Origin of the sequence: Capnocytophaga sp. H2931 (assembly GCF_002302535.1) — a bacterium.
In the GTDB taxonomy this organism is placed as follows: Bacteria; Bacteroidota; Bacteroidia; order Flavobacteriales; family Flavobacteriaceae; genus Capnocytophaga; species Capnocytophaga canis.
In genome coordinates this window covers 230,686-288,356 of sequence record NZ_CP022381.1, presented here as the reverse complement: position 1 = coordinate 288,356, position 57,671 = coordinate 230,686, and the positions used below count along the sequence as shown (strand labels likewise).

The 57,671-nt window shown below is 35.8% G+C and carries 49 protein-coding genes (2 of these 49 only partly in view); 39 read left to right on the top strand and 10 right to left on the bottom strand.

Going from position 1 to position 57,671, the window contains the following annotated elements; all coding sequences use genetic code 11:
- Together CGC52_RS01220 and CGC52_RS01215 are read right to left on the bottom strand one after the other, a co-directional pair.
- Positions 1–402: the 5' end (the start) of a bifunctional UDP-sugar hydrolase/5'-nucleotidase gene (locus CGC52_RS01220; RefSeq protein ID WP_095893203.1), read on the bottom strand. Its footprint begins 510 nt before the window's first position; only the first 402 of its 912 coding nucleotides appear in the window; it begins with the start codon at positions 400–402; its stop codon lies beyond the left edge, outside the window.
- A gap of 173 nt (positions 403–575) precedes the next feature.
- Positions 576–1,193: a hypothetical protein gene (locus CGC52_RS01215; RefSeq protein ID WP_095893202.1), complete on the bottom strand. Its 618-nt coding sequence runs from the start codon at positions 1,191–1,193 to the stop codon at positions 576–578.
- A gap of 534 nt (positions 1,194–1,727) precedes the next feature.
- Here CGC52_RS01215 and CGC52_RS01210 point away from each other — a divergent pair.
- The 6 genes from CGC52_RS01210 (at position 1,728) to prmC (ending at position 8,648) form a co-directional block, all read left to right on the top strand.
- On the top strand, positions 1,728–3,497 hold the full coding sequence (locus CGC52_RS01210; protein WP_095893201.1) for a long-chain fatty acid--CoA ligase: 1,770 nt from the start codon (positions 1,728–1,730) through the stop codon (positions 3,495–3,497).
- Between the two features lie 119 nt (positions 3,498–3,616).
- Positions 3,617–4,555: a bifunctional riboflavin kinase/FAD synthetase gene (locus CGC52_RS01205; RefSeq protein ID WP_042346359.1), complete on the top strand. Its 939-nt coding sequence runs from the start codon at positions 3,617–3,619 to the stop codon at positions 4,553–4,555.
- Positions 4,556–4,722: 167 nt separating this feature from the next.
- On the top strand, positions 4,723–5,901 hold the full coding sequence (locus tag CGC52_RS01200) for an acetyl-CoA C-acyltransferase (protein WP_095893200.1): 1,179 nt from the start codon (positions 4,723–4,725) through the stop codon (positions 5,899–5,901).
- Positions 5,902–5,922: 21 nt separating this feature from the next.
- Positions 5,923–6,849 (top strand): 1-aminocyclopropane-1-carboxylate deaminase/D-cysteine desulfhydrase, encoded by a 927-nt coding sequence (locus CGC52_RS01195; RefSeq protein WP_232751827.1) that lies wholly within the window; start codon positions 5,923–5,925, stop codon positions 6,847–6,849.
- Positions 6,842–7,798, top strand: coding sequence for a glucosaminidase domain-containing protein (locus tag CGC52_RS01190; RefSeq protein ID WP_095893198.1), 957 nt, complete (start codon positions 6,842–6,844; stop codon positions 7,796–7,798). The genes CGC52_RS01195 and CGC52_RS01190 overlap by 8 nt, the downstream gene beginning before the upstream one ends.
- A 4-nt stretch (positions 7,799–7,802) precedes the next feature.
- Entirely contained in the window at positions 7,803–8,648 is an 846-nt protein-coding gene (prmC, locus tag CGC52_RS01185; protein ID WP_095893197.1) for a peptide chain release factor N(5)-glutamine methyltransferase, read from the top strand.
- A 16-nt stretch (positions 8,649–8,664) separates the two neighbouring features.
- On the opposite strand, the gene CGC52_RS01180 is transcribed toward prmC, so the two are convergent.
- The 3 genes from CGC52_RS01180 to metG form a co-directional block, all read right to left on the bottom strand.
- Positions 8,665–9,489 carry an N-acetylmuramic acid 6-phosphate etherase gene (locus CGC52_RS01180; protein ID WP_095894416.1) on the bottom strand — a complete coding sequence of 275 codons (825 nt, stop codon included), beginning with the start codon at positions 9,487–9,489 and terminating at the stop codon, positions 8,665–8,667.
- 124 nt (positions 9,490–9,613) lie between these two features.
- Positions 9,614–9,859, bottom strand: a complete 246-nt coding sequence (locus tag CGC52_RS01175) for a hypothetical protein (protein WP_042008417.1) — start codon at positions 9,857–9,859, stop codon at positions 9,614–9,616.
- A 250-nt stretch (positions 9,860–10,109) separates the two neighbouring features.
- Positions 10,110–12,173, bottom strand: a complete 2,064-nt coding sequence (metG, locus tag CGC52_RS01170) for a methionine--tRNA ligase (RefSeq protein ID WP_095893196.1) — start codon at positions 12,171–12,173, stop codon at positions 10,110–10,112.
- A gap of 204 nt (positions 12,174–12,377) precedes the next feature.
- On the opposite strand from metG, the gene tgt reads away from it, so the two are divergent.
- From tgt to CGC52_RS01105, 13 genes are all read left to right on the top strand, one after another.
- The gene (gene tgt / locus CGC52_RS01165; protein WP_095893195.1) at positions 12,378–13,508 is read left to right on the top strand and encodes a tRNA guanosine(34) transglycosylase Tgt; all 1,131 of its coding nucleotides are present in this window, start codon (positions 12,378–12,380) and stop codon (positions 13,506–13,508) included.
- A 28-nt stretch (positions 13,509–13,536) separates the two neighbouring features.
- On the top strand, positions 13,537–14,616 hold the full coding sequence (locus tag CGC52_RS01160; protein WP_042008421.1) for an LptF/LptG family permease: 1,080 nt from the start codon (positions 13,537–13,539) through the stop codon (positions 14,614–14,616).
- A 247-nt stretch (positions 14,617–14,863) separates the two neighbouring features.
- Positions 14,864–15,817: an IS30 family transposase gene (locus CGC52_RS01155; RefSeq protein ID WP_095893194.1), complete on the top strand. Its 954-nt coding sequence runs from the start codon at positions 14,864–14,866 to the stop codon at positions 15,815–15,817.
- 162 nt (positions 15,818–15,979) lie between these two features.
- Positions 15,980–17,008 carry a rod shape-determining protein gene (locus CGC52_RS01150; protein ID WP_042008422.1) on the top strand — a complete coding sequence of 343 codons (1,029 nt, stop codon included), beginning with the start codon at positions 15,980–15,982 and terminating at the stop codon, positions 17,006–17,008.
- Between the two features lie 233 nt (positions 17,009–17,241).
- Positions 17,242–18,075 carry a rod shape-determining protein MreC gene (gene mreC, locus CGC52_RS01145; protein WP_042343266.1) on the top strand — a complete coding sequence of 278 codons (834 nt, stop codon included), beginning with the start codon at positions 17,242–17,244 and terminating at the stop codon, positions 18,073–18,075.
- A complete protein-coding gene (locus CGC52_RS01140; RefSeq protein ID WP_095893193.1) occupies positions 18,068–18,574 on the top strand; it encodes a rod shape-determining protein MreD in 507 nt (168 codons plus the stop codon). Before mreC ends, CGC52_RS01140 begins: the two co-directional genes overlap by 8 nt.
- Positions 18,571–20,415 carry a penicillin-binding protein 2 gene (mrdA, locus tag CGC52_RS01135; RefSeq protein WP_042008425.1) on the top strand — a complete coding sequence of 615 codons (1,845 nt, stop codon included), beginning with the start codon at positions 18,571–18,573 and terminating at the stop codon, positions 20,413–20,415. The genes CGC52_RS01140 and mrdA overlap by 4 nt, the downstream gene beginning before the upstream one ends.
- Before the next feature lie 21 nt (positions 20,416–20,436).
- Positions 20,437–21,303, top strand: a complete 867-nt coding sequence (locus CGC52_RS01130) for a helix-hairpin-helix domain-containing protein (protein ID WP_095893192.1) — start codon at positions 20,437–20,439, stop codon at positions 21,301–21,303.
- Between the two features lie 274 nt (positions 21,304–21,577).
- Positions 21,578–22,720: an acyl-CoA dehydrogenase family protein gene (locus tag CGC52_RS01125; protein WP_095893191.1), complete on the top strand. Its 1,143-nt coding sequence runs from the start codon at positions 21,578–21,580 to the stop codon at positions 22,718–22,720.
- 227 nt (positions 22,721–22,947) lie between these two features.
- Positions 22,948–23,508, top strand: coding sequence for an N-acetyltransferase (locus tag CGC52_RS01120; RefSeq protein WP_095893190.1), 561 nt, complete (start codon positions 22,948–22,950; stop codon positions 23,506–23,508).
- A gap of 11 nt (positions 23,509–23,519) precedes the next feature.
- Positions 23,520–25,505 (top strand): excinuclease ABC subunit UvrB, encoded by a 1,986-nt coding sequence (gene uvrB, locus CGC52_RS01115; protein ID WP_095893189.1) that lies wholly within the window; start codon positions 23,520–23,522, stop codon positions 25,503–25,505.
- A gap of 294 nt (positions 25,506–25,799) precedes the next feature.
- Entirely contained in the window at positions 25,800–26,333 is a 534-nt protein-coding gene (locus CGC52_RS01110; protein WP_095893188.1) for a helix-turn-helix domain-containing protein, read from the top strand.
- A gap of 99 nt (positions 26,334–26,432) precedes the next feature.
- Complete coding sequence (locus CGC52_RS01105) at positions 26,433–27,341, top strand: hypothetical protein (RefSeq protein WP_095894415.1); 909 nt, start codon at positions 26,433–26,435, stop codon at positions 27,339–27,341.
- Between the two features lie 173 nt (positions 27,342–27,514).
- On the opposite strand, the gene pyrE is transcribed toward CGC52_RS01105, so the two are convergent.
- Positions 27,515–28,156: an orotate phosphoribosyltransferase gene (gene pyrE / locus CGC52_RS01100; protein WP_095893187.1), complete on the bottom strand. Its 642-nt coding sequence runs from the start codon at positions 28,154–28,156 to the stop codon at positions 27,515–27,517.
- A 7-nt stretch (positions 28,157–28,163) separates the two neighbouring features.
- On the opposite strand from pyrE, the gene CGC52_RS01095 reads away from it, so the two are divergent.
- The 18 genes from CGC52_RS01095 (at position 28,164) to aroQ (ending at position 46,787) form a co-directional block, all read left to right on the top strand.
- Positions 28,164–28,778 (top strand): NUDIX hydrolase, encoded by a 615-nt coding sequence (locus CGC52_RS01095; RefSeq protein ID WP_095894414.1) that lies wholly within the window; start codon positions 28,164–28,166, stop codon positions 28,776–28,778.
- A 49-nt stretch (positions 28,779–28,827) separates the two neighbouring features.
- Complete coding sequence (gene lnt, locus CGC52_RS01090; protein WP_095893186.1) at positions 28,828–30,429, top strand: apolipoprotein N-acyltransferase; 1,602 nt, start codon at positions 28,828–28,830, stop codon at positions 30,427–30,429.
- Positions 30,430–30,549: 120 nt separating this feature from the next.
- On the top strand, positions 30,550–30,915 hold the full coding sequence (locus CGC52_RS01085; RefSeq protein WP_042008439.1) for a PadR family transcriptional regulator: 366 nt from the start codon (positions 30,550–30,552) through the stop codon (positions 30,913–30,915).
- 152 nt (positions 30,916–31,067) lie between these two features.
- Complete coding sequence (locus tag CGC52_RS01080) at positions 31,068–31,781, top strand: hypothetical protein (RefSeq protein ID WP_095893185.1); 714 nt, start codon at positions 31,068–31,070, stop codon at positions 31,779–31,781.
- A 100-nt stretch (positions 31,782–31,881) separates the two neighbouring features.
- Complete coding sequence (locus tag CGC52_RS01075; protein WP_095893184.1) at positions 31,882–32,577, top strand: hypothetical protein; 696 nt, start codon at positions 31,882–31,884, stop codon at positions 32,575–32,577.
- A gap of 9 nt (positions 32,578–32,586) precedes the next feature.
- Positions 32,587–33,285: a hypothetical protein gene (locus tag CGC52_RS01070; protein WP_095893183.1), complete on the top strand. Its 699-nt coding sequence runs from the start codon at positions 32,587–32,589 to the stop codon at positions 33,283–33,285.
- Positions 33,286–33,334: 49 nt separating this feature from the next.
- On the top strand, positions 33,335–34,030 hold the full coding sequence (locus CGC52_RS01065) for a hypothetical protein (RefSeq protein WP_042343291.1): 696 nt from the start codon (positions 33,335–33,337) through the stop codon (positions 34,028–34,030).
- Positions 34,031–34,869: 839 nt separating this feature from the next.
- Positions 34,870–35,241 (top strand): HU family DNA-binding protein, encoded by a 372-nt coding sequence (locus CGC52_RS01060; RefSeq protein ID WP_042010485.1) that lies wholly within the window; start codon positions 34,870–34,872, stop codon positions 35,239–35,241.
- Between the two features lie 153 nt (positions 35,242–35,394).
- Positions 35,395–35,595 carry a hypothetical protein gene (locus CGC52_RS01055; RefSeq protein WP_042010462.1) on the top strand — a complete coding sequence of 67 codons (201 nt, stop codon included), beginning with the start codon at positions 35,395–35,397 and terminating at the stop codon, positions 35,593–35,595.
- Positions 35,596–36,065: 470 nt separating this feature from the next.
- Entirely contained in the window at positions 36,066–37,601 is a 1,536-nt protein-coding gene (gene lepB / locus CGC52_RS01050) for a signal peptidase I (RefSeq protein ID WP_042345122.1), read from the top strand.
- Between the two features lie 12 nt (positions 37,602–37,613).
- Positions 37,614–38,246, top strand: coding sequence for a WbqC family protein (locus tag CGC52_RS01045; RefSeq protein WP_042010466.1), 633 nt, complete (start codon positions 37,614–37,616; stop codon positions 38,244–38,246).
- 17 nt (positions 38,247–38,263) lie between these two features.
- On the top strand, positions 38,264–39,178 hold the full coding sequence (gene lpxD, locus CGC52_RS01040; protein WP_042010469.1) for a UDP-3-O-(3-hydroxymyristoyl)glucosamine N-acyltransferase: 915 nt from the start codon (positions 38,264–38,266) through the stop codon (positions 39,176–39,178).
- A 6-nt stretch (positions 39,179–39,184) separates the two neighbouring features.
- Entirely contained in the window at positions 39,185–39,868 is a 684-nt protein-coding gene (locus CGC52_RS01035; RefSeq protein WP_042010471.1) for a cell division ATP-binding protein FtsE, read from the top strand.
- 106 nt (positions 39,869–39,974) lie between these two features.
- Positions 39,975–41,654, top strand: coding sequence for a M23 family metallopeptidase (locus CGC52_RS01030; protein ID WP_232751826.1), 1,680 nt, complete (start codon positions 39,975–39,977; stop codon positions 41,652–41,654).
- A gap of 318 nt (positions 41,655–41,972) precedes the next feature.
- Positions 41,973–42,350, top strand: a complete 378-nt coding sequence (locus CGC52_RS01025; protein ID WP_042010475.1) for a RidA family protein — start codon at positions 41,973–41,975, stop codon at positions 42,348–42,350.
- A gap of 150 nt (positions 42,351–42,500) precedes the next feature.
- Positions 42,501–42,722, top strand: a complete 222-nt coding sequence (locus CGC52_RS01020) for a DUF2795 domain-containing protein (RefSeq protein WP_042010477.1) — start codon at positions 42,501–42,503, stop codon at positions 42,720–42,722.
- Positions 42,723–42,954: 232 nt separating this feature from the next.
- Positions 42,955–46,308 carry a preprotein translocase subunit SecA gene (secA, locus tag CGC52_RS01015; protein ID WP_042010480.1) on the top strand — a complete coding sequence of 1,118 codons (3,354 nt, stop codon included), beginning with the start codon at positions 42,955–42,957 and terminating at the stop codon, positions 46,306–46,308.
- Positions 46,309–46,373: 65 nt separating this feature from the next.
- A complete protein-coding gene (gene aroQ, locus CGC52_RS01010; RefSeq protein ID WP_095893181.1) occupies positions 46,374–46,787 on the top strand; it encodes a type II 3-dehydroquinate dehydratase in 414 nt (137 codons plus the stop codon).
- A gap of 170 nt (positions 46,788–46,957) precedes the next feature.
- Here the strand turns inward: aroQ and CGC52_RS01005 are convergent, their stop codons facing one another.
- Positions 46,958–50,752 (bottom strand): Ig-like domain-containing protein, encoded by a 3,795-nt coding sequence (locus CGC52_RS01005; protein ID WP_095893180.1) that lies wholly within the window; start codon positions 50,750–50,752, stop codon positions 46,958–46,960.
- Between the two features lie 377 nt (positions 50,753–51,129).
- Here CGC52_RS01005 and CGC52_RS01000 point away from each other — a divergent pair, with 377 nt between their 5' ends.
- Positions 51,130–54,078, top strand: coding sequence for a VIT domain-containing protein (locus CGC52_RS01000; protein WP_095894412.1), 2,949 nt, complete (start codon positions 51,130–51,132; stop codon positions 54,076–54,078).
- 151 nt (positions 54,079–54,229) lie between these two features.
- Here CGC52_RS01000 and CGC52_RS00995 read toward each other — a convergent pair whose 3' ends face one another.
- The 3 genes from CGC52_RS00995 to CGC52_RS00985 all read right to left on the bottom strand — a co-directional run bounded on the left by CGC52_RS00995 (position 54,230) and on the right by CGC52_RS00985 (position 57,221).
- The gene (locus CGC52_RS00995; protein ID WP_095893179.1) at positions 54,230–54,985 is read right to left on the bottom strand and encodes a rhomboid family intramembrane serine protease; all 756 of its coding nucleotides are present in this window, start codon (positions 54,983–54,985) and stop codon (positions 54,230–54,232) included.
- 15 nt (positions 54,986–55,000) lie between these two features.
- Complete coding sequence (gene mutL, locus CGC52_RS00990; RefSeq protein ID WP_095893178.1) at positions 55,001–56,836, bottom strand: DNA mismatch repair endonuclease MutL; 1,836 nt, start codon at positions 56,834–56,836, stop codon at positions 55,001–55,003.
- A gap of 97 nt (positions 56,837–56,933) precedes the next feature.
- Positions 56,934–57,221: a hypothetical protein gene (locus CGC52_RS00985; protein WP_095893177.1), complete on the bottom strand. Its 288-nt coding sequence runs from the start codon at positions 57,219–57,221 to the stop codon at positions 56,934–56,936.
- A gap of 175 nt (positions 57,222–57,396) precedes the next feature.
- Between CGC52_RS00985 and CGC52_RS00980 the strand changes: the two genes are divergently transcribed.
- On the top strand, positions 57,397–57,671 hold the start of the coding sequence (locus CGC52_RS00980) for a potassium/proton antiporter (protein WP_042008163.1). The gene runs 1,195 nt beyond the window's last position; the window shows 275 of its 1,470 coding nt (coding positions 1–275); its start codon is at positions 57,397–57,399; the stop codon falls past the right edge of the window.

Below are 57,671 nucleotides of genomic sequence, written 5' to 3'. Positions count from 1 at the left end.
ATGAGGCAATTGAGCGTACAGTCCATCAATTCCATTATCAAAATCATGGTTCCCAATGGTAGAGGCGTTGTATCCCATCATGGACATTAACTTAAATTCGAGTTCTCCTCCATAGAAATTGAAGTAAGGAGTTCCTTGAAAAATATCTCCAGCATCAAACAGTAATGTGTTTGGGTTTTCACGACGAATTTGTTCAACTAAATAAGCTCTTCGTGCTACGCCTCCACGATTTGGGTTCTTAGGAGCATTGGCAGGTTGTGGGTCGATATGGCTATGCGTATCGTTTGTATGTAAAATAGTGATTTTCTTTATATTATCAGGCTTCATTGCTAACGACAAACCTCCCAACCCCACAAATAAGGACGAAGCTCCCACATTGCGTATAAAAACTCTTCTCTTCATAATTTCTTTTCTTTTCTATGATTGCGATTCTGCTATTTACAATTTATTTTGTAGTTGAAAAATTTTGTGTTCTGACCAAAGTCATCTACCGCAAAGGTATGAATTTATTGTAGAAAATTCAATAAGTACTTTTGTTTTTTTTATGTTTTCTTTTTGAAAGCGTCGTTTACGGGTTATTTTTCCTTAAATCGAATGGACACTAAAAAGTAATGCGGAATGAGAAAGTGCGTACCGAAACGTTCGGGAGCAACATCTGACTGGGCAACTTCACAGTATGAGCCAGAGCCATCAGGATTGATTTTCGGGGTAATGATAGCAAAAATAGCAGTAGCTTTATTGGTGTCAGACGTAAAAAACCATTCATTTGATGAACCAAAGAAATCCTTTAAAACGTACATATCCGATTCACTTTTCAAATCAAAATATACTTTTTTACTACCAAAGCGTTCACCTCGCAAAAATCCTTTAAATTTACCGTCTGCCATTTTAAAGAAGAATGTAAGGGGCAAAGTATTGGATTGATTTCTGAAATAATCAGACTCCGAACCATCAAATAGTGTTTCTGTTCTTACAAGGTTTCCGTTTTCATACTCTGAAATTGTAACTTCATAATGTTTGCCTTTGATAGTAGCCCCGTGAAAGGTAAGGGTTTGGATGTAGATATTTTCAAAATCTAATAAAACTTGTACCTCTTTGTTTTCACTGCCATAGACGGAAGTTACTTTTATTTTTTCCTGTCCGAAAGTAATGCTTAAAAAGGCGATGCATAGTAAAAATGTAAATCTCTTCATAAAATATCTAGGTATTGTTGTATAAAGCGTTGATAGTTAAATAATAAGGTTGTGATTTTGTGAAATATAAATAACGGTAGAGTTATGCTCCACAGATTCTTAAAGCACAAATATAGTAAAAAAGGTGCCAAATCCTACAGAAAACAGAATTGTATTCGTAAAGAATTTCACTGACAATTTATATGTAACCATAATTTGTTTTGTAAAGATAGTCTACTAATGATTTACCGAAAATATTTTATTTTTTCGTTATATTGCTCAAATTAAGAAGATTATCTTCAAAAAGTGTTGTCATTTCTGGTTTGTTTTAATGTACAAATCAAATTTGAATAATCGTTTTACAAAACTTTACTAATGCTAAAATACTAATGTTATGATTGTATTGTTTTTTTATATTTCATCTGATTTATTGTTCTGTAAATCAATCAATAATAAAAAAGTTAAATCCAAATATCGACAAAAAAATGTCAAAAAAAATTGTTTTTACCACTTTTTATTGTTACTTTGCGTGTTGATTTTAAAATTTTGAGCAAAATGAATGAAGTTACCCGTTTGTTTGATATTCCGTATTATCAGCTAAAAAACTTTCCTTTGGAAGATGCTTTCGTAACAAAATACGACGGAAAATGGGAAAAAACGTCCACTGAAACCTATATTCAAAAAATAAATCAAGTTAGTCGAGGTTTGCTACGTTTAGGAGTGGAAAAAGATGATAAAATAGCAGTCATTTCATCCAATAATCGCACTGAGTGGCACGTTTTAGATATGGGTATTTTGCAAATAGGTGCTCAAAACGTACCCGTCTATCCAACTATTTCATTGGAAGATTACGAATATATCTTCAATCACGCAGAATGTAAATATTGCTTTGTTTCTGATAAACAATTGCTTGATAAAATTACCTCAATTCAAGATAAATTACCTCATTTGAAAGGGATTTACACCTTTGACACTGTTCCTTATGCACACAGTTGGAAAGAAATTTTAAACTTGGGTGTTGATGAAAGTAACCAACCCGAAGTTGAAAATTATAAAAAACAAATTCATGGAACAGATTTAGCTACCATCATATACACTTCAGGAACAACAGATCGTCCGAAAGGAGTGATGTTGTCACATAAAAACATAATTTCCAATGTGTTAAACTGTGAAGACAGGCTTCCCATAAAAGCAGGTTCTCGTTGTTTGAGTTTTTTGCCTGTATGCCATATTTTTGAACGTATGCTGACATATTTCTATCAGTATAATTTCATGCGAATTCATTTTGCTGAATCCATTGAAAAAATGGGAGAAAATATTAAGGAAGTAAAACCTCATTTGATGACAGTCGTTCCGCGTTTACTTGAAAAGGTATATGATAAGATTTATACCAAAGGTACGGAACTCTCTGGCATTAAAAAGAAATTATTTTTCTGGGCGTTGGATTTGGGCTTTGTATATAAACCTTATGGAGCGAATGGTTTTTGGTATGGTTTTAAATTGGGAATTGCTCGTAAATTGATATTCAAAAAGTGGCAGGAGGCCTTGGGGGGAGAACTGCAATTGATTGTATCGGGAAGTGCCGCATTACAAAATCGTTTAAATCGAGTATTTTGTGCTGCAGGATTGAATATCGTTGAAGGATATGGACTTACAGAAACATCTCCCGTAATTTCTGTGAATCGAAAATCAGATAAATATTTGAAAATAGGCACTGTAGGAAAACCTATCAACAATGTTGAGGTGAAAATTGCTGAAGACGGCGAAATTCTTTGTAAAGGAGACAACGTGATGTTAGGTTACTTTAAAGATCCTCAAATGACTGCACAGGCTATTGTTGATGGTTATTTCCATACAGGAGATATTGGGGAGTTGGACAAAGAAGGATTTTTAAAAATCACCGACCGTAAGAAAGAAATTTTCAAAACATCGGGAGGAAAGTACATTACGCCACAACGTATTGAAAGTCTTTTGAAACAATCCAGATTCATTGAACAAGCCATGGTGGTGGGTGAGGGAGAAAAGATGCCTGCGGCAATCATTCAATTGAATTTCCCTTTCGTAAAAGAATGGGCAAAACGTCGTGGAATTAATCTTGAAAGTAGCAATGAGGAAATAATAGCCAACAAAAAATTATTTGACCGAATTAGAAAAGAGGTTGAGCGGGCTAACGAGAATTTAGGGCAATGGGAGAAGATCAAAGTTTTTGGACTTACACCCGATGAGTGGAGCATTGACGCAGGGCATCTGACCCCAACTTTGAAACTAAAACGTCGTATTATTAAAGAAAAATATTCCGAACTTTATAAATCGTTTTACGCTTAGTTTAAAAGTTTAACGACCAACAAATAGAGTTTCACCTGAATTTCTAGCTGGTAAAGATTTTTGTATGCAAAGATAGTATACAATCTCAAGCCAACTACAAGAAAATATAACAACTGTACGTGAAAGAGATAACCGATATTTCCAAATTCAAAGCCTCCAAGGGAAGTGTTATTACCATCGGAACATTTGATGGGGTGCATTTGGGGCATCAAAAAATTATTCGAAAGTTGGTGGAAGAAGCTAACCAAAGAGATTGGTACTCAACCATTTTTACTTTTTTTCCACATCCGAGAATGGTAGTACAACACTGTAATGATTTGAAATTGATCTATACCTTGGAAGAGAAAAGTCAGAAGTTGTCTACGTTAGGTATAGACCAATTGATAACCCATCCGTTTGATGAAAAATTTTCACAAATGTCGGCTCGGGAATTTGTGGAGGAGTTTTTAGTTAAAACTCTGAATATGAAAAAAGTAGTGATTGGGTACGATCATCGCTTTGGGCGAAATCGAACAGCTGATATTGATGATATGCGTCAATTTGGAGTACAATACGGATTTGAAGTAGAAGAAATTTCAGCAAAGGAAATAAATGAAGTATCGGTTAGTTCTACCAAAATACGCGAAGCCTTAGCTCAAGGCGATGTGAAGAAAGCATGGGACTACCTTGGAAGCCCTTTTTTGATTACCGGACAAGTTGTTCACGGCATGAAACTTGGTAGGGAAATAGGTTTCCCCACAGCTAATATTCAGGTAGATTTTCCGTACAAGCTAATTCCCAAAGATGGTATTTACATCGTTTATAGCATCATCAGTGGCAAAAAGATATATGGCATGATGAGTATCGGAAAGAATCCAACTATACCAGGCAAAGAGCCTTCTATCGAAGTGTTTTTCTTTGATTTTGATAAAGATATATACGGAGAAACCCTACAAATCTATTTTTTACAATACCATCGCACTGAACAAAAATTTGATTCAATAGAAGCTTTAAAAGCTCAGTTGCAACAAGATGAAATTATTTCGAGGAAGTTTATCAGCACCTTAAAAGATTTCTAAATAATCGTTTTTTCGCAGAATTTGATTTTGTTGATATTATTACTTCAAGAATCCAAATTTTAGAAGTTCTGTATCTCTATTTTTTAAAATAAACTTTTGAAAAATAAGGTCAGTTAGCACAAGAATTTGTCTTCGTTGTTGAATGTTATGGTTAAATAAGCAACATTATGAAAGCAACCTATATTGTAAAAGCCTATCGTACGGCTGTTGGAAAAGCTCCTCGTGGATTGCTTCGTTTCAAGCGTCCGGACGAGTTAGCGGCTGAAACTATTGCCTATATGATTTCACAAATGACTGATTTTGATAAAACTATGATTGATGATGTCATTGTAGGGAGTGCTGTTCCCGAGGCAGAGCAAGGGCTAAATGTGGGAAGGATTATTTCCTTAATGGGTTTGCAGACCGACCAAGTGCCTGGGATGACCATTAATCGATATTGTGCATCGGGACTAGAAAGTGTTGCTATTGCAATGGCAAAAATTCAGTCTGGTATGGCAGACTGCATCATAGCAGGAGGGGTGGAAAGTATGAGTTATATCCCTTTTGGAGGATACCGTCCTTCACCCGATTATAAATCAGTTATGCAAGGGAATGAAGATTTCTATTGGGGAATGGGACTTACCGCCGAAAAAGTAGCTTGTCAGTTTAATATCTCGCGAGAAGATCAAGATATGTTCGCGTTTCAATCGCATCAAAAGGCAGTCAAAGCTCTGACCGAAAAACGATTTGAGGGTCAGATAGCACCTATTCAAGTAGAGGAAGTGCTACTTAGAAATGGGATTCGTACCGCACGAACATACACCTTTAAAACTGATGAAGGGCCACGTAGTGATACCTCATTAGAGGCATTAGCAAAACTAAAACCTGTTTTTGCAAAAGGAGGTAGTGTTACGGCAGGAAACTCTTCCCAAACAAGTGATGGAGCTGCTTTTTTGTTGCTGATGAGTGAGGAATTAGTCAAAAAACTGAATATTAATCCTATAGCTCGATTGATAACATATGCCGTTGCAGGTGTACCACCAAGTATTATGGGGATTGGGCCTGTTAAAGCTATTCCTAAGGCTTTGAAACAATCAGGGTTACAACTCAGTGACATTCAAATGATTGAGTTGAATGAGGCCTTCGCGGCACAAACCTTAGCAGTAATTCGAGAATTGGATTTGAATCCTGAAATTATTAATGTGAATGGAGGAGCGATAGCTTTAGGACATCCGTTAGGGTGTACGGGAGCAAAACTCTCAGTGCAACTATTTGATGAAATGAAACGCCATAACCAGAAGTATGGAATGGTTTCTATGTGTGTGGGTACAGGTCAGGGAGCAGCCGGAATTTTTGAGGTTTTTTAGGAGTTAAATATTTTCTGAAATATGATGGATATATTTTCTGACATAACTGTTGAAAATCAGCAAGTTAATTTACATTTGCCCAATGGAATTTCTTTGTATTTAAAACGAGAAGACAAAAATCATCCGTTTGTATCAGGGAATAAACTTAGGAAGTTGAAATACAATATTTTAGAAGCTAAAAAACAGCAAAAAAATACATTACTCACTTTCGGAGGAGCTTATTCCAATCATATTGCCGCTACTGCTGCTGCAGGACAGTTGATGGGATTGAAAACCATCGGTGTCATTCGTGGGGAAGAGTTGTGCGACAAAATTCATGAAAATCCAACCCTAAGATTTGCACAGCGTTGTGGTATGGAATTTCGATTTGTAACCCGAACAGAATATCGGTTAAAAGACAGCTTAGAGTTTTTAAATAATTTGTTACACAGTTATGGTACAGATGTTTATGTGTTACCAGAGGGAGGGACAAACATTCTGGCTGTACAGGGTTGTCAAGAAATTTTGATTTCCGATGATGCTTCATTTGATGTAATTTGCACAGCCGTTGGTACGGGAGGAACTATGGCAGGATTGATAAACAGCAGTTTTCCACATCAGAAGGTTTTGGGGTTTCCTGCTTTGAAAGGAAAATTTTTAGAAGAAGTCATTAAAAAATATGTTTCAAAAAACAATTGGAAGCTCATACACGATTATCATTTTGGCGGATATGCAAAGATTAACGATGATTTAATACGATTTTTGAATAACTTTAACGAAAAAACGAATATTTCTTTAGACCCAATTTATGTGGGTAAAATGATTTTTGCTATTTTTGCCCTCGCAAACCAGGGGTATTTTGAACCGAATACAAAAATACTTGCGATTCATACAGGAGGTTTGCAAGGAATTGCAGGATTTAATGAGAGGAGATTAAGGAAAAGTAAAGAAATCTTGAATTATGTTTAAAAAAATACTATTTTTGTTGGCGTTTTTGTCGATTTTAGCGTCTTGTTCTTCAAGATATTACAAAAATCCGAAAAATCCCAAAAAAGTAACTCATCGAGGACAACGTCCTATGCCTAAAAATATTGACAAGAAGACTAGAGAACTTGTCAATGAGAAATTAAAGAAATACGAAAGTTCGGAGGAAATATATCATGAAATTCCACCAGCAATGCCTGTGACAACTGCTGTAACACTCAAATATATAGAGGATTACAAAGAAATTTCAATGGTAGAAATGCAACGTTATAGAATTCCAGCAAGTATTACTTTAGCTCAAGGAATCTTAGAAAGTGCTTCAGGGCAAGGACGTTTAGCACGGTATGGCAATAATCATTTCGGAATCAAGTGTCATTCTGCTTGGAAAGGTAAAACGATTACTCATGATGATGATGAAAAGGGAGAATGTTTCCGCCGTTATAAATATGCTTTTGAATCGTTTGAAGACCATTCACAGTTTCTGGTAAATCGCAGTCGCTATGCTTCGTTGTTCACTTTAGCTATCAACGATTATGAAAAATGGGCTCATGGACTCAAAAAAGCAGGATATGCCACCGATCCTCAATATGCTCAAAAGTTGATTGCTATCATTAAGCGTTATAAACTCTATGAGTATGACAATCTTGTGATCAAGGCTGATAATCAAGGGATTGCTATTACAGACGCTTTGCGTACCCAACAGACTCAAAAAGACAGCGTTAAAGCAGTTGAACCAGTGATTCAGTCTGTAGAGACATTTGCAAAACCATCAACTGAAGGAAGTCCAGTTTACTATGTGGTACAAGCAGGGGATACGCTTTACAAAATTTCGAGAGAACAAAAAGTACCCGTTAATCAGATTATGAAACTTAATAATTTGAATGACATTACAAGTAATAATTTACAAGTAGGTCAGGAATTGAGGTTAAATTAAATCCATGAATTTCAGACAATTAAAAGAGTATCTTGTCTATAAATTAAGTGAGAAATACGAATCGAGGGAACTACAATCCCTCTATTTTCTTTTGTTAGAATTTTATACGAATTCTTCTCGAACTGAAGTACATCTGTATCCCGATAAAGATTTTTCTGTCGATGAAAAGCAGTGTATTTTGACCGCAATTGATGAACTTTTTATTGAAAAACCCATTCAATATATTTTTGGAGAAACTTTCTTCTTCGGAAATCGTTTCTTTGTAAATGAAGGTGTACTGATTCCACGGCAGGAAACCGAGGAGTTGGTAGCTTGGATTCTTGATGAAACCTCTGAAAATCAACAATACAATATATTGGATATAGGGTGTGGCAGTGGGTGTATTTCTATTTCAATTGCTAAAGAAAGACCTGCTTCAAAGATTAGTGCCTTGGATATTTCACAAAAGGCTCTTAGTATAGCTCAAAAAAATGCAGTAGAAAATGGAGTCTCTGTCCGTTTTATACATCAAGATATTTTACAAACAGACACCCTGTTACATACATACGACATTATCGTGTCGAACCCCCCATATGTTCGCAATTTGGAAAAACAAGAAATGAAGCAAAATGTATTGGGTTATGAACCTCATTTGGCTTTGTTTGTAAGCGATGAAAATCCACTTATCTTCTACGAGAAAATAGCTGATTTGGCTCAGAAATCACTAGCCCCCAAGGGAAAACTTTTTTTTGAAATTAATCAATATTTAGGAATTGAGACTGTTAACATGTTATATGCCAAAGGCTTTTCCGAGGTTCAATTGCGTAACGATTTGCATGGCAATCCAAGGATGATAAAGGCTATGTTATAGCTTTTTTTCGTAACAGTTAATATAGTTGTTTGCGGTATGCGTCTATTGCTTTTTTTACTGAACCATTTTCTTTTAAAAGTTGTTCAGCAATGGGGTAATCTATTTGGAGTTCATCCATAACAAATCGGATACCTCTATCCACTAATTTGTGGTTGTTTAATTGCATATTGACCATTTTATTACCTTTCACTCGACCAATTTTAATCATAAGAGCGGTTGAGATCATGTTAAGTACTAACTTTTGAGAAGTACCACTTTTCATTCGAGTGCTTCCTGTGACAAATTCAGCACCTACATTTATTTCGATAGGAATATCGACCTCTTTGGAAAGCGGAGCGTTTGGATTATTGATTATACAAGCTGTGAGCAATCCATTTTTACGGGCTTCTCGTACGCCACCAATCACGTAAGGAGTACTTCCAGAAGCAGCTATACCAATTACACAATCGTTTGGAGTAGGGGAGTATGGAGTAATGTCTTTCCAAGCCTGTAAAGGATCGTCTTCAGCAAATTCGACAGCTTTTCGGATAGCGGAGTCGCCACCTGCAATAAGTCCTATTATTCGATCGTGGGGCATTCCGTAGGTTGGAGGTATTTCAGAGGCATCAAGGATTCCAAGGCGTCCGCTGGTTCCTGCTCCAATGTAAAAAAGCCGTCCGCCTTGTTCAAAACGAGGAATTAGGGCGGTCACTAATTTTTCAATTTGAGGAATGGCTAAAGCAACCATTTCGGGTACTTTTCGGTCTTCGTTATTCATGTTATGGAGCAAAGAATTGACGTCCATTTCTTCAAGATTATCATAAGCCGAAGTCTCCTCCGTAATTTTTCGATATAAACTCATTGAGGTTCCATTTTGTATGGCAAATATAGGAATAAATTTAGCAAAATAGAAAATTATGTAAAAAGAAAAAGCCACTCTTAAAGAGTAGCTTTTCTAAAAAATCAGTCTATTTAATATGAACAAATTATGCTTTTGCTCCTGGAGCCCATGACGAGCATAACATTTCAGCAGATGCTTTTGCTGGATGGGCGCACTGTGCAGTCTTGAAACGAACGCATGTACCACAACTGATAGCATCTTTCGCTGCTACTGTCATATCGAAGCTGTCACAAGTATATTTAGCTTCTACTTTTGTATGGTGAACACTACATACATTATTTTCCTGTAAATTTTGGCAGTTTACACAACCGTTTGTCAATCTGATAGCCATAACCTTTTATTTTTTAATTCAACATTATTTTAACTTCTAAACTCTGATGCAAAGGTACGATGAAATGAATATAGAAACAATTTAAATAACTGAAAATGAGTTATATGTATTTAGATTGTTTACAGTTAAAACTTATTTATAAAAGGTATAAATTAAACTAAGTTCGAAACTCAATGTGTTTGTGATAATTAGATTTGATGCATTTTCTTTTATCTCTGATTAACGAGGATACGAACGTTGAGTTTCTAAACTATTTCACAGGCGTTCCATTGGAAATTTGATCCGCATCAGGGTTTAGGAATACAAATTGTCCTGTTGTATTTTCAACCATTAAAATCATTCCTTGGCTTTCTACACCACGCAATTTTCTTGGAGCTAAGTTAACCAAAACGGTTACTTTCTTGCCGATAATATCTTGTGGATTGAAACTTGTGGCGATTCCAGAAACGATGGTACGAACATCAATTCCTGTGTCTACTTTTAAAATTAATAATTTGTCAGCTTTAGGCATTTTTTCTGCCTCTAAAATAGTTCCGATACGGATGTCCATTTTTGCAAAATCTTCGTATGAAATCAATTCTTTTTGAGGTTCAATATTGCCTACAACTTGTGCTTTATTTGCTGATTTCGTAGCTTCCAAACGGGCTAATTGTTTTTCAATAGCATCATCTTCAATCTTTTCAAATAACAAAGCAGATTTCCCTAACGTGTGATTAGCAGGAATGATATGTTGATCTATTTCGATACTGTTCCATGTTGGTTTTGTCTGTAAATTGTTAAAGTTAAGCATGTTGCATAGTTTTTCAGCTGTAAAAGGCAAAAAAGGTTCACTTAAGACAGCTAAAGCTCCTGCAACTTGCAAAGCGATATACATTTGTGTTTTTACACGCTCAGGATTCTCTTTGATAAGTTTCCAAGGTTCTTCATCAGCGAGATATTTGTTTCCCAAACGAGCTAAATTCATCAACTCTTGTGATGCCTCACGGAAGCGATAGGATTCCAAAGAGTTAGATATTATGTTCGGGAATTCTTTTAACGTAGCTAATACCTGTAAATCTGTGTTCGAAAATTCATTTGGTGTTGGTACATTTCCGTTGTAATATTTTTGTGTTAAAACCATCACTCTATTTATGAAATTTCCGTAAATAGCTACTAATTCATTATTATTTCGTGCTTGAAAATCCTTCCAAGTGAAGTCGTTATCTTTGGTTTCAGGTGCATTGGCTGTTAAAACATAACGCAATACATCTTGCTGATTTGGAAAGTCTTGCAGATACTCATGTAGCCAAACAGCCCAGTTTTTAGATGTAGAAAGTTTATCGCCTTCTAAATTTAAAAATTCGTTGGCAGGTACGTTTTCGGGCAAAATATACGATCCTTCGGCTTTCAACATGGCAGGGAAAATGATACAATGGAATACGATATTGTCTTTACCAATGAAATGGACTAATTTTGTGTCTTTATCTTTCCAATAGGGTTTCCAGTCTTTACCTTCTCGTTCTGCCCATTCAATGGTTGAAGAGATGTAGCCGATGGGAGCATCGAACCAAACGTAAAGTACTTTACCTTCAGCACCTTCCACGGGGACCGGAATTCCCCAGTCGAGGTCGCGTGTGACTGCACGTGGTTTCAACTCATCGTCTAACCAACTTTTTACTTGTCCGTAAACGTTTGGCTTCCAGTCTTTTTTATGACCTTTCAAAATCCATTCTTCGATGAATTTTTGGTATTTGTTCAAGGGTAAAAACCAGTGTTTGGTTTCACGCATGGTAGGAGTAGTACCTGTGATAGATGATTTTGGATTGATTAAGTCTGTGGCATTTAAGGAACTACCACATTTTTCACATTGATCACCATACGCCTCAGGATTGTTGCATTTTGGGCAAGTGCCTATCACAAAACGGTCAGCTAAGAATTGCTGTGCTTTTTCGTCATAGAGTTGTTGTGATACTTCCTCTATAAAATCATTTTGGTCATAGAGTTTTTTGAAAAAATCAGCCGCTGTTTTGTGGTGTATGGGTAGGGAAGTTCGGGAATAATTGTCGAATGAAATTCCGAAATCTTCAAAAGATTGTTTGATGATAGCATGATATTTGTCGATAACTTCTTGTGGAGTGATTCCCTCTTTTTTTGCTTTAATAGAGATAGCTACACCGTGCTCATCGCTTCCGCAAATGAAGGCTACATCGTTGTTTTTCAGACGTTGATAACGTGCGTAGATGTCCGAAGGAACGTATACTCCTGCTAAATGTCCGATATGAATGGGGCCATTGGTGTAGGGCAATGCCGCTGTGATTGTAATTCTTTTTGCCATGTTTCTTTTGAATATAACTATGAGTTGGCAAAGATAGTGTATATTTAAAAATAGTCAAAAAATATTTTTCTGATAAAGATCACTTAGATTCAACCCTCAAGCATATTTTTTTACATTTAATTTTCGCATTTCGTAATTGATTTCGTATTTTTGCCGAATTGAACTCATTTTAAAAAAGTTGTAAGCCTTGACTTACGAGAAAATATGCAATTTGAATTACTAAAAACAGACGAAAAAACGAAGGCTCGAGCAGGAAAAATCACCACAGACCATGGAGTGATTGAAACCCCTATATTTATGCCAGTAGGTACAGTAGCATCGGTGAAAGGGGTGCATCAGCGAGAACTCAAAGAGGACATCAATCCGGATATTATTTTAGGAAACACCTACCATCTGTATTTACGTCCGCAAACTGCGATTTTAGAAAAAGCAGGGGGCTTACATAAGTTCATGAATTGGGACAGAAATATTCTAACCGATAGCGGGGGGTATCAGGTCTATTCTTTGGCGGCTAACCGAAAAATTAAAGAAGAGGGTGTAAAATTTAAAAGTCATATTGATGGGTCATACCATTTTTTTTCACCCGAAAATGTGATGGAAATTCAGCGCAGTATTGGAGCAGATATCATTATGGCATTTGATGAATGTACTCCCTATCCTTGTGATTATCAATATGCAAAACGTTCATTGGCGATGACGCATCGTTGGCTTGACCGCTGTATTTCTCATTTGGAAAAAGTACCTCCCAAATATGGCTATTCTCAGAGTTTATTCCCCATTGTACAAGGTTCGGTGTATAAAGATTTACGCCAACAATCAGCGGAATACATTGCCTCCAAAGGAGCCGACGGAAATGCGATTGGCGGATTGTCCGTAGGGGAACCTGCGGAGGAAATGTATGCAATGACCGAAGTAGTTTGTGATATTCTCCCTAAGGATAAGCCTCGCTATTTGATGGGAGTAGGAACTCCTATCAATATATTAGAAAACATATCGTTAGGGGTTGATATGTTCGATTGTGTGATGCCAACGCGGAATGCTCGAAATGGTATGCTTTTTACCTCACAAGGGGTTATTAATATCAAAAATAAAAAATGGGAAGATGATTTTTCACCCATTGATCCTGATGGACATACGTTTGTGGATGTGCAGTATACCAAAGCCTATTTGCGACATCTTTTTGCTGCCAATGAATATCTTGGTAAACAAATTGCTTCGATTCACAACTTAGGATTTTACCTTTGGTTAGTTCGAGAAGCCAGACGACGCATCTTGGCCGGTGATTTCAGCATTTGGAAAGAACAAATGATACGACAAATGAGTACCCGCTTGTAAGTATGGTTATTATTGAAATAAAATGAGTATGAAGATATTAGATTGGTACATATTAAAACGCTATTTAGCCACATTTTTTACGCTTATCATTCTTTTTATTCCTATTGGAATTGTAGTGGATTTGTCGGAAAAAGTGGATAAGATGATAAGTCGGAATGCACCTATTGACGAAATTTTGATTTATTACGCAAGTTTTACTATCTATTTTGCCAACATTTTATTTCCAATTTTCTTATTTTTATCTATCATATGGTTTACCTCCAAGTTAGCTAATAACACTGAAATTATTGCAATACTTGGTTCAGGAATTTCATTCAATCGATTTTTGAAGCCTTATCTCATCGGAGCTACAATCATTTCGATCATTGTTTTCTTTATGGGGATGTTCATAACTCCTGCAGCCAGTAAGATTTATAATGAGTTCTACGATAAATATTTAGGAAGTAAGAATACTACCAGTGTGACTGATTTGTACAACCAGTTCTCCGAAAATGACTATCTCTACGTGAGTTCATTCAACTATGAAACCAAAACAGGATATAACTTTTCAGTAGAGCATTTTGACGGAGTACACTTGAAACACAAAATTATGGCACAATCCATTAAGTGGATCGAAAATGACAGTGTAAAAACATATCGTTTAACGGATTACGTCAAAAGAACACTCACTGAACAAGGGGAGATTTTAGAAAAAAGATATGAGCTTGACACCTTGTTTGCTTTTACTATTGACGATTTGATGCCTGTTGAATATGCTGCTGAAAGCAAAAATATTTTTGAACTTGACAAATTTATTGAACGAGAAAAAATGAAGGGTTCTCCTAATATAAATCTTTATTTATTAACGAAATATCGTCGTTGGGGATTGATGTTTACGGCATTCATCCTTACGTTTATTGGAGTAGCGGTTTCTTCTGTAAAACGCAGAGGGGGAATGGGAGCAAACTTAGCGTTTGGAATCGCTATTGGATTTATATTTATATTTTTTGATCGTGTTTTTGGAACACTTGCCGAAACCTCGGGAATATCCCCATTGACAGCAGTCATCATCCCAAATGCGATTTTTTTAGCATTAGCATTATATTTACTTAGGACTATAAAGCATTAATAATTAAATAGATATGAAGTGATGAACTTTAAATTATATCGTAAAAATGATGTGGATTATTTGAACAACTTTTTTAGTATATGATTTATGCCGTTCTTTTTACTTAAATTCCATTAGTAAGTGCAATTTTTTGGGATCGTTTTTCTCTCTTTTTTCTTTGGGCTAGCCCAAAGAAAAAAGAGAGAAAGTAAAAAAACTTTCTCCCTTCAAAAAAATGTTATTTCTTTGTCAAATAACCAATAAGACAATGAAATATAAACATTTAACTTTGGAGCAAAGATACGAAATAAAAGCATATCTTAAATGTAATAAATCACAAAAATTTATTGCTCAGCAAATGGGCGTGTCAGAAAGCACCATCAGTAGGGAGCTTAAGAGGAACAAACTCAAAAGAGGGGGGTATAACCCTCAAAACGCTCAGGAACAAGCCAATATTCGCAAGGAAAGATTTGCCGTAAACAGGAAGTTTACCCCAAAGGTAGCAGCTTTTGTAGAAGAGAAAATAAGGCGGGAACAGTGGTCTCCTCAGCAAATCGTAGGTTACTGTAAAAAGCACGAAATAAGTATGGTAAGTACTGAAAAGATTTATCAATATATCCGAGAAGACAAGGAAAAAGGAGGAGATTTATATCAATATTTAAGACATAAGTTAAAACATCGAAAACGCCCCGTTTCAGGCAAAAAAGAAGTGATAAAAAACCGAAAACCAATTCGTTTACGCCCTGAAATCGTTTTGACTAATGAAGAATTTGGACATTTTGAGGTAGATTTAATCGTGGGGGCAGAACATAAAGGAGCGATTCTGACGATTGTAGAAAGAAAAACAAAATTTCTAATAATGAGGAAGTTAAGTGGTAAAAATGCAAAAAGTTTAGCCAAAGCAATGATATACGCTTTGCTTCCGTATAAAGATTATGTGAAAACCATTACCAGTGATAATGGATTAGAGTTTTCTGAACATGAGTATATTAGCAAGAAATTAAGTTGTGATTTTTATTTTGCCAATCCGTATTGTTCTTGGGAGCGAGGATTGAGTGAAAATACCAACAAACTTGTACGACAATATATCCCTAAGGGTACTTATTTTGAGAGAATTAGCAAAGAGAAGATTAAAGAAATTCAACATAAAATTAACCGAAGACCGAGATTAACATTAGATTTTGAAGAACCTAAAAATTTATTTTATAAATTCGTGGCATAAAAAATTGCACTTGGGGGTTGAATCTAAGTTATATGATTTTCACCATATTTATTTGCAGAACCCCTTTTTTTTCCTTAAACTTGCAGTCTAATTTCACAAAAAATGCTTACCTTTGTAGGGTATTGATATATAAAAAAATAAAGTAATACACATAAGATAAATATGGGCTTTTTTGATTTCTTAACAGAAGAAATAGCGATAGATTTAGGAACAGCGAATACGTTAATTATCCACAATGACAAGGTCGTGGTTGATAGTCCCTCAATAGTGGCACAAGATCGAACCACCAGCAAAATCATCGCTGTGGGTAAAGAAGCACGATTGATGCAAGGAAAAACGCATCCCAATATTAAGACTATACGTCCGTTGAAGGATGGAGTTATTGCTGATTTCGACGCATCAGAACAGATGATTAGTATGCTCATACGTAGTATTCCTGCATTGAAAAAACGTTTTTTTTCACCTTCGTTGCGTATGGTAGTTTGTATTCCCTCGGGGATTACAGAGGTGGAAACCCGTGCTGTACGCGAATCTTGTGAGCGCGTGAACGGAAAAGATATTTATTTGATTCATGAACCTATGGCAGCCGCTATTGGTATTGGGTTGGATATTATGCAACCCAAAGGAAATATGATTATAGATATTGGAGGGGGAACTACAGAAATTGCTGTAATTGCTTTAGGGGGAATTGTCTGTGATAAATCAGTGAAAATTGCAGGGGATATTTTTAATTCTGATATCGTGCATTACATGCGTACGCAGCACAACTTATATGTAGGGGAAAGTACGGCTGAGAATATCAAAATCACCATTGGAGCAGCCACTGAAGATTTAGAATCTCCCCCTGATGATTTGAGTGTGCAAGGTCGTGATTTGCTAACAGGAAAGCCAAAACAGGTACAAGTATCCTACCGTGAGATGGTTAAGGCTTTGGATAAATCCATCTTGCGTATTGAGGATTCGATTATGGAAACCCTTTCGCAAACGCCTCCAGAGTTAGCAGCTGATATTTACAACACAGGAATTTATATGGCAGGTGGTGGAGCGATGCTTCGTGGTTTGGACAAGCGTATTTCACTCAAAACGGATTTGCCTGTGTATGTTGCAGAAGACCCGTTGCGTGCCGTAGTTCGTGGAACGGGAATTACGCTTAAAAATATCAATAAATTTAGAAGTATTCTCTTGAAATAGTAAATGAGGTTCCGTGAATCTATATTTCATATAGAGATGAAAGTTTTGTTTTTCAGCAGGAATTTATTGTTTTGAATATATCCTGCTGATATGCAAATATAAATGAAGGAAATTTGTCTGAGTTTTTGTTCTTGGTGAGCGTTCGCCATTGGAGTATAACATTGTCTCTGGCAAGTTACGTCTAATGTAAAATCAAATAAACAATCAAATAAATTTTATATTTTTACGAAATTATGCAACAAATCATTTTGTTTTTTATACGTAAGAAAAATTTTTTCATGTTTTTGTTGCTTTTTTCTTTTTCTATATCATTGATTTTCAGGGATAATTTTTATCCCCAAAGTAAATTCATCAATTCAGCAAATGCTGTTTCTGGTACATTCTATCGATTTACAAATTATTGGCGTCAGTATTTTGATCTGCGTACTCAGAATGAAATGCTTAGCGAAGAAAATAGAGAACTTCGTAGACAATTGTTGGCAATGCAACAGTACGAAAGTCGTTATGTTTTTATGGATTCACTGCAGTTTTTTGATTCTTTGAAATATGAAGTTAGAAAGGCTAATGTAATCAGGAATAGCTTTTTACATAGTAAAAACTACATGACCATTGACAGAGGAGCGAAAGATGGCATTACCCAAGATATGGGAGTTATCTCTTCTAAAGGAATTGTTGGAATCATTGAAAATACGGGAAACCGTTTTTCGACCGTGCAAAGTGTTTTGAATACCAAATCAGCATTAAATGCTATGGTTAAGAACTCAGGACATTTTGGTTCTTTGAAATGGAACGGAGATAGAATTAATGTTGTGCAATTAGTTGATATACCAAATATTGCACCTATTCAAGAAGGAGATACTGTTATAACGGGAGGAATGTCAAACATTTTTCCAAAAGGGATTCCCGTAGGGAAAATTGTAGCTATTAACAGAAGTCAGATGGACAATTCATATGTGATTGATGTGGAACTTTTCACCGATATGGCAAAGATTGATTTTGTGTATATCATTGAAAATAAGGATAAACAAGAGATTCATAATTTAGAAAACCAGATCTCCTATGAATAATATTTTTATAAAGAATACTGTATTGTTTGTCGTGCTACTGCTATTGCAGGTTCTTATTTTTAATAATATTAGTTATTGGGGGTATGTTAATCCGATGGTCTATCTGTTGTTTATCATTTTATCTCCTTATCGAGAAAACAGAGTTCCTTTTCTGTTTGCATCTTTTCTATTAGGATTGTGTGTAGATATTTTTTCTAACACAGGAGGTTTGCATGCAGCAAGTAGTGTGTTTGTAGCCTATTTTAGGTCAGGTATTTTAACTTTGGTTTTTGGGAAAAATCTAGACTATCAAGAAATAAAATTACAACAGCATCCATTTACAAAGGTGCTTGTTTACGTAGTTTTATTGGTTATATTACACCATATTTTATTTTATTTTCTCGAAATTTTTAATTTTAATCATTTGCTTACTACTTTTGCGAGGATTGGTGTGGCTTCTTTCTTCACAATGGTTGTTTGCTTGCTGTTTATTTACATATTTAGCAATACGAAAAAATGAGAAAATATTTACTTTTTTTCGCTATAATTTTGACTGGTATTATCTTTTCATTGCGATTGATTTATCTACAGGTTATCGCCTTCAATGAAGATGCGCGTCCTGATGCGGATGTGGCGATTGAGGTGGTTTATGACTATCCAGAAAGAGGCTATATCTATGATAGAAATGGAGAGCTATTGGTATCGAATCAACCTGCTTATGATGTGATGGTTATCCCCAACGAGGTAAGACGTATTGATACCTTGGAACTATGTAATTTGCTGTCAATCAACAAAGAAGTTTTTGAAGAACGTTTGAAAAAGGCTAAAAAATATTCCTATCGAAAACCTTCCGTTTTAGTAAATCAATTATCAAAAGCTGACTATGCAGTTTTGCAAGAAAAATTGCGAAAGTTTGACGGGTTCTATATCCAGAAACGAGCCTTACGACACTATTTGACTCATAATGCAGGGAATGTTCTAGGGTACATCAGTGAGGTAAACGAATGGGAATTGAAAGAAAATTCATATTATCTTTCGGGGGAACTTATTGGTAGACAAGGTGTTGAAAAACAGTATGAGACTTTTTTACGAGGAGAAAAAGGAGTGCGTTACTTCCAAAAAGACAGACATAATCGTCAAATAAGTAGTTATAAGAATGGCGCTCTTGATACGCTTCCTGTGATGGGACAAGCATTGCAATTGACCATCGACATTCATTTACAGGCGTATGGAGAACAGCTCATGCAAAACAAGAGAGGTGGCGTTGTCGCTATTGAGCCTCAAACGGGTGAAATCTTAGCGTTGGTTTCTGCTCCGTCATTCGACCCTAATTTATTGGTGGGACGGCAACGTTCCAAAAATTATACAGCTTTATACCAAGATTCTATTGCTAAGCCTTTGTATGACAGAGCTTTATTGGCTGAATATCCACCAGCTTCACCCTTTAAAGTAGTGAACGCTTTGATTGCTTTACAGGAAGGAGTGATTGATCCAAACACCCGATTCAGTTGTGGTGGTGGCTATCACTATGGAAATCGTGTGATGCGTTGCCATTGTGGTCGTTCAAGTAATGATTTGTATCACGGAATTGCATTTTCATGTAATTCCTATTTTGCCAATTCTTATCGGCGTTCGATTGAAAAATACCCTAAAACAGCTATTGGGATGGATGCTTGGGCGAATCATCTCAAAAGTTTTGGTTTAGGAGGTTTTTTGGGGAGCGATTTTCCCATCGGTCGTCCAGGAAAAGTACCTGACGCATCCGTTTACGACAGGGCGTATGGGGTAGGTCGATGGACTAGTTCGAATAACGTTTCCAACTCAATTGGGCAAGGAGAATTGCTTACCACTCCAATTCAGTTGGCAAATGTGATGGCTATTGTGGCTAATCGTGGTTATTTTTACACACCTCACATAGTGAAGAAAATAAATGGTCAGGTAACTCCTTTTGAACAGTTTACTAAACCTAAACATACCACTATAGACGAAAAACACTTTGAACCTATTATTCAAGGGATGAATATGACCTATAATTATGGAACGGCACGAGGTACTGTCATTGAAGGGGTAGATGTAGCAGCAAAAACAGGAACAGCTGAGAACTTTATCCGAATCAATGGAGTACGCACAAAACTTGAAGATCATTCCATTTTCGTAGCATTCGCACCTTTAGAAAATCCTAAAATAGCCATAGCTGTGTTTGTTGAAAATGGTTCGTTTGGTTCACGCATCGCAGGGCCAGTAGCTTCTTTGATGATTGAAAAATATCTCAATGGTGAAGTGAAGCGTACTGACTTGGAAAAGCGTATGTTCGAACGAAGTTTGGAAAGTGAATATGCTAAGCAGTTGAAAAAAGATTAAGAATGTAAGGAGGGTTTTTATATGAAAGGTTTTCCATTTTTCAAAAGAAATCAGCGAATTGGAATCTTCCTATTGCTACTACTTATTGTATTGATACAAATCGCTTATTTTGTAGTTGATTTTAGTGAAAAAACATCTGAAAGATCTTCGCAATTGTTTGCAAACATAGAAAAACAGGTCGATTCGTTGCGTACTGTAGCGTTACGTCCCAAAAAAGATACAATCTATCCCTTTAATCCAAATTATATTACTGATTATAAGGGATATATTTTAGGAATGTCTACCGAAGAAATAGATCGATTATTGGCTTTTCGTAAGCAAGGTAAATTTGTAAATAGTACCCAAGAATTTCAAAATATTACAAAAATTTCTGATTCTCTACTGAAAAAAATAGCTCCAGCGTTCAAATTCCCTGAATGGGTAAACAACAAAAAATCAAATGATTACCAAAAGGTAAAAACTTCATTGACCTCTTCTCACAAAGAAAAACAAGATATTAATACAGCCACCAAAGAACAACTGATGGAAGTAAAAGGAGTAGGTAATGTGTTGTCAGACAGAATATTAAAATACAAAGAACGTCTACAAGGATTTGTTGAGATGGATCAATTAGCCGAGGTGTATGGTTTGGAAACAGATGTTGTTGAGCGACTCAAAATACAATTTGAAGTAAAAACACTTCCGAATATCGTTAAAAAAGATATTAACTTGATAACCCTCAGAGAATTAGCTAAAATTCCGTATCTTAAATACGAGGAAACTAAGAAGATCATTGGGTTACGAAGTGAGTTGGGAAATTTTAAAAAATTTGATGATTTGTTGGAAATCAATGAATTTGACACATTGAAGATACGAAAACTCCAATTTTATTTGTTTATTGAGAATTAAATACTTTTATTTTTCAAATTATTTATGTAATATTGCTCACGAGAGAGGTTAGCAGTTCGTGATGCTTTACAAAAAGAGAACTGTCATATCCTGCCGAACTTTTATTACCTTGATTACACATATTTTCGACATATGTTCGGGATTTTGGTAAAGGAAGAAAATTTGTATAATCTGTACTATATTATTTGTTATCAGATTGTTGTTAGGTGATTGAGGTAAGGATCTTGGCCTTTTGATAAAATTTAAATAGCAACCATATAAAAATAAATAGCGTATGAATTTTAGTTATTCCGAAACACAAAAGATTGTAGCTGAGACGGCCAGAGATTTTTCTGAAAAATATATTCGTCCTAATGTCATGAAATGGGATGAATCGCAGGAGTTTCCCGTTGAGGTATTCAGGAAAGCAGGAGAGATGGGCTTTATGGGAATTTTAGTTCCTGAAGTTTATGGAGGTTCGGGGCTTGACTATCATCAGTATATAGCCATAGTGGAAGAAATTTCAAAGGTTGACCCATCGATAGGTTTGTCGATAGCAGCTCATAACTCACTGTGTACAAATCATATACTTTCTTTTGGAAATGAAGAACAAAAACGAAAATGGTTGCCAAAATTGGCTTCAGGTGAATGGATTGGAGCTTGGGGAATTACTGAACATAATACAGGGTCTGATGCAGGAGGAATGAGTACAACAGCTGTGAGAGACGGTGATTTTTGGGTGTTGAACGGAGCTAAAAATTTTATAACACATGGAAAATCAGGTCAGATAGCAGTTGTCATTGCACGTACTGGAGAAAAAGGAGATAAACATGGTATAACAGCTTTTGTGGTAGAACGCGGTACTCCAGGGTTTAGTTGTGGTAAGAAGGAAAATAAATTAGGAATGCGAGCCAGTGAAACGGCCGAAATTATATTTCAAGATTGTAGAATTCCAGACTCTAATCGATTGGGAGAAGTAGGAGATGGGTTTATTCAAGCAATGAAAATTTTGGACGGAGGACGTATATCTATCGGTGCTTTGTCGTTAGGAATTGCTAAGGGAGCTTATGAAGCCTCGGTGAAATATGCCAAGGAGCGTATGCAGTTTGGACAAAGATTGATTGACTTTCAGTCTATTGCGTTTAAAATAGCCGATATGGCAACTGAAATAGAGGCTTCCGAGTTGTTGTTGCATAAAGCCGCTTATTTGAAAAATACAAATCAGAAAGTAACCCAGCAAGGAGCGATGGCAAAAATGTATGCTTCTGAGGTATGCGTAAAAGTTTCCACTGAAGCCATTCAAATTCACGGTGGTTATGGCTATACTAAGGATTTCCCTGTCGAGAAATTTTTCCGTGATTCCAAATTGTGTACTATTGGAGAAGGAACTACTGAAATTCAAAAATTGGTCATCAGTCGAAATATAGATAAAGCCTAATTCCGAATAATATACAATAAGCTAATGCCATGGTAAAAGCATTAGCTTTATCTTTTTTGTATGAAATCTTACTAAATCATGATACTTCGAACATTATGATATGTTAGTAAGATTTCTACGAAATTAAGGTGAAACCCTGTAAATATTTAATTTTTAACTCTTTGAAAAAGATGTTTTTATATAGGATATACCGCATATTTGAAAAGTAAACACTTAATTGTAAAAAAATGATTCGATTTGCAATAAAAAATGATGCTGATTTTGTAGCTCCACTGATGTTTCAGGCAATGGAAGAAATTGTTTTCAAACTCATTGGGAAAGAAGACAAAAAGGAAGCAATTTCTTTCCTAAAAACGCTTTTTTTGGAGGAAAGAAATCAATATTCCTATACAAATACAATTGTTTTTGAAGAAAATAGCCAAGCTATTGGCTCTTTAGTTTTTTATGATGGTGCCGATTTGCACGAACTTAGAAAGCCTGTTCTGACATTGGCTGAGCAAATTTCTGGAAGAAAAATCATTGTTGAAGACGAAACTTCCGAAGGAGAGATTTATATCGACACAGTAAGCGTAAGCCCTCAAGGACAAGGAAAAGGCATTGGTTCACAATTAATTACTTTTCTGCAAGAGTATGTTTCTAAAAACAAACTTGGAAAAATCGGGCTACTTGTTGATGAAAAAAATCCACAAGCCGAAAAGCTCTATACACGCTTAGGATTTGAATATGTGAATAAACAATCACTAGCAGGTGGAAGTTATAAACATTTGGTTTTTGAAACACATAAATAAAAATACACTTAATGCAATTCTCTATACAATCTGATTTTCAGCCTACTGGCGACCAACCTCAAGCCATTAAGCAACTCACACAAAGCATCGAAAAAGGGGAAAAATATCAGGTCTTACTCGGTGTGACTGGCTCAGGGAAAACCTTTACTGTGGCTAATGTGGTGCAGAATGTGCAACGTCCAACGCTTGTTTTGGCTCACAACAAAACCCTTGCTGCTCAATTATATAGCGAATTTAAAGCGTTTTTCCCGAACAATGCGGTGGAATATTTCGTGTCGTATTACGATTATTACCAACCCGAAGCTTACATTCCCACTACGGGAACGTACATCGAAAAAGACCTATCCATCAATGAAGAAATCGAAAAATTACGGCTTAGTGCTACTTCTTCTTTGCTTTCAGGACGACGCGATGTGTTGGTTGTGGCTTCCGTTTCGTGTCTGTATGGAATCGGGAATCCTATTGAATTTCAGAAGAATGTAATCACTATAAAGCGAGGCGAAGTACTTCCACGAACCAAATTTATGCATCGTTTAGTGCAAAGTTTGTATGCCCGAACCACTGCCGATTTCATTCACGGAAATTTCCGAGTAAAAGGCGATGTGGTGGACGTTTATCCGGGCTATTCTGATACGCCTTTCCGCATTCATTTCTTTGGAGATGAAATCGAAGAAATTGAGGTTTTCGACCCACAAACTAACAAAGTATTAGAACGTTACGATAGTTTGAATATCTATCCTGCCAATATGTTCGTAACCTCGCCCGACGTGTTACAAAAAGCCATTTGGGACATTCAACAAGATTTGACCCGACAGGTAGAATATTTTAAAGAAATAGGCAAACATTTGGAAGCCAAACGATTGGAAGAACGCACCAATTTCGATTTGGAAATGATTCGCGAACTCGGTTATTGTTCAGGCATCGAAAATTATTCACGTTATTTGGACGGAAGAGAACCTGGCTCGCGTCCGTTTTGTTTATTGGATTATTTTCCTTCTGATTTTCTGATGGTTATCGACGAAAGCCACGTAACCGTTCCGCAAGTACACGCAATGTACGGGGGCGACCGCAGTCGTAAAGAAAATTTGGTGGAATACGGTTTCCGTTTACCTGCTGCTTTGGATAATCGTCCGCTGAAATTTGAAGAATTTGAAGCCCTTCAAAATCAGGTGATTTACGTAAGTGCCACCCCTGCCGATTATGAGCTTCAAAAAACGCAAGGAGTTTACGTTGAGCAAATTATACGCCCCACAGGTTTGCTCGACCCTGAAATAGAAATCCGCCCAAGCGAAAACCAAATTGATGACTTGGCAGAAGAAATTCAGCTTCGCGTTGAGAAAGACGAACGTATTTTAGTAACGACCCTGACCAAACGAATGGCAGAGGAGTTGACCAAATATCTGACCAAAATCGGGGTGCGTTGCCGATACATTCACAGTGATGTGGATACCCTTGAACGTGTGGAGATTATGCAGGATTTACGGCGTGGATTGTTTGATGTATTGGTAGGCGTAAATCTGCTTCGTGAAGGCTTGGATTTGCCCGAAGTTTCGCTCGTTGCCATTTTGGATGCCGACAAAGAAGGCTTTTTGCGTTCCACACGGTCGCTAACCCAAACGGTGGGGCGTGCCGCTCGTAACGTAAACGGAAAAGCCATTATGTACGCCGATAAAATTACGCAAAGTATGCAAATTACCATTGATGACACGAATTATAGGCGTGAAAAACAGATGAATTACAATCTTCGTAATGGTATCACACCCAAGCCCTTAAATAAAAAAATCGAAAATACGCTCAGCAAAAGCCCAATTACCGAATTTCATTACGACCCATCGTTCAAACACGTTGCCGAAGCTGAAATACCGTATATGACGGACAAAGAGCGGACAAAAAAAATAAAAGAACTCAAAAAACAAATGGAATCTGCTGCTAAAGAATTAGATTTTGTAAAAGCAGCACAATTGCGCGATAAGATTAAAGAATTGGAGGCTATTTAGCATAACAAAAAATTGTCCGAAAAGCTTTGCCTTTAATGGTTCACTGAGAAAACTTTCCGAACGAATTTTAGTATGAGCATGTGTTAAATTTGGTCGTGCTTTAAGATTTTTTTTCCGTTTTTTCCTATTTTTGTACTCTGACAATCGGAGCAATGCAGTGTAATTGTGATTAAGATTTAACAAAAGTACTACGTTTTTTCCTGATTGTTAATTTTTTATGTCATCATACTTTTTACAGTACGACCAAATACTTTTCCGTTACCTGCAATTTTAACCAAAATACCGCTAAAACCTATGACGAATAAAGTGAAATTTTTGAGAGAACAGAAAAATTTAACGCAAAATGAACTTGCAGAAAAATCGGGAGTTTCTTTGCGCACAATTCAACGGATTGAAGCGGGAAACATTCCAAAAGGTTTCACTTTGAAAAACATTGCAAAGGCTTTGGATACTGAACCCGAAAATCTATTTCAAGAAAAAGAAAAATTTGAAAGAGCGAAATTGATTAATTTTTCTGCGTTGTCAGGACTAATTTTGCCATTTGGAAACGTGATTATTCCACTGATTTTAACATACAGAACCAAAGATTTAAAAAACAAAACTATTGGAAAGGAAATTGTAGGCGTTCAAATTATCTTAACGATGATACTTTCGGTTTCAATGATTTTAAGTCCATTTATTCAGAAAATAATTGGAGCGAAATTTCCTCTTTTTGTAGTTCCACTAATCATTCTTATTTGTGCAAAATTGTTTGTTATTATAAAAAATGGGATTAGTTTGAATCAAAAACAAGATTTATCTATTAAACTGAAAAACAATTTTTTATAACCCATTTCGTGAAATTGTCGTAAGATTGTCGCCCTTAATTTTTAATGTTTTCAAATTAAATTGCAGAAAATTGCAGAAAAATTTTGAATGAAAACGCTTATGAAAACATTTGTAAAAATCTTATTGACATTTTTGGTAATTATTGTTTTGTCCTCAATAATTGGATATTTTTATTTTGACAAAAAATTTACTCCTGAAAAAAATTATCTCAATATTAAAAATGAAAGTGGAGAAATTTTTATAAAATGGGGAAATGAAAAAAACAGCATTCTGTTACCCATTAAATTTAGTGGAAATTCCACAACTTATTTTATGCAGTTTGATACAGGAAGTCCTTCAACTATTTTCTATAAAAAAGCGGTAGAAAATATTCCGAATATAAAAATAAACACACAAAATAAAAGGGCTATTGCAAGTTTCAATTTAGGAAATTCAATAATTTCTTCCGATAAGTTTAAGGTTTTAAATTATGGAGATAAAACGGACACTCTAAAAATTATTGGAACAATTGGTTCCGATATTTTAGAGAATAGAATAACAGTTCTAAATTTTAAAGAAAATTTATTAGAATTTAATATAGATAAAATGCCAACGAACTTTGAAAATAAACTATCTGATTTCCAATTCAAAAAAAGAAAAATAATTATAAAAGGAAGTTTGAGAGGTAAAGACGAAAAATTTTTATACGATACGGGAACAAGTGCTTATGAATTGGTTACGAACAAAGAAGTTTGGCAAAAATTAAAGTTAGCAAATTCAAAAATTAAGATTGAGAAAGAAAATTCTTGGGGAAATATTTTGACAACTTACACCTCAAAATCTAATGAAGAAATATCTTTAGGAAAGAATAAAATTCATTTGAACACTGTTACTTATGTAGACGGATTTTCACAAACTCAAAGTTTACTGATGAAATTTTCTGGAATGACGGGAATGTTAGGAAATAAAATCTTCTTGAATAACAAAATTCTGATTGACGGAAAGGTAATGAAAATAGGCGTTGAATAAAAAAACGGCAGGTAGCATCGATTTAGCAAAAGTCGGGGTTAAAGGAAAGGTTGAATTTCAGTTTTTAAAATTTAGTACTACAAAAATTGTCCGAAAAGTTTTTTTGAGTATTCATAAGAGATTCATAGACAAAACTTTCCGGACGAATTTTAGCGCGAGCATGTGTCAAATCTTTACTGTCGCCACTGCGATGGATTTTGACGCCACTCTTTGAGAGTATGTAGCTCATCTTTAGTGATATACCCTACCTTTAACGCTTGTGTCAATAGGTTTTCGTAGTCGCTGAGTGTATATAGTTCTACTTTTTCATTAGCGAAATTCGTATGAGCCAAATCGAATCCGTAGGAGAAAATGGCAATCATTCCCAAAACGTTTGCTTGACTATCTTTGAGGGCTTTAACCGCATTCAAACTACTCATTCCTGTACTGATAAGGTCTTCAATGACAATAACGTTTTGATTGGCCTCCAAAAGTCCTTCGATTTGGTTTTGCCTACCGTGTTTTTTAGGTTCGGGGCGTACGTAAATGAAAGGCAAATTGAGTATGTTTGCCACTAACATCCCAATACCAATTGCCCCTGTAGCTACTCCAGCAACCGCTTCTGTTGTTGGAAATTTTTCCTTAATTTGTTCAGCCATTTGCGAAGCGACAAAATTACGAACCTCTGTGTATGAGAGAATTATACGGTTGTCACAATAAATTGGCGATTTCCAGCCCGAAGCCCATGTAAAAGAATTTTCAGAATTCAATTTAATTGCTTTTATTTGCAATAAAAATTCAGCTGTTTTTTGTGCAGTGTTACTATTTAAAACCATTTTGATTATGTATGAAATTTTTATAAACGACAAATCGATTGTTCTAACAAGTGTAGAGCAGACAAATGTAGGGGAAAATAATAAGAATATCAAATATTTTCCTTTAAAAAAGGATATTACTATTGAATTTCTTGTCTCTGAAATAAGTAAGAAAGAAGTTGATAAAATTTATCTTTATCATCCTAAAGAGGAAAAACTTTTGAAAAAATTCAAGAAAAAAATTACGACCATCAAGGCAGGTGGAGGTATTGTAACCAATGCAAAAGGTGAAATACTTTTCATAAAACGACAAGGCAAGTGGGATTTACCCAAAGGTAAAAAAGAAAAAGGCGAAAACATTGTTGTCTGTGCTTTGCGAGAAGTGGAAGAGGAAACAGGAGTTAAAAAATTGAAAATCATACGTTTTAATACGATTACATATCACGTATTTAAACACGATGGCACGTATTTTATGAAAGAAACTTATTGGTATGATATGTTCACTAAATACAAAGGAAAATTAAAACCACAGACCGAAGAAGACATTGAAAAAGTACGTTGGAAAGCTCTCTCGGAGATTCCAGAATTGCTCAATAATTCGTACCGAAGCATTCAGAAAATATTTGAAGGAATTAAGGAGTGATTTCTCATCCAAAATTAGTATCCCATAGTTCTCCGAATACTACATAGAAATGAAAAAAAATATACTATTAGCCTTATTTTCAGGAATATTATTAGCCATTTCGTGGCCTACTTATGGATTTGCGGTGTTTATCTTTGCAGCGTTCGTTCCTTTACTGTTTGCAGAGCAACGCATTCGCAGGAATTACAAATATACTAAACGGAAGTTGTTCTTTGTCAGCTATTTGTCTTTTTTAGTATGGAATGTAATTACCACATGGTGGATTTGGAATTCAACCCAAGGCGGTGCCGTTTTTGCTATTTTGGCAAATACGTTACTGATGACGATTGTTTTTCTATTGTTCCATATAGTAGCTAAGCGTGTGGTTCAGAAAGTAGCGTATATTTTTCTGATTTCCATATGGTTATCATTTGAAAAGTTTCATTTAACATGGGACATTTCGTGGACATGGCTGAATTTAGGAAATGTATTTTCAGAATATCCAGCGTGGGTGCAGTGGTACGAATATACGGGAACCTTTGGAGGAACTTTATGGGTTTGGTTGGTTAATATTATCTTATTTTTATATATAAATACTTTTATTGAGACCCAAAATAGAAAAATATTAGCCAAAGGTGTCGGAATTTCGATTTTATACTTTGCTGTGCCTGTTATTTTTTCTTATTTCACGTATTTTAACTACAAAGAAGATGAAAACCCGATAGATGTTATTGTTTTACAGCCAAATGTAGATCCTTATTATGAAAAATATCAGATTTCTAATCCTGAAATCGCTAATTTATTAGTTAAATTATCCGAGAAGAGATTAGATAATAACGTCAATTTTATTGTTACTCCCGAAACCGTTTTTGGAGATAACATAGGACTCAACCAACTGCAACAATCGTGGGAGATTTCCATATTGCGACGAATGGTGGCTCAGTATCCCCAATTGAATGTAGTTGGTGGTGTAGCCATGATTGATTTTATTGAAGATGAATCTCTATTGACTTCGCAGAGTAACTATTTGGAAAGGCACAACATTTGGTATAACGATTATAATTCAGCCTTTTTGCTGAATAAAAATGCGGATATTCCACTATATCATAAATCAAAATTAGTTGTTGGAGTAGAAAATTTCCCATATCAAAGTGTTTTGAAACCTATTTTCGGGGAAACATTGATAGATTTGGGGGGAACAGTAGCCATAAAGACCACTCAACCCCATCGGAGTGTGTTTTACGGAGAACAAACCGAAGGAAAAGCAGCTCCAATTATCTGTTATGAATCAATCTATGGCGAATTCGTAACCGATTATGTCAAGAATGGGGCAAATTTCTTAGCCATACTTACCAACGACGCTTGGTGGCAAAACACCCAAGGACATAAGCAATTACTGAGTTATGCACGTTTGAGAGCCATCGAAACCCGGCGAAGCATTGCCCGAAGTGCCAATACAGGAATTTCTGCCTTCATCAATCAGCGTGGCGATGTGTTGAGCTTATTGCCGTATGATACGCAAGGTAGCTTACGAGCTACTATCAATCTGAATGAAGAAATCACATTTTACACAAAATCAGACGATTACTTGGCTCGAATATCCTATTTTTTGAGTTTGTTTGTGTTTTTATACGCAATAGCTCGGAAAAGGGAGGTGATATTTCGTAATTAGTAAATAGCAAATAGTAAAACTTTTAAACCTTTAGCCTTTACGGTTGGAGGTTTATTTTTTTGTAATAAATTTTATTACATAAGAAAATTATGTATATTTGCAACATAAATATATAAGACGATGAAAAAACAAAATTCAGCACTTTATAAAGGAAGTCTGAGTACCATCATTATGAAGCTGTTACAGGACAACGGACGAATGTATGGCTATGAAATTACTCAGAAGGTAAAGCAGCTTTCGCAAGGAGAGATTGCCATAACTGAAGGTGCTTTATACCCAACTTTGCATAAACTCGAAGCCCAAGGATTACTTACACCTGAAATTGAGCAGGTAGACAACCGCATTCGTAAATACTATAAAATAACGGAGAGCGGTATCAAAGAAACCGAAAAACAGGTGTCTGAAATACAAAATTTCATAGCTTGTCTTCAGAATATTATTAATCCTCAGGGAGATACGGATTTAGTACCCGTTGTAAAACTATAATTCCAATAAAGATAAAAATATTCCACAGATACCCTGACGGATTATTTTTTAGATTTTAGATATATTCTGTTGAAGTTTGTGTTATCAGTGGAAGCAAAATCGTAGAAATATATTGCAACATATCTCTGCAATAAAAAGCAATACCATATAATATGAAAAAAGTAACCCCAAAACAAATCGAACGTCTGTATGAATTTACGCATCAGTGTCAGGTGAAATACTTTGACGTACAAACTGAACTGGTTGACCATCTGGCAAATGCCATCGAAACACATTGGCAAAAATTTCCTGATGACGATTTTGAAATCGTTTTAATACAAGAAGCTCAAAAGTTTGGTACTTTTGGTTTTAAGGAAATTACAGAAGAGAAAGAAAAACAACTGCGTAAACGATATAAGAACATTATTTGGAAAGAAATAATCGCTTTTTTCTCGTTCCCAAAAATTATAATGACAATAATTCTGACAATGTCATTATTTATTTTGTTAAACCTATCTTCTGACAAAGGAACCGTTGTTAATGTGCTGTTTATGAGTACCTATTTAACAATTATTTCTTTCTTCATCCAACAATATATCAGGAAGAAAAGACAGAATCAAAACGACAAAAAATGGATTTTAAAGGATATTATTTTTAATAATGGTTGGTGTGCTTCTCTTTTAGTAATCATACTTAACACACTTTCTATGGCTAATATTCATCATACTGAGTATATTGAAAATAAATATTTTATAAGTATATTTTCTTTTGTCATAGTTCTTATTTATATTTTTTCTTATTTGGTGTTATTTCATATTCCTTTCAAGAGTGAAAAATATCTTACAGAAACATATAAGGAATACAAAGTAGCAAAACTTACATCGTAAAAGTAATGCGAGTTTGTTACAAGTCAGAAAATTACAATGAAAAGTAATTCCGAATAGAAATACCCAAATAAAAACACATAAACTAAAATCGAAAAATTTTATGAAAACCATAACCCCAAAACAAATCGAACGTCTGTATGAATTTACGCGTCAGCATTACGTGGAATACTTTGACGTACAAACTGAACTGGTTGACCATCTGGCAAATGCTATCGAAACACATTGGCAAGAATTTCCTGACGACGATTTTGAAACGGCTTTGCAGAAAGAATTCCGAAAATTCGGGGTGTTTGGGTTTAATGATATTGTAGAGGAGAAAACAAAACAAATGGAAAAATTGTACAAAAAATTGCTTCGGAAGAAAAAAATTGAGTTCTTCACCTTTCCTAAAATACTACTTACTCTTTTTATATCAGCTGTAATATATACATTACTTTCCGCTTTTAATACTATGTGGATGCCTTTCTTAGGAATAATCATTGTGTTTTATATTTTCAAAGGTATCATCTATCTGAAAACTAAATCTATTTACAAAAGAAAATCAAACAAACAATGGCTTTTCAAAAACATCTTTCTGTATCAGGATAATTATCCTTTGTTGTTACACACTTCTATGCACATCATACTTTATTATTGGCTGTTCATTCAAAAGCAGCATATTCCTATCTTATTTATTGTTGTAGGCTTTACGCTTCAATTTATCTACACGTATATTATAAGCTATCATATTCCGAAAAATAGTGACTGCTACTTTCTGGAAATGTTCCCCGAATACAAATTTGAACTCTCAAACTAAGTTTCTACTATGAAAAAAGTAACCCCAAAACAAATCGAACGTCTGTATGAATTTACACGTCAGCATTACGTGGAATATTATGACGTACAAACTGAACTGGTTGACCATCTGGCAAATGCTATCGAAACGCATTGGCAAGAATTTTCTGACGACGATTTTGAAACGGCCTTGCAGAAAGAATTCCGTAAATTCGGGGTGTTTGGGTTTATGGATGTGGTGGAACATAAAACTAAAGAAATGAATAAACGTTACAGCAAAATACTATGGCAGAAAATTAAAGACTTTTTTACTTTTCCTAAAATAATGATGACTTTGTGTATTGCGTTGGTTGTTTATACAGTTTTGTATTTCTTCAAGGATATAGCCGCTGAAATCGTTGGTAGTATGACACTTATCGTTTTGTTTTTTATATATGCCTTTTTACTTTCAAAACCCAAGTTATATCAAAATAAAACTGATAAAAAATGGCTTTTTGAAAACGTCCTCTTAGGGTATAACAACTATGTGGGGGCGTTAGGATTGTTGGCTCAGCTTCATTTTTTTATTAGATATTTGGGAGAAAATATTGCTTTTATGGCTGTTTTTTCGATTTTAATTACGTTTTTAGGTATATCGGTATATTTAGTTTTTTATTATTTACCCAAAAATCGAGATAAGTATCTAATGGAATTGTATCCCGAATATAAAGATTTTATGATAACTACTTAGTATGGCATATTACAATATGTCTTCAAATAAAAATAGAATAGTATATAATATGAAAAAAGTAACCCCAAAACAAATCGAACGTCTGTATGAATTTACGCGTCAGCATTACGTGGAATATTACGACGTACAAACTGAACTGGTTGACCATCTGGCAAATGCTATCGAAACGCATTGGCAAGAATTTCCTGACGACGATTTTGAAACGGCCTTGCAGAAAGAATTCCGTAAATTTGGAGTGTTTGGGTTTATGGATGTATTAGAAGAAAAAACCAAACAAATGAGTAAACGTTATAATCGAATGTTGTGGAAAAAAACCAAAGAACTGTTTGTTATTTCCAAAATAATCTTGATATTTTGTATTGTTATCTCCATTTTTTCACTATTTACTTTGTTTGGGAACGCAAAAATTATGGTTCCCGCGTTGTCTCTTGCCATTTTTATTGCTGCTATTGTATTTATGGTTAAAAACAGACGTACGCTTAAACAAAAAGGTGATAAAAAGTGGCTTTTTGAGGATATCATTTTGCGATTGAATGATCATACTTTCTTTTTCTTCTTTCCTTGTCAGATGAGTTTACAGTTTTGGCGTGATTTTCCTGATACTGAAATGGCGTACATAATTTATTCTGCAGTATTCACGTTTCTACTTGTTTTGATGTACGTGCTAATGGTCTACTTTCCCAAACATCGTGACAAATATCTTCAGGAATTATATTCTGAGTACAAAACGCAGTATATCAAGTAATTTTAAGAATATCAAAAAGTAATGAGTAGAAAAAAACTTTATATATTCTACTGCTCTGTATGGATAGATGTATTTTTTGAAAGGAGAATCTGCAAAGATTCGATGAATCTCTGGAAACAAAAACCTTAAGTAGGGGCGTATCGCAATACGCCCTTACGATGGTACAGGAAACTGTAAAGGCGTATCGCAATACGCCTTTATGATGGTACAAGAAACCGTAGGAGCGTATCGCAATACGCCCTTACGATGGTACAAGAAACCGTAGGAGCGTATCGCAATACGCCCTTACGATGGTACAAGAAACCGTAGGAGCGTATCGCAATACGCCCTTACGATGGTACAAGAAACCGTAGGGGCGTATTGAAATATACCCTACGATGGTACAGGAAACTGTAAAGGCGTATCGCAATACGCCTTTATGATGGTACAAGAAACCGTAAGGGCGTATCGCAATACGCCTTTATGATGGTATAGGAAACCGTAGGAGCGTATCGCAATACGCCTTTATGATGGTACAAGAAACCGTAAGGGCGTATTGCAATACGCCCTTACGATGGTACAAGAAACCGTAGGAGCGTATCGCAATACGCCTTTATGATGGTACAAGAAACCGTAAGGGCGTATCGCAATACGCCTTTATGATGGTATAGGAAACCGTAGGAGCGTATCGCAATACGCCTTTATGATGGTACAAGAAACCGTAAGGGCGTATTGCAATACGCCCCTACGATGAAAAAATAAAAATGTTAATTTTTTTTGTTTCTCACGGAAAATGAATACCTTTGGTAGCGAAAACATCGTTTTTCAACATTGAATTTCTAACCAAAAAAACTAAAGCTATGAAGTATCATTTAGTACAAAAAGCAAATCCGCAAGATCGTAGTAAAAAGAAATTTTATGCCAATGCGGTAATTTCGAGTAAAGTAGAACAAAAGGATATAGCTAAAACGATTTCATCTAAATCGTCACTTACGGCTGGTGATATTGCCAACGTAATTCAGAATCTATTAGAAGAGCTTCCGAAAGAACTACTAAAAGGGAATAGCGTAAAGCTGGGCGATTTTGGAACATTCCGCATCTCCATTAGCAGTGAAGGTGTGGAAAACGAAAAAGATTTTAATGCTTCAATGATTAAGGACGTTCGCATTATCTTCACTCCAGGTGTGGAAATGAAAAAAGCCATTGAAGGAATTTCTTTTGAAAAATCGTAAAAAGAGGGTTTAAAATTTACGGCTGTATCTTTTGTACAGCCGTATTCTTTTTACGTAGTGGTCTTAAAAGTAATGTAAGAAAAGTTATAGTTTTTTTATTAATTTCAATTTAAAATTTTAATCTGTAATTTAATAACGTTTAAAAACTGAGTTATGGTTAAGAAATACTTTTTTTTAGGAATCCTTCTACTATTTGCTGTCATTGGCGTACATGGACAAAAGGCTACAGCCGAAACACCACCTATGGGGTTTATGACTTGGAACTATTTCGCTGAGAACATTTCTGAAAGTCAACTCAAAGAAGTTGTTGATGCAATGGTAAGTACAGGATTACGTGATGCTGGGTACAATTAAAAAATGAACAAGAATAAAATTCTACTACTTATACAATTGAAATTTTTATAAAAATTATTCATTAGAATTATTTCTAAGACACATTTTAAAATACAGAAATAAAGAAAGAAATGATTTTTCATGTAACAATTTAAAATTTTTGTATACTAAAATAAATAAAACTTACGTCAAGAAAAAAAAATGTTGACGTCAGGAAATTTTTAAAAATACATTTAGATATGGCGTTGTTCAATGCTGTAGTAATAATTCAAAAGGGAAAGATGTACTGCACTACATCTCTGTAATAGAAAACAATATGTAAAGAAAACTTACCTCTGAACAAATCTGCCGATGTATTGAATTTACACTTCAGTATTGGGTGGAATACCATCATTTGGCAGGTAAATTTGCCGTGCCAAAAAAAATGGAGGCAGTATTGTTTAATCAAGATTAATTTTTATCTTTGTGAACTTTAAATTTAAACACAGAATATGGCGTATTTTTATATTTTAGTTATAGCACAGTTAGTCAATGGTTTATTCTTTTGGAAAGGATACGAAAAGGCAGGTTATAAAGGATGGCAAGCCTTTGTCCCTTTTTACAATACGGTCATTTTTCTTAGGATTATAGAACGTCCATGGTGGTGGTTGTTCTTAGTGTATCTTCCTGTAATAGGGAATATTATGCTCATTGTGATGAACTATGAATGGTTGCATGTGTTTGGCTATCGCAAAAAACGTTACACGCTACTTTCGGTTTTGACTTTGGGTTTGTTTACTGCCTATGTAAGTTATACCGCTTTTTACGTAAAAAAAGACAATCAGGTTATCAAAAAGAATGTATCTTCGTGGATAAGTGCTACTCTATTTGCCGTAGTAGCAGCTTCAGGAATTCATACCTATTTCATTCAACCTTATATGATTCCGACTTCATCGCTGGAAAAAACATTGTTAGTAGGTGATTTTCTGTTTGTTAGCAAGTTCCACTACGGAGTTCGTGTACCGATGACACCACTTGCTCTACCGATGGTTCATGATTCAGTACCTGTGTTAGGAGTAAAGTCATACTTCAGCAAACCGCAACTACCTTATTTGCGTTTACCTGCCTTGCAGAAGATTGAGCGTAATGATATTACGGTTTTTAACTGGCCTACGGACACGGTGCGTTTTTTCCGCGACCCGTCAAATATTCACGTTCATAAACCTATTGATAAAAGGTCGAATTACGTGAAACGAACTGTTGCTTTGCCTGGCGATGTGTTTGAGATTAAGGATGGAGACGTGCATATCAATGGTAAAAAAGAGATATACCCCGTAAGAGCTAAGTTACAGTCTTCCTATGTTGTTGAGGTGCAACCTAATAAAGGGGTTTTCGATAAATACAGTATGTACAAACAGTTCGGTGTGACGGATTACTTTTTCGAAATTCAGCCTAACGTATATGTTTTCTCCTCTTTAACAGAAGCAGTAGCCGAAACTCTACGTCAGAATCCAAATATTGTATCCGTGAGAAAACGAGTGGAAGAGGTCGGAAAATATAATCCATCGGTGTTTCCGCATTCCGAAAAATATCCATGGAATGAAGATCAATACGGTCCAATTACCATTCCTGCTGAGGGAGCTACAGTAGTTTTGTCAGCTGAAAATTTACCGTTGTACAAACGTATTATTGAAGAGTACGAAGGTAATAAACTTCGGATACAAGGAGAAGATGTTTATATAAACGACATAAAAACGAATTCCTATACCTTTAAACAGAATTATTACTGGATGATGGGAGACAATCGTCACAATTCCGAGGATAGCCGTTATTGGGGATTTGTACCTGAGGATCACGTGCTTGGAAAACCCGTCTTAGTTTGGATGAGTTTAGACAGAAACGCTTCGGGATTGGACAAAATCCGTTGGAATCGTTTGTTCACTACGGTCAATGGCGAAGGGGAACCTGTTTCATACAGATACTATGTGTTAGCAGCTCTTGGATTATGGTTGGCATATAGTTTATTAAGAAAGAAAAAGAAAAAATAATTTCATTAGAAAATGTTAGAAAGCGTACTTTTGCATCCTACTTATTTTCCGTCAATTGCTCAATTTTATTGGATATTGAACCGTCCGTGTGTGTTGGAGGTTTCGGACAACTATCAAAAGCAAACACTCCGAAATCGGGCATACATTTACGGTGCTAACGGAAAACAGGCTTTGAATTTACCTATAAAACATGTGGGAGGAGAAACAGGCAGACAATTGTTCAAAGATGTTAAAGTTGAAAACCATTTTCCTTGGCAGCGATTGCATTGGAAGAGCCTCGAAACGGCATATCGTACTTCTCCTTTTTTTGAATATTATGAAGATGATTTACGTCCAATTTTTGAAAAAAACTACACCTTTTTATTGGATGTGAATATGGATACTATCGAAACGGTGTTGGCTTGTTTGCAAACCGATATTAATTTTGATAAAACCGTTTCCTACGAAGCTACTCCAAAACATTTGAAGGATGCTCGGATTTTGACTAACGCTAAAAAAGAATTGCCTGTGGAAATGACGGAATATCATCAGATTTTTTCCGATAAACATGGATTTATTCCCAATTTATCTATTTTGGATTTGCTCTTCCACGAAGGGCCTAACACCCAAGATTATTTAGCAACTCAGATATATATAAACATATAACATAAATAACACAGAAAATGCGTTTTCCACAACCATATACACTCAAACAAATAGCAACAATTATCGGGACTTCCTTTGTGGGTGATGACAATTTCCCTGTTTTAGGGATGAATGAAATCCACGTGGTTCAAGCAGGGGACATCGTTTTTGTTGACCATCCGAAATACTATGATAAAGCCTTGCAATCAAATGCCACAGTGGTACTCATTAACAAAGAAGTAGAGTGTCCTAAAGGAAAAGCTCTGCTAATTTCAGACGATCCTTTTCGGGACTTTAACAAACTGACAGAGTTTTTTAAACCTTTCCTGAAATCTACCGCTTTGGTCTCGCCAACCGCTAAGATTGGAAAAAATACAATTATCCAGCACGGTGCTTTCATAGGAAATAACGTACAGATAGGCGATAATTGTGTAATTCATTCGAATGTAAGTATCTATGACGATTGTATTATTGGCAATAACGTAACGATTCATGCGGGAACCGTGTTGGGAGCCGATGCATTTTACTATAAAAAGCGTCCCGAAGGGTTCGATAAGTTGAAATCAGGCGGTCGTGTGGTTATCGAAGATAATGTTGATTTGGGAGCTTTGTGTACTATCGACCGCGGAGTTACAGGTGATACTACTATCAGAAAAGGAACAAAAATAGATAATCAAGTTCATGTAGGACATGATACTGTTATCGGTGAAAAATGTTTAATAGCTTCCCAGACAGGAATTGCGGGTTGTGTTGTTATAGAAAATGAGGTAACCATCTGGGGGCAGGTAGGTATGACCAGTGGGATTACTATTGGAGCCAAAGCAGTTATCTTGGCTCAAAGTGGTATCTCAAAATCGTTGGAAGGAGGCTTGACTTATTTTGGATATCCAGCCGAAGAAGCTCGAAAAAAATATAAAGAAATGGGAGCCTTACGCAGACTTATAACTCAGTAAATCAAAATGGAAGCACCAATAGTACATCTTAAAAATACATTTATTCAACAACGGTCAAGCGTGGTGTTGTCAGATGTGAATTTGACCATCAACAAAGGAGAGTTGGTTTATGTAATCGGAAAAACGGGAACGGGAAAGAGTAGCTTAATTAAACTTCTTTACGGTGATTTGCCTTTGCTTAAGGGTGAGGGGTATGTGGCAGGGTTTAACCTAAAAAAAATGCAAGAGTCCGACATCCCCTTGTTAAGACGTAAGTTGGGTGTCGTGTTCCAAGACTTTAAATTACTTTCAGACCGAAATGTATTCAATAATTTGGCTTTTGTTTTAAAAGCCACAGGTTGGAAGGACTCCAATAAAATTAAACAACGTATTGAGCGTGTGTTGGCAAAAGTGAAAATGGAAGATATGATTTTGAAATTTCCACACGAATTGTCCGGAGGAGAACAACAGCGCGTGGCAATAGCCAGAGCTTTACTCAATAATCCTGAACTTATTTTAGCAGACGAACCAACCGGGAACTTAGATCCCGAAACTAGTGTTGAGATTATGCAAGTATTGAAAGAAATCAATGCTTCGGGGCGTACTATTTTAATGGCAACTCATGACTACGCCTTGATTTTAAAGTTCCCATCAAAAACTTTGAAATGCGATGAATCCAAGCTTTTTGAGGTTATCCAAAGAACTGTTTAAAAGATTTTCTGAAAAATATTAATATTGCATTTATTTTCACCACGACTCCAACTGCCTACAGCGGAAGGTGTCATGCAAATGGAAATAATAAAATCAAGACAACTCAATGAAATTTTCACTAACTATTTTTGTACTATTCATTAGTTTTTTTTCATATTCCCAAACCAAAACTGACTATATTTCACCGTTGGACATTCCGCTGTTACTCTCAGGTAACTTTGGCGAGTTACGAGGAAGTCACTTCCATGCAGGGGTCGATTTCAAAACTCAAGGCAAAGAAGGATTGAAAATCTATGCTATCGAAGATGGGTACGTTTCTCGTATTAAAGTAGGGGCATATGGTTACGGTAAGGCTTTGTATGTCACACATCCCGATGGGAATACCAGCGTGTATGCTCACTTACAGAAATTTTCACCCGATATTGAAAAATATATTAAGAAAAGACAATACGCACGAAAATCGTTCGAAATAGAAGCCTATCCCAAAGCTATTGAGCTACCTGTGAAAAAAGGAGAATTAATTGCTTATGGAGGAAATACAGGTAGTAGTGGCGGGCCTCATTTGCATTTTGAAATCCGTGATTCGAGTGCCAGAGCCATGAACCCTTTGTTGTTTGGCTATGACATTTTAGATGAAATTCCACCCAGTGTGTATCAATTAGTAGGCTATTCTCTTGGGAGCGATTCTCAAATTGAGAAGTCACAATTGCCACGACAAATCAATATGACCAAACAATCGGACGGGTCGTACTTAGCAGATAAAATTACAGCCAGTGGTAGTATCGGTTTAGGAATACAATCTATTGATAAGCAGAACGACACTTATCACATTTGTGGAGTTTACCGTGTTACCTTGGAAATCAACGGAATTGTACATTTTCAATATGTTTTTGACAAATTGGATTTTACAGAAGCACGTTATATTAATGTTTTTTCCGATTACGAGCAGTATGTGGATAAAAAAACAAGAATCCAGTTGTTGTACAAAAAAGCCGGAAATCGTATTTCAACGATTTACCGAAATATAAAAAATAACGGACATATTGACGTTCAGGATGGTATGTCCTATTTGGCAACCATTTCAGTTGAAGACATTAAAGGTAATACCACTCGAATTGTCCTTCCTATCGAAGGGAAGCAACAGGAAATAATAGAGCCCAAACCCATTGCAGAAGGGAAATTATTGGTAGCTAAGCGTGACCAGTTCTACACTTTTGAAAATGGAAATGTTTATTTTCCTGAAAATACATTTTATGATGATTTTATGATACAAATCGATAGTAAAAATGACACGCTTTCGCTACATCATCCACGAGAAGCTGTACATAAGCAATTTACTTTGAATATTGAAAATAAGAAATTTACGGAAGAGGAAACTGCACAAGTGTTTATCGCTTACTTGAATGAGAAAAATCGACCTTCGGCAGAACGAACAACTTACAAAAATGGAGTTTTCACGGCAAAAACTCGTAATTTAGGACGATTTACCCTTATGAAAGATACCATTCCACCAACTGTAAGGCCCGTGAATTTCAAAAATAATGGATTGTTAAATGCTTCAACTTTAAAAGTGGAAATCAAGGACGATTTGAGTGGAATTGGGAGCTATTCGGCATCCCTTAATGGTGAGTGGATTTTGTTCGAGTATGACCCCAAAACACGGATGCTTACGTTTGATTTTTCGGACATAGAGGCAAAAAAAACAGATGCGTATAAGTTAGAAATGATTGTTAAAGATGGAGTAGGGAACGTCCAAAAGCTAAACGTCTCGTTCAAGAAAAAGTGACGAAGCCTATAAAAAAATAATTTTGCTACGCCTACCTTTTTTTAGGAAGACGTGATAACGGGAACATGTAAAAACTGAATTTTCGATACGAATAGAGGCGAAAAACTTTCGGAAAATTCAATCGTATATCGTTTAGAAAAACGGAAGTGATGTAAAAAGTATGATATCTTAAAAAAAGAGGATATTTCTGTCAGGCTGAGCGAAGTCGAAGCCCTGTAATGATGAGGCTTCGACTTCGCTCAGCCTGACAGTCAGAACTTCCATCATACTTTTTACAACACGACCAGAAAAACAACAACATTTTAAATATTTATAAATATGAAACAAATAATTTTTACAGAAAATGCACCCGCACCGATTGGGCCTTATAATCAAGCGATTTTGGCAGGAAACACATTGTATGTTTCAGGACAAATTCCTGTAAATCCAAAAACTAATGAAGTCGTTAAAGGCATTGAAGCAGCAACCACTCAAGTGATGGAAAACCTAAAAGCGGTTTTAGAACAAGCAGGAGCCACGTTTGAAAACGTGGTAAAGACAACCATTTTCCTTAGCGATATGGAGCAATTCGGACAAGTAAATGCTATTTACGGAAAATATTTTGACGAAAAAACAGCTCCAGCACGTGAAACAGTGCAAGTGGCAAACCTTCCTAAATATGTAGAGGTCGAAATCTCTTGCGTAGCCGTATTGTAAATTTGAGTAAATTTCCATATCCCAAAAAGCTGTCTATTTCTAGATAGCTTTTTTATTTATGTAAAATTTAACAACAAAAAAAATAAAAAATATTTGCATAGTTAAAAATAAAATTTACTTTTGCAGAAATTTTAAAATACCTATTAAGCTATGTATTGGACGTTAGAATTGGCATCTTACTTAAGCGATGCACCTTGGCCTGCAACTAAAGACGAGTTGATTGACTATGCAATTAGAACAGGAGCTCCTATGGAAGTTGTAGAAAATCTTCAATCGCTTGAAGATGAAGGGGATATGTACGAGTCTATCGAAGAGATATGGCCTGATTACCCATCTGAGGAGGACTATCTGTGGAATGAAGACGAGTATTAATGGAATTTGACAATAGAAAGAAGTCTCTTTTTTGAAAGAAGAGGCTTTTTTTGTTTATTGACTTTTTGTCAGTTTTAAAACTATTGGTATATTTGTTGCCTTGTAAAAGCGTTCTGAATCCTTGCTCAAAACAGATGAACCTTTATAATTATATAAAATATTTAAGATGTTAGTATTAAGCATTTTATTAGAAAGGCCTACTAACTCTAACCACTAAAATAACATATTAGAAATGAGTATTGTAAATTCACTGATTAAAATTTTTGTAGGTGATAAAGCAAAAAGAGATTTAAAGTCTATTCAGCCTATTGTAGAAAAAATAAAAACATATGCACAACAGTTGGAAGCTATTTCTAACGATGAATTACGTGCTAAAACGATTGAATTTAAACAAAAAATTCGTGACGCTCGAGCTGAATTTGATGCTAAAATATTTGATTTACAACAGAAAGCAAATCAAACGGATGATATAGATGAAAAAGAAGATCTATATACCGAAATTGACAGTTTAAATGCAGAGGCCTATGAAATTTCAGAAAAGACTTTGGATGAGATTTTGCCTGAGGCTTTCGCTGTAGTTAAAGAAACTGCACGGCGTTTGGCAGGTAACCCTACTCTTACGGTTACGGCGACCCCTTATGACAGGGAACTTTCGGCTACTAAATCCTACGTAACAATCGAAGGTGATAATGCTGTTTGGCAAAACTCTTGGGATGCGGCAGGTAAGCAAGTTACCTGGGATATGGTGCATTATGACGTACAGCTTATCGGAGGGATTGCTCTGCATCAAGGAAAAATTGCAGAAATGCAAACAGGAGAGGGAAAAACTCTCGTAGCTACTTTACCGGTCTATTTGAACGCTTTAACGGGAAATGGAGTACACTTGGTAACCGTGAACGATTATTTGGCACGTAGAGATAGTGCTTGGATGGGGCCACTTTTTGAGTTCCATGGAATGCGTGTGGATTGTATTGACAATCATCGACCTAATTCACAGGAGCGTCGTAATGCCTATAATGCCGACATCACCTACGGAACTAATAACGAATTTGGTTTTGATTACTTGCGTGATAATATGGCACATACATCGGAAGATTTGGTGCAACGAGTTCATAATTATGCAATTGTCGATGAGGTAGATTCGGTGTTAGTAGATGATGCTCGTACTCCGTTAATTATATCAGGGCCAACGCCTAAAGGAGAGTTGCACGAGTTTAACGAATTGAAACCCCTAGTGTCGGATTTGGTGTCGAAACAACGTCAGTATTTGACAAAGGTTCTTGCCGACGCCCGTAAGCTCATTGCGGAAGGAAACACCAAAGAGGGAGGTTTTCTATTGCTTCGTGTGTATCGAGGATTGCCCAAAAATAAAGCACTTATTAAGTTTTTGAGTGAAGAAGGAGTTAAGCAATTACTTCAAAAAACCGAAAACTTCTATATGCAGGATAATAATCGCGAAATGCCAAAAGTAGATGAGGAATTGTATTTCGTGATTGATGAAAAAAATAATCAAATAGAGCTTACCGATAAAGGTTTTGCTGATATTTCTTTTGATGGGGATAAGAATTTCTTTGTACTGCCCGACATTAGCATTGAAATAGCAAAAATAGAAAAACAAGGTTTGCCTATTGAGGAAGAGGCAGCCTTAAAGGAAAAATTATTTCAAGATTTCAATATAAAAAGTGAGCGTATTCACTCATTGAATCAGTTATTGAAAGCCTACACGTTATTTGAAAAAGACGTTGAATATGTGGTAATTGACAACAAAGTATTGATTGTTGATGAACAAACAGGGCGTATTATGGATGGTCGCCGTTATTCCGACGGGTTGCACCAAGCTATTGAAGCAAAAGAGAACGTAAAAATTGAGGCTGCAACGCAAACGTATGCTACCATTACCTTACAGAATTATTTCCGTATGTACAACAAGCTATCGGGAATGACGGGTACTGCAATTACGGAAGCTGGGGAATTTTGGGAGATTTATAAATTAGATGTAATGGAAATCCCTACCAACAGACCTATTGCTCGTAAGGATAAAAATGATTTGATTTATAAGACCAAACGTGAAAAATATAATGCTGTAATTGAGGAAGTTGCGCGTATTTCAGAAGCAGGTCGTCCTGTACTTATTGGTACTACTTCGGTAGAGGTTTCAGAACTTTTGAGCCGTATGCTTACCATGCGTAAAATCAAGCATAATGTTTTGAATGCTAAGTTGCATAAAAAAGAGGCTGAAATTGTAGCAGAAGCTGGACAGCCTGGGGTGGTGACTATTGCAACCAACATGGCAGGTCGAGGAACTGATATTAAGTTAACTCCAGAGGTAAAGGCTGCAGGAGGTTTGGCAATTATCGGTACAGAACGCCACGATTCACGTCGTGTGGATAGACAGCTTCGCGGTCGTTCGGGACGTCAAGGAGACCCTGGAAGTTCTTTGTTTTTCGTGTCATTAGAGGATAATTTGATGCGTTTGTTTGGTTCGGAACGCATTGCTAAATTTATGGATAAATTAGGACATAAAGAAGGTGATGTGATTGAGCATTCGTTAATGACTAAGCGTATCGAAGCAGCACAAAAGAAAGTAGAGGAAAACAATTTTGGTATTCGTAAGCGTTTGCTTGAATATGACGATGTGATGAATGCACAACGTGAGGTAATCTACAAACGCCGTCGTCACGCTTTGGAGGGAGAACGCCTTAAAGTGGACTTGGCGAATATGATTTATGATACTTGTAAAGTTATTGTAGAGCAAAATAAAGGAGGAAATAATTTCAAAAATTTTGAATACGAACTTATTCGATTTTTCTCTTTGAAATCTCAAATTACCGAATCTGAATTCGGAAAATCGTCTGTTAATGATTTGATTAATACACTTTACAAAGAAGTATTGATTCACTATCAAGAAAAGACAGAACGCAGTGCCGAAACCGCTTTCCCTGTGATAAAAAGTGTTTACGAAAATCCATCGAATACCTATGAACGTATCGTAGTGCCATTCACGGACGGACAAAAGGCTATGAACATCGTTACCGATTTGAAGGAGGCTTACGAAAGTAATGGCAAGAAATTAATCAGTGATTTTGAAAAAAATATTACTTTAGCTATCATTGATGAGGAATGGAAAACGCATTTACGTCGTATGGATGAACTTAAACAGTCGGTACAATTGGCTGTGCATGAGCAGAAAGATCCGTTACTTATCTATAAATTTGAGGCTTTCGAGCTTTTTAGTTCAATGATAGATAAAGTAAATAAGGAAATTATTTCATTTCTGTTCCGTGCCGAATTGCCTACGCAGAATACACCAATTCAAGAGGAACAACGAGTACAACGTCAGCCTGAAAATTACCGAACATCGCGTGAAGAAGTTGGCGATGAGGTGGCAAATCAACAGCGTGAAGCTGGACAGGCTGTGTCAAGACGTTCGCAAGTGGTGGAAACCATCGTACGTGAACAACCTAAAATCAATAGAAACGAGCGTATTATGGTACAAAATATTCGTACCGGTGAACGTAAAGAAATGAAATATAAACAAGCTATTCCCCTCATTGAAAAAGGAGAGTGGATTGTAGTTCCGAGTTAGTTAAGTTACTAAATGAAATTGAAAGGCTATCTGAACAGGTAGCCTTTCTATATAATCAACATATTATGAAAATAGCAATCATCAATGGGCCTAATCTGAATTTATTAGGAAAAAGAGAGCCTGAAATCTACGGAAATGAAACTTTTGAACAATTTTTTGAAAAGTTGCAAAAGAAATATCCTTCCGTGCAACTGACTTATTATCAGAGCAATATAGAAGGAAAACTCATTGATAAAATTCATGAAATAGGCTTTGAATATGACGGAATAATCCTCAATGCAGGGGCTTATACGCATACGTCTATTGCTATTGCCGATGCTATCAAAGCAGTCACCACCCCTGTATTAGAAGTGCATATTTCCAACACCTATGCACGTGAAACTTTTCGTCATAAATCCTATATTTCGCCTGTGGCTAAGGGAGTTATATTAGGTTTGGGTTTGAAAAGTTATGAACTGGCATTGATAAATTTTCTATAAACTCGCTATTCGTTTTACGAAATTACAAATTACGAATTACGAATTACAAATTACGAATTACAAATTACGAATTACGGAAAAGCCTCGCCCCCGTAATTCGTAATTTTTCATTCGTAATTAACTATCGTACTTCGTAATTAACTTCGTAATTCGTAATTTTTCATTCGTAATTAATTAACCACCGTCCAGCCTTTTGCTCTAATAGCATTAAGTTGACTTTGAGAAAAGTCTTGATAGTTGTAATTGTTAAATTTTGCTTCTTCAGATGCTGAGCGTGTGGGCAAATCATCTACGATTTTTTGTTTGCTTGCAGGGGTTAGGTTGTTGTTTATGATAGTAATATGATTTAATTTTGTATTTTTACTAATATCTAAGCTTGTCAGTTGATTGTCAATACATCTTAAAGACTTCATATTAATGTTTTTACTAATATCTAAACTTGTTAACTGATTATGAGAACAATCGAATCCTTCTAAATTTGTATTTTTGGAGATATCCAAATCAGTTAGTTTATTATTGGAACAGAAGAATGTTTTTAAGTTCATGTTTTTGGAGATGTCCAAACTTGTCAGTTGATTCTTATTACAATAAAAATAAACTAAATCAGTATTTTTGGAAATATCCAATTTTGTTAGCTGATTTTCGAAACAATTGAGAAAAACTAAGTTAGTATTCTCACTAACATCCAAATTGGTTAATTGATTATAATCGCAGACAAGGTAAACTAGGCTTTTGTTTTTAGAGACATCTAAACTTGTAAGTCCACAAAAATTGCATCTCAAAGAGGTTACTTTCCCATAAATCGTTACTGTTTTTTCTGATGTTACTTGATTATTTATTACGTAATTAGTTGATGTTCCGTACAAATTATTAGAAAAACTTGTTACATTTTCTCCCGTGTCTTTTTGTCCGTTGTTGTTTAGGTCTATCCAAACACCGTTTTGGTCTTGAGGGTCAGCATTGATAACCAATTTAAGGCTATTTGCGGTTGTTTTTAGTACCATTTTTAGGGTTTCTTCGTCGGTTACTTTTACAACGCAAGTGGCTGTTTTCCCTCCATCGGTAGAGGTTGCAGTGATGTAGGCGGTTCCTGTTCCTACAGCGGTTACTTTTCCATTGGCATCCACAGTAGCAATGGAGGTGTTTCCGCTTGTCCACGTTACGGCTTTGTTAGTGGCATTTGTAGGCAACACGTTTGCTGATAAATTATGGGTGTCTCCAAGGCTTAAAGTTAAGTTGCTTTCTGATAACTCAACAGCGGTTACTTGCACAATCGTACTACCCCCTCCTGTAGGTATAGGAAATATTCTATCTCGGTATTCGCTCCAAAACCAATTAGGGTCGTTTTTATAGGTGTCTACATAGGCTTGTGGCACATAAATAAACGGATTTTTGTTACCGTGTCCAAAAAGTGATAAACTATATAGAGCATGAGTTCGAGGTGGGGTAGGAGCTTTCACCGTAATTGAAACCAATGATGGGGTATCTGCAAATAGTCTTGGGCCTATGTTTTCTAAAGTTGCTGGTAAAACAATGGATTGCAACGATGAGCAACCTTCAAAAGCAGACGTTTCAATACGTTTCATTCCCTCGGCTATGGTTACTTTGTTTAATGCCGTACAGTTTTGAAAAGCCTCTTCTCCAATCATGTTCACATTTCCATGAATTACTACTTCTTTTAGTCTTTTACATTGTGCAAAGGCTCTACTGCCTATTATAGTCACGTTAGCAGGAATAATCACTTTCCCATCAGCAGGGATTTTTGTGCAATCCCATCCTGTTAATACATTTCCGCTAATACGTGCTCCGTCGGGTATCACCGAGGAAGCTGTCACCGTTACTTTACAGGTGGCTGTTTTAGAACCATCTTCGGTAGTAGCTGTAATATAAACAGTTCCAGAAGCAACGCCCGTTACTTTTCCGCTGGAACTAACAGTAGCAATGGAGGTGTTTCCACTTGTCCACGTTACGGTTTTGTTAGTGGCGTTTGTAGGTAACACATTAGCCGTTAGCTGTTGTTCTCCACCCACAGTTACTGTAGCGGTTCCGGGTTGTATGTTTATGCTTGTTACCTGAATTATAGGAGTCGTTACGCTTACTTTACAAGTAGCAGTTTTCCCACCATCTTCGGTAGTAGCTGTGATATATACTGTTCCCGAAGCTACTCCCGTTACTTTTCCGTGATTATCCACTTTGGCTATTCCTGCGTTGGCAGTTGTCCAAGTTACTTTTTTATTGGTTGCATTCGTGGGGGATACCGTTGCAGTCAATTGGAGTTCGTCTCCTACTGGCAAGGTAATAGTTTCGGGTTGTATGCTTACATTTGTTACAGCTATTACGGATTCTACAGTTACTTTACAAGATGCTTTTTTTCCTCCATCTTCGGTAGTAGCTGTGATGTATACTGTTCCTGAAGCAAGGCCCGTTACTTTTCCGTTGGCAGTCACCGTAGCAATGGAAGGGTCAGCACTCGTCCAAGTTACTTTTTTGTTGGTTGCATTCGTAGGGGATACCGTAGCAGATAATTGACGTTGGTTTCCTATCGCTAAGACAATGCTTTCTGGCTGTATGCTTACGTTTGTTACAGCTACTATGTTTTTTTCTACAGTTACTCTGCACGATGCTTTTTTTCCGCCATCTTCTGTTGTAGCCGTAATGCTAACTACTCCTGCTGTAATAGCCGTTACCTTTCCATTTGCATCTACCGTAGCAATGGTTTTATCAGTAGTTGTCCAAGTTATTTTTTTGTTGGTTGCATTGGTAGGTGATACGGTAGCAACCAAAGTTTTGGTGTCACCCTCTAATAAGGTGATAGTTTCATTGTCCAAACTTACGTAGGCTACTGTAATCACTTTTTTGGATACGGTTACCTTACAAGAGGCTGTTTTCTTGCTATCTTCGGTAGTAGCTGTAATGTATACCGTTCCTGAAGCTACACCTGTTACTTTCCCCAAATCGTCCACGGTAGCAATAGCGGTATTAGCACTTGTCCAAGTTACTTTTTTATTGGTAGCATTGGCAGGCAAAACCGTAGCGGTTAAACTGTGGGTGTTGCCCTCCACCAACGTAATTTGCTCTTCCGATAGGCTTACGCTCTCTACAGCAATGACTTTTGTTTCGACGGTCACTCGGCAAATGGCGGTCTTTTTCCCACTTTCGGTAGTAACCACTACGGTAGCTGTACCTGCTTTATGGGCGGTTAGGAATCCTCCTTCGTTTATGGTAACGACAGCTTCATTTTCACTTGTCCAATGAATGTTTTTGTTGGTAGCATCGGCAGGCAGTACGGTGGCTGTTAAAGAATAGGTATTTCCTTCCACTAACGTAATTTGCTCTTCCGATAGGCGTACGCTTTCCACTTCAATAATTTTTGCCTCAACAGTAACCTCACAGAGAGCTCTTTTCCCTCCATCTTCGCTGGTTGCCGTAATGGTCACGACTCCCGCCTTAAGAGCCGTTAGCTCTCCCATTTCATTTACCGTAGCAATCGTGCTATCCGCAGAATTCCACATAACTTTTGGGTTAGTAGCCTCAGCGGGTAATATCGTAGTGGTTAAAGAGTGTGTGTCACCCTCAATTAGAGTTAGTTTTTCAGGGGAAATACTCACCGAAATTACATGGATAAACCGTGGGGCGATGGTTACCTTACATACGGCGGTTTTTTCTCCATCTTCGGTAGTTACTGTGATTTCAACCGTACCTGGTTTCAATGCTGTAATCAGCCCTTTGGCATCAACTGTAGCTACATCGGTGTTGCTACTTTCCCAGCTGACGCTTGCGTTGGTAGCATCTTCAGGAAGAACTATTACTGACAGTTTGTGGTTGTCCCCTTCCGTCAATTCCAATTCATTTTTCTCTAACGTAACACTCGTTACGTGAATGATAGGCTCTTCTTTAATACAAGCCAAAAGTAAAACTAAAGCAACCACACTGGTCACTACCCATTTTCCAATCTTTGTATTCATAACTATCAAATTTGATTTACTATTTTAAAAATATTTCCTTATGTTTTATAGTTTTTTGAGTATGTTAATCATCAGTTTCTGTTTCAAATCGCACAACAAAATAACAGAATTTGGTAAATAACTACAATTGTTAACGTTTGTTAAATGTTAAAATATTGAACCTAAAATCCTGTTTTATGCATGAACGGTCGAAAATCGTACCTGAACTGTCAATTTATTAACATTTCTTTAAGTGTTAAATTTAGAAGGATAATAAGTTAATTACGAATTACGGGATTTAAATTTCGTAATTCGTAATTTAAAATTCGTAATTAACTTAGCCTCTTGGCACAGTATTTGACCTCTTCAAAATGTTTAAAAATTGTAAATATAATGCTATGAAGTACAAATATCTTTTTTCCGGTGTTAGCATTTTGATGAGTGTAGTTTCTCATGCACAATCGATGCTTCCTAAAATGAAAATTGCAAGTCAGCAAAATGCAAATCCTATGGAATTGCAAGAGTTGCACACTGACATTTACGTTGTAGGGCAAACAGCGATTACCACTATGGAAATGGTGTTCTATAATCCTAACGATCGGGTGATGGAAGGTGAATTTGAGTTTCCTCTCGGAGCAGGACAAGTGGTTTCTCGTTTTGCATTAGACATCGACGGAAAGTTACGTGAAGGCGTGGTAGTGGATAAAAAACAAGGACGTGTGGCCTTTGAAAACATTGTAAGGAGAGGAGTTGACCCTGGTTTATTAGAGAAAACTGAAGGAAACAATTTCAAAGCACGTGTTTATCCTATACCTGCAAAGGGTTCTCGACGTATTTTGATTGCTTTTGAACAAGAATTAAGTCATAGAAATGGAAAAGATTTCTATTTTCTACCCATAAAAGGAGATTTTACGCTAAAAAAATTCAGTTTGAAAGCTGAAATTGTGTCAAGAGAAGTAAAAACAGAAGACGATAGTGTGGAATTATCATTCAAAAAATGGCGAAATTCGTATATTTCAGAATTGACAAAAACGGATTATAGGCTTAATAAAAACATCACTTTAATATTTCCAAAAATAGAAAAACAGCAGATTTTTGCTTCTACAGAAAACCAAAAAACGTACTTTTATGGAAGTATTTTACCTGAAAAAGAGATAATTAACAACAAATCGTTTCCCAAAAAGATTGGATTGCTTTGGGATATTTCGGCTTCAAGTGAGGAACGTGATTTTGATAAGGAATATCAATTGTTAGATGTCTATTTTAAAACCATAAAAAATGTTGATGTTGAGCTAATTACATTTAATATTCGTGCTAATGTTCCTAAAAAATTTAGTATTAAAAATGGAGATTGGTCAGCGTTAAATTCTTATTTGAAAAAACAAACTTATGATGGAGCTACTTATGTTAATCCATTGGAAATCAAGGATTCTAGTGATGAATATTTAGTGTTTACGGACGGAATTTTCAATTTTGGAGAGGAAAAAGATTTGAAATTATTGACTGCCATTATCCAAAAACCTGTGTATGTAATCAATTCAAAATCAGTAGCAAATACTGATAAAATGCAATATATAAGCAATCAGACAGGTGGAAATTTTATCAATTTATCACAACAAACAGTTGAAAATTCTTTGGAAAAATTACTAAAACCAACATTTCGTTTGATTGAGGCAAAAGTGAAGTCAGGAAAAGTGTCGGATGTATATCCACAAGTAGGAAGTCCAATCACAGAGAACTATTTTTCATTTGCAGGGCAATTGCAATCGGATAAAGCAGAGTTGGAGTTTTCTTTCGGATATGGAAATAAAATCACTGAAAGTAAAATAGTTACCATTCAGAAAAATATGGATTCTTCCGAAAAAGAATTTAAGCAGTTAGAACGTTTTTGGGCAGGGAAGAAAATCGCACAAATGAGGTCAGAAGCTGAAAATCAGGATAAAATAGATGCCGTTGGGAAAGAGTTTGGTATTGTAACTGAAGGAACATCGCTCATTGTTTTGGAACTTTTATCGGATTATGTTGCCAATAGAATCGTTCCTCCAACAGAACTACAAAAAGAGTATTTTGAAGCCATTGCTAAGGAAGATAAATACGTTAAGGAGGAAGAAAATCGCAAAAAATCTCAGAAAAAAGACAAAATTGAGGAGGTTATTGCGATGTCAAAAGCCCAAAGTGAGTGGTGGAACACGAGTTTTCCAATTAGTGTTGAGGAAAAAAACGGAAAGGGAGAGATTCCACCCCCATCGCCACCTGCATCTGCAATTGAGGAAGTTGTGGTAATATCTGCGACTCATTCAGATAGGAGAGAAGTGGCAGTAGAAGAAATAGCTTTTATGGAAGAAGCCGAAGTAGCGTCCGAAATGAAAGAGATGGTTGCGATGACCGGTGCAGGAAGCAAAAAAATGGCTGAAAAAACAAGCGTTAGTCAAAATAAAAATATTGATATTCAGTTAAATAGTTGGAATCCTGATACGCCTTATCAAAAAGTATTAGAATATACAGACGAAAGGAAATCCTATGAAACTTACTTGAAATTAAAGCAAGAATATGGTAAAACACCCGCTTTTTACGTCGACGTTGCCGATTATTTCTTCAAAAAAGGAAAAAGCGAAACTGCAACTTTGATACTTTCAAACTTAGCGGAACTCAACTTAGAAGAAGCTCAAATTTTGCGAGTTTTGGGATATAAATTATTAGAGTACAAAAATCCAAAATTGGCCATATTGATATTTCAAAAAGTACTGAAAATGAGAGAAGAAGAGCCTCAATCGTTCCGTGATTTAGGTTTGGCATTGGCTCAAGATAAACAGTATAATAAAGCTGTTGAAACGCTTTATAAAGTTGTTACCGAAGTATGGAATAGTCGTTTTTATGGTATCGAACTTATTGCAATGAACGAAATTAATAACATTGTTAATACGCAAAAAAATGTAAAAACGTCCTTTATAGACAAGCGATTACTGAAAAATGAACCAGTTGATGTACGTGTTGTACTTACTTGGGATACAGATAGTTCCGATATGGATTTATGGGTAACCGACCCTAAAAAAGAAAAATGCTATTATTCAAACGACCTGACGGAGTATGGAGGGAAAATATCAAATGATTTTACAGGAGGCTATGGACCAGAGGAATTTATGATAAGAAAAGCAATTGATGGTCAATATGAAATTCAGGTACAATATTACGGAAATTATTCACAAAAACAATTGTTCCCAGTAAGTCTTCGTTTAGAATTTTTCACCAATTATGGTTCCAGAAATCAGAAAAAACAAGAAGTTGTCATTCGGCTTACTAATAATAAAGAAGTTATTGATGTAGGAAAGTTTATTTATAAAAAGTAATTCATTTGGAAAAATTGTAGGGGGTATATAAGAAGAAGTTGAAAATTTCATTCAAATAAAAAGCCTCTGTTTGACCTTGGTGATGTTATAAAAAGTCTTCAAAAACTTTTATGTATTGCTATTGATAGGTTAAACAGAGGCTATTATTATGCTATCGTTTCCATCCATTGGCATCAAAGGAATTCTTTTTCCAATACCACATCATTAAAAATCCAATCAACGCACCTCCAACATGTGCGAAATGTGCGATATTACCACCAAAAATAGAGAATCCTGTAACACCTGAGAATAAATCTATTCCCACCAAAATAGGAATGAAATATTTAGCTTTTATCGGATACGGAATGAAAATCATCATGAGTTTGGCATCAGGGAACATCATCCCAAAGGCGACTAAAATCCCGTAAATTGCTCCTGAAGCTCCCACAGCTGGTGTAAAATAGGAACTCATCATATCGTTAAACGTACTTTTAGGAATAATATGCTCCCAAGCTGTGTTGTACTTGCCTTCGGCTAATACACTTTTCACCATTTCGGGCGTAAAACCATTATCAGCTAAGGCTTGTAATCCTTCCTGAAAATAGTAGTAATTCACTCCTGAATGTATTAACGCTGAACCTACGCCACACGAGAAATAGAAAAACAAAAATTTTTGTTGTCCCCAAATCTTTTCTAACGGACTGCCAAATGCCCAAAGTGCATACATATTGAAAAATAAGTGCATTAGTCCGCCGTGCATGAACATATATGTTATATACTGCCACCATTTGAAATTAGGATTTTCAAAAAAGTAGATCGCAGCATTTTCTGTGAGATTTATGTTGGGAATCAAATTGTATTCGGCAATGAAAAATACAATAACATTTATGATTATTAAGTGTTTGATTATTTGTGTGATACGTTCCATGAAATATATTATAGATTAAAAATATTTATCAATTTCATTAAGTGAAAGATGGCTATACACTCGCTTTCCAAGTGGCGAAATTAAACTTTCTTTACAAGCAAACAAATTATTTAACAAAGTTTCTTGCTCCTGTTCCGTTAGGTTTTGTCCTGTTTTTATGGCTAAACTACGGCTAAGACTTTGTGCAAAAGCCTCTTTTTGAGAGTTTTCGTTTGTAGGTAGGTTTTCAATGTGTTGCTGAATGAGTTCTTGAAATACGTAGGGAATATCGCTGTCCGAAATATGTAGAGGAACTCCATTTATTTGTATTTTATCTTCTTGAATATCAATAATAAAACCAATATTTTCAAATAATTCTTTTAATCTTTTGACCACATCAAGTTCCTCCTTTGAAAAAGATAATTCCAGAGGGAACATTAGTTGTTGACTTGCTGTACTTGTTGATTTTAAGGTTTTCAGAAAATCTTCATACAAAATCCGCTGATGTGCTCGGTTTATATTAACGATAATTAGTTCATTATGCAACGTTGTTACAAGGTATTTCTTTCCTATTGACAGTATATTTTTTCCTATTTGCGGTGACAATAGCTCTACATCAAAGAGTTTACTCTCAATTACTTGTGGTTCAAAGCTATTCAAATCAGATTCGATACCTACATACAGACTTTCCCACGAGCTTTGTTTTTTAGGGTGCGAAGAAAAGTTCTGTCCATTTCCCGAATTTCGGTTGTTTTGAGTTTCTTCTTTAAAAGGATTAAATTTAGGATCTATTTCAATTTTTGGAAAAACAGGTTCCTTATCCTTATAGCTATAAGGAATGTCGAAAGTCGTGTCTCGATTAAAATCAAGTACTGGAGCTATATTAAATTGTCCTAAACTGTGTTTTACTGCCGACTTGAGGAGAGCGTAAATGCTGTGTTCGTCCTCAAATTTTACCTCAGTTTTAGTTGGGTGAATATTGATGTCTATGGTTGAAGGGTTAACTTCCAATCGAATGAAATATTCAGCCTGTTGTTGGCTGTTAATAAGTCCTTCGTAGGCCACCGTAATAGCGTGATTTAGATATCTATTTTTTACAAAACGATTGTTTACCATTAAAAATTGCAGGGATTTCGTTTTAGCTATGTACTCAGGTTTCACCACGAAACCGCTTATTTTCAAAATGGGGGTTTCCTCCTCAATAGGTACTAATTTTTCATTTGTTTTTCCACCAAAAAGGTGTACGATACGTTGTCTAAAATTTGTGATAGGTAAGTTAAATAGCTCATTCCCATTGTTGTAAAAGTGAAAATGGATATTTGGATGAGCCAATGCTACACGATGAAATTCATCTAATATATGTCGTAATTCTACGGTGTCCGATTTGAGAAAATTTCGTCGAGCAGGGATGTTAAAAAACAAATTTTTCATTGAAATAGAAGTGCCATCAGCTGTAACACATGGTTCTTGATAAGTTATCTTGCTTCCTTCTATCCGAAGTTCTGTTCCTAATTCATCCGTAGGTCGTTTAGTGATAAGTTCCACATGAGCAATTGCCGCTATGGAGGCTAATGCCTCCCCTCGGAATCCTTTTGTTTGCAATTGGAATAAATCTTCCGCTTTTTGAATTTTGGAGGTAGCATGTCGTTCAAATGCAAGTCGGGCATCTGTTACGCTCATTCCTATGCCATTGTCAATGACTTGGATAAGAGTTTTTCCTGCATCCTTAACGATGAGTTTTATGTTAGTAGCCTTGGCGTCAATCGCATTTTCAAGTAATTCTTTCACTGCAGAGGCAGGTCGCTGAATTACTTCTCCTGCTGCAATTTGATTGGCAACGTGATCGGGTAATAAACGAATTATATCGGTCATTTTTATTTTAGGAATCGTTTTCTTGGTAGTCTGTGGGATTGTATATCTCAAGCTATATTTTTTAATCTATTCCCTATCAGGCTGATTTTTTTATATATTAGCTCCTTTTAAATATAGATAGATCAAAATCAAGTATATACAATGCTAAAAATAGTAAAATCGCTAACACAATTAGAAAAGTTTTGTTGATTTCTACGTTCTTGGTATTTCGACTGTTAGCACGGATATCTCGCCATTGAGCAGTGAAGTGATTGGTCTGTGTTTCGCGATCTTTTCGGATACGAGAGTCTAAATCATAGATGTTTCCTTTTTCTTTTCCATCATAATAGCGAGGAGTGTAATTGTATTTTTTATTTTTTGGTAAGGAGAATAATTTAAATTTCATAACAATTTATTTTTCAGATAGATATAAAATAGTACATCTTAGTTTTTACGTTTCTTTATGAAAAAGACATCAACGGGTAATGCAAAGATAGTCATTTTTTTTAGCATAAAACTATTTTTTCAGTTTTGGTTCTTAAATTTTTTTCATATTTTCGCACCAAAACCATGTACATATTATGAATTTAACCTCGGAAAACATATTACTCGTCGGGTCTTTACTACTACTTGTTAGTATCGTTGCAGGACGAACTTCTTACAAATTCGGAGTGCCTACTTTGATTTTATTTTTAGGTGTTGGGATGCTTGCCGGTAGTGATGGTATCTTGAAAATAGAGTTCAATAATCCTGGATTGGCTCAATTCATTGGAATTCTTTCTCTGAATTTTATTTTGTTTTCAGGAGGATTGGAGACTCGTTGGAAGTCTGTACAACCCATTTTGGGACAAGGGAT

Excerpts from the sequence above, each read along its gene's own strand:
- CGC52_RS01215 (WP_095893202.1), bottom strand. The coding sequence starts at position 1,193 with ATGAAGAGATTTACATTTTTACTATGCATCGCCTTTTTAAGCATTACT.
- CGC52_RS01210 (WP_095893201.1), top strand. The coding sequence starts at position 1,728 with ATGAATGAAGTTACCCGTTTGTTTGATATTCCGTATTATCAGCTAAAA.
- CGC52_RS01200 (WP_095893200.1), top strand. The coding sequence starts at position 4,723 with ATGAAAGCAACCTATATTGTAAAAGCCTATCGTACGGCTGTTGGAAAA.
- CGC52_RS01195 (WP_232751827.1), top strand. The coding sequence starts at position 5,923 with ATGATGGATATATTTTCTGACATAACTGTTGAAAATCAGCAAGTTAAT.
- CGC52_RS01190 (WP_095893198.1), top strand. The coding sequence starts at position 6,842 with ATGTTTAAAAAAATACTATTTTTGTTGGCGTTTTTGTCGATTTTAGCG.
- prmC (WP_095893197.1), top strand. The coding sequence starts at position 7,803 with ATGAATTTCAGACAATTAAAAGAGTATCTTGTCTATAAATTAAGTGAG.
- CGC52_RS01180 (WP_095894416.1), bottom strand. The coding sequence starts at position 9,489 with ATGAGTTTATATCGAAAAATTACGGAGGAGACTTCGGCTTATGATAAT.
- CGC52_RS01175 (WP_042008417.1), bottom strand. The coding sequence starts at position 9,859 with ATGGCTATCAGATTGACAAACGGTTGTGTAAACTGCCAAAATTTACAG.
- metG (WP_095893196.1), bottom strand. The coding sequence starts at position 12,173 with ATGGCAAAAAGAATTACAATCACAGCGGCATTGCCCTACACCAATGGC.
- tgt (WP_095893195.1), top strand. The coding sequence starts at position 12,378 with ATGCAATTTGAATTACTAAAAACAGACGAAAAAACGAAGGCTCGAGCA.
- CGC52_RS01160 (WP_042008421.1), top strand. The coding sequence starts at position 13,537 with ATGAAGATATTAGATTGGTACATATTAAAACGCTATTTAGCCACATTT.
- CGC52_RS01155 (WP_095893194.1), top strand. The coding sequence starts at position 14,864 with ATGAAATATAAACATTTAACTTTGGAGCAAAGATACGAAATAAAAGCA.
- CGC52_RS01150 (WP_042008422.1), top strand. The coding sequence starts at position 15,980 with ATGGGCTTTTTTGATTTCTTAACAGAAGAAATAGCGATAGATTTAGGA.
- mreC (WP_042343266.1), top strand. The coding sequence starts at position 17,242 with ATGCAACAAATCATTTTGTTTTTTATACGTAAGAAAAATTTTTTCATG.
- CGC52_RS01140 (WP_095893193.1), top strand. The coding sequence starts at position 18,068 with ATGAATAATATTTTTATAAAGAATACTGTATTGTTTGTCGTGCTACTG.
- mrdA (WP_042008425.1), top strand. The coding sequence starts at position 18,571 with ATGAGAAAATATTTACTTTTTTTCGCTATAATTTTGACTGGTATTATC.
- CGC52_RS01130 (WP_095893192.1), top strand. The coding sequence starts at position 20,437 with ATGAAAGGTTTTCCATTTTTCAAAAGAAATCAGCGAATTGGAATCTTC.
- CGC52_RS01125 (WP_095893191.1), top strand. The coding sequence starts at position 21,578 with ATGAATTTTAGTTATTCCGAAACACAAAAGATTGTAGCTGAGACGGCC.
- CGC52_RS01120 (WP_095893190.1), top strand. The coding sequence starts at position 22,948 with ATGATTCGATTTGCAATAAAAAATGATGCTGATTTTGTAGCTCCACTG.
- uvrB (WP_095893189.1), top strand. The coding sequence starts at position 23,520 with ATGCAATTCTCTATACAATCTGATTTTCAGCCTACTGGCGACCAACCT.
- CGC52_RS01110 (WP_095893188.1), top strand. The coding sequence starts at position 25,800 with ATGACGAATAAAGTGAAATTTTTGAGAGAACAGAAAAATTTAACGCAA.
- CGC52_RS01105 (WP_095894415.1), top strand. The coding sequence starts at position 26,433 with ATGAAAACATTTGTAAAAATCTTATTGACATTTTTGGTAATTATTGTT.
- pyrE (WP_095893187.1), bottom strand. The coding sequence starts at position 28,156 with ATGGTTTTAAATAGTAACACTGCACAAAAAACAGCTGAATTTTTATTG.
- CGC52_RS01095 (WP_095894414.1), top strand. The coding sequence starts at position 28,164 with ATGTATGAAATTTTTATAAACGACAAATCGATTGTTCTAACAAGTGTA.
- lnt (WP_095893186.1), top strand. The coding sequence starts at position 28,828 with ATGAAAAAAAATATACTATTAGCCTTATTTTCAGGAATATTATTAGCC.
- CGC52_RS01085 (WP_042008439.1), top strand. The coding sequence starts at position 30,550 with ATGAAAAAACAAAATTCAGCACTTTATAAAGGAAGTCTGAGTACCATC.
- CGC52_RS01080 (WP_095893185.1), top strand. The coding sequence starts at position 31,068 with ATGAAAAAAGTAACCCCAAAACAAATCGAACGTCTGTATGAATTTACG.
- CGC52_RS01075 (WP_095893184.1), top strand. The coding sequence starts at position 31,882 with ATGAAAACCATAACCCCAAAACAAATCGAACGTCTGTATGAATTTACG.
- CGC52_RS01070 (WP_095893183.1), top strand. The coding sequence starts at position 32,587 with ATGAAAAAAGTAACCCCAAAACAAATCGAACGTCTGTATGAATTTACA.
- CGC52_RS01065 (WP_042343291.1), top strand. The coding sequence starts at position 33,335 with ATGAAAAAAGTAACCCCAAAACAAATCGAACGTCTGTATGAATTTACG.
- CGC52_RS01060 (WP_042010485.1), top strand. The coding sequence starts at position 34,870 with ATGAAGTATCATTTAGTACAAAAAGCAAATCCGCAAGATCGTAGTAAA.
- CGC52_RS01055 (WP_042010462.1), top strand. The coding sequence starts at position 35,395 with ATGGTTAAGAAATACTTTTTTTTAGGAATCCTTCTACTATTTGCTGTC.
- lepB (WP_042345122.1), top strand. The coding sequence starts at position 36,066 with ATGGCGTATTTTTATATTTTAGTTATAGCACAGTTAGTCAATGGTTTA.
- CGC52_RS01045 (WP_042010466.1), top strand. The coding sequence starts at position 37,614 with ATGTTAGAAAGCGTACTTTTGCATCCTACTTATTTTCCGTCAATTGCT.
- lpxD (WP_042010469.1), top strand. The coding sequence starts at position 38,264 with ATGCGTTTTCCACAACCATATACACTCAAACAAATAGCAACAATTATC.
- CGC52_RS01035 (WP_042010471.1), top strand. The coding sequence starts at position 39,185 with ATGGAAGCACCAATAGTACATCTTAAAAATACATTTATTCAACAACGG.
- CGC52_RS01030 (WP_232751826.1), top strand. The coding sequence starts at position 39,975 with ATGAAATTTTCACTAACTATTTTTGTACTATTCATTAGTTTTTTTTCA.
- CGC52_RS01025 (WP_042010475.1), top strand. The coding sequence starts at position 41,973 with ATGAAACAAATAATTTTTACAGAAAATGCACCCGCACCGATTGGGCCT.
- CGC52_RS01020 (WP_042010477.1), top strand. The coding sequence starts at position 42,501 with ATGTATTGGACGTTAGAATTGGCATCTTACTTAAGCGATGCACCTTGG.
- secA (WP_042010480.1), top strand. The coding sequence starts at position 42,955 with ATGAGTATTGTAAATTCACTGATTAAAATTTTTGTAGGTGATAAAGCA.
- aroQ (WP_095893181.1), top strand. The coding sequence starts at position 46,374 with ATGAAAATAGCAATCATCAATGGGCCTAATCTGAATTTATTAGGAAAA.
- CGC52_RS01005 (WP_095893180.1), bottom strand. The coding sequence starts at position 50,752 with ATGAATACAAAGATTGGAAAATGGGTAGTGACCAGTGTGGTTGCTTTA.
- CGC52_RS01000 (WP_095894412.1), top strand. The coding sequence starts at position 51,130 with ATGAAGTACAAATATCTTTTTTCCGGTGTTAGCATTTTGATGAGTGTA.
- CGC52_RS00995 (WP_095893179.1), bottom strand. The coding sequence starts at position 54,985 with ATGGAACGTATCACACAAATAATCAAACACTTAATAATCATAAATGTT.
- mutL (WP_095893178.1), bottom strand. The coding sequence starts at position 56,836 with ATGACCGATATAATTCGTTTATTACCCGATCACGTTGCCAATCAAATT.
- CGC52_RS00985 (WP_095893177.1), bottom strand. The coding sequence starts at position 57,221 with ATGAAATTTAAATTATTCTCCTTACCAAAAAATAAAAAATACAATTAC.